General features: G+C 59.9%; 43 protein-coding genes, 4 tRNA genes, 2 pseudogenes and 1 riboswitch (1 of these 50 only partly in view). Of the genes and pseudogenes, 10 read left to right on the forward strand and 39 right to left on the reverse strand.

Annotated features, from left to right (window positions below; all coding sequences use genetic code 11):
• Positions 1-496 precede the first annotated feature (496 nt).
• A complete protein-coding gene (locus GFU70_RS21485; RefSeq protein WP_153388792.1) occupies positions 497-3388 on the forward strand; it encodes a ribonucleoside-diphosphate reductase subunit alpha in 2892 nt (963 codons plus the stop codon).
• Positions 3389-3563: 175 nt separating this feature from the next.
• Here GFU70_RS21485 and flgE read toward each other — a convergent pair whose 3' ends face one another.
• The 6 genes from flgE to GFU70_RS21515 form a co-directional block, all read right to left on the reverse strand.
• Entirely contained in the window at positions 3564-4868 is a 1305-nt protein-coding gene (gene flgE / locus GFU70_RS21490) for a flagellar hook protein FlgE (RefSeq protein WP_116641479.1), read from the reverse strand.
• Positions 4869-4896: 28 nt separating this feature from the next.
• Entirely contained in the window at positions 4897-5619 is a 723-nt protein-coding gene (gene flgD / locus GFU70_RS21495) for a flagellar hook assembly protein FlgD (protein ID WP_058544894.1), read from the reverse strand.
• A gap of 15 nt (positions 5620-5634) precedes the next feature.
• A complete protein-coding gene (flgC, locus tag GFU70_RS21500) occupies positions 5635-6078 on the reverse strand; it encodes a flagellar basal body rod protein FlgC (protein WP_058544893.1) in 444 nt (147 codons plus the stop codon).
• A gap of 3 nt (positions 6079-6081) precedes the next feature.
• Positions 6082-6489 (reverse strand): flagellar basal body rod protein FlgB, encoded by a 408-nt coding sequence (gene flgB / locus GFU70_RS21505; RefSeq protein WP_058544892.1) that lies wholly within the window; start codon positions 6487-6489, stop codon positions 6082-6084.
• A gap of 270 nt (positions 6490-6759) precedes the next feature.
• Complete coding sequence (gene cheR, locus GFU70_RS21510) at positions 6760-7587, reverse strand: protein-glutamate O-methyltransferase CheR (RefSeq protein WP_003204735.1); 828 nt, start codon at positions 7585-7587, stop codon at positions 6760-6762.
• Positions 7588-7641: 54 nt separating this feature from the next.
• Positions 7642-8568: a chemotaxis protein CheV gene (locus GFU70_RS21515; RefSeq protein ID WP_058544891.1), complete on the reverse strand. Its 927-nt coding sequence runs from the start codon at positions 8566-8568 to the stop codon at positions 7642-7644.
• 78 nt (positions 8569-8646) lie between these two features.
• Here GFU70_RS21515 and flgA point away from each other — a divergent pair, with 78 nt between their 5' ends.
• From flgA to GFU70_RS21535, 4 genes are all read left to right on the forward strand, one after another.
• Positions 8647-9411, forward strand: a complete 765-nt coding sequence (gene flgA / locus GFU70_RS21520) for a flagellar basal body P-ring formation chaperone FlgA (protein ID WP_058544890.1) — start codon at positions 8647-8649, stop codon at positions 9409-9411.
• Between the two features lie 172 nt (positions 9412-9583).
• The gene (flgM, locus tag GFU70_RS21525) at positions 9584-9901 is read left to right on the forward strand and encodes a flagellar biosynthesis anti-sigma factor FlgM (protein WP_053124375.1); all 318 of its coding nucleotides are present in this window, start codon (positions 9584-9586) and stop codon (positions 9899-9901) included.
• A 48-nt stretch (positions 9902-9949) separates the two neighbouring features.
• A complete protein-coding gene (locus GFU70_RS21530) occupies positions 9950-10417 on the forward strand; it encodes a flagella synthesis protein FlgN (protein ID WP_058544889.1) in 468 nt (155 codons plus the stop codon).
• 92 nt (positions 10418-10509) lie between these two features.
• Positions 10510-11256 (forward strand): flagellar brake protein, encoded by a 747-nt coding sequence (locus GFU70_RS21535; RefSeq protein ID WP_058544888.1) that lies wholly within the window; start codon positions 10510-10512, stop codon positions 11254-11256.
• A gap of 62 nt (positions 11257-11318) precedes the next feature.
• Here the strand turns inward: GFU70_RS21535 and GFU70_RS21540 are convergent, their stop codons facing one another.
• The 16 genes and pseudogenes from GFU70_RS21540 to GFU70_RS21620 all read right to left on the reverse strand — a co-directional run bounded on the left by GFU70_RS21540 (position 11319) and on the right by GFU70_RS21620 (position 35846).
• The gene (locus GFU70_RS21540; protein ID WP_058544887.1) at positions 11319-12692 is read right to left on the reverse strand and encodes an MFS transporter; all 1374 of its coding nucleotides are present in this window, start codon (positions 12690-12692) and stop codon (positions 11319-11321) included.
• 70 nt (positions 12693-12762) lie between these two features.
• Positions 12763-14004 carry a glutamine synthetase family protein gene (locus GFU70_RS21545; RefSeq protein WP_175360040.1) on the reverse strand — a complete coding sequence of 414 codons (1242 nt, stop codon included), beginning with the start codon at positions 14002-14004 and terminating at the stop codon, positions 12763-12765.
• Between the two features lie 331 nt (positions 14005-14335).
• A complete protein-coding gene (locus tag GFU70_RS21550) occupies positions 14336-15028 on the reverse strand; it encodes a sensor histidine kinase (RefSeq protein WP_058544885.1) in 693 nt (230 codons plus the stop codon).
• Positions 15021-16628 carry a tetratricopeptide repeat-containing response regulator gene (locus tag GFU70_RS21555; protein ID WP_058544884.1) on the reverse strand — a complete coding sequence of 536 codons (1608 nt, stop codon included), beginning with the start codon at positions 16626-16628 and terminating at the stop codon, positions 15021-15023. The genes GFU70_RS21550 and GFU70_RS21555 overlap by 8 nt, the downstream gene beginning before the upstream one ends.
• Before the next feature lie 112 nt (positions 16629-16740).
• Positions 16741-17505 carry a hypothetical protein gene (locus GFU70_RS21560; RefSeq protein WP_226920974.1) on the reverse strand — a complete coding sequence of 255 codons (765 nt, stop codon included), beginning with the start codon at positions 17503-17505 and terminating at the stop codon, positions 16741-16743.
• Between the two features lie 52 nt (positions 17506-17557).
• Positions 17558-18178 carry a GAD-like domain-containing protein gene (locus GFU70_RS21565; protein WP_217501195.1) on the reverse strand — a complete coding sequence of 207 codons (621 nt, stop codon included), beginning with the start codon at positions 18176-18178 and terminating at the stop codon, positions 17558-17560.
• Between the two features lie 57 nt (positions 18179-18235).
• Positions 18236-18856, reverse strand: a complete 621-nt coding sequence (locus tag GFU70_RS21570; RefSeq protein ID WP_058544883.1) for a hypothetical protein — start codon at positions 18854-18856, stop codon at positions 18236-18238.
• Positions 18857-18858: 2 nt separating this feature from the next.
• Positions 18859-20571: pseudogene (locus GFU70_RS28830) on the reverse strand (hypothetical protein); the annotation flags it as partial.
• A gap of 46 nt (positions 20572-20617) precedes the next feature.
• Positions 20618-22162, reverse strand: coding sequence for an IS66 family transposase (tnpC, locus tag GFU70_RS21585; RefSeq protein ID WP_153387853.1), 1545 nt, complete (start codon positions 22160-22162; stop codon positions 20618-20620).
• Between the two features lie 18 nt (positions 22163-22180).
• Positions 22181-22540 carry an IS66 family insertion sequence element accessory protein TnpB gene (gene tnpB / locus GFU70_RS21590; protein WP_226920929.1) on the reverse strand — a complete coding sequence of 120 codons (360 nt, stop codon included), beginning with the start codon at positions 22538-22540 and terminating at the stop codon, positions 22181-22183.
• 81 nt (positions 22541-22621) lie between these two features.
• Positions 22622-22888 (reverse strand): annotated as a pseudogene (locus tag GFU70_RS29185) (hypothetical protein); the annotation flags it as partial.
• A gap of 343 nt (positions 22889-23231) precedes the next feature.
• Complete coding sequence (locus GFU70_RS21600) at positions 23232-23960, reverse strand: hypothetical protein (RefSeq protein WP_058544898.1); 729 nt, start codon at positions 23958-23960, stop codon at positions 23232-23234.
• Between the two features lie 11 nt (positions 23961-23971).
• Positions 23972-33076 (reverse strand): hemagglutinin repeat-containing protein, encoded by a 9105-nt coding sequence (locus GFU70_RS21605; protein WP_226920976.1) that lies wholly within the window; start codon positions 33074-33076, stop codon positions 23972-23974.
• A 45-nt stretch (positions 33077-33121) separates the two neighbouring features.
• Positions 33122-33640: a toxin-activating lysine-acyltransferase gene (locus tag GFU70_RS21610; protein ID WP_116641474.1), complete on the reverse strand. Its 519-nt coding sequence runs from the start codon at positions 33638-33640 to the stop codon at positions 33122-33124.
• Positions 33641-33649: 9 nt separating this feature from the next.
• Positions 33650-35311 carry a ShlB/FhaC/HecB family hemolysin secretion/activation protein gene (locus GFU70_RS21615; protein ID WP_064107041.1) on the reverse strand — a complete coding sequence of 554 codons (1662 nt, stop codon included), beginning with the start codon at positions 35309-35311 and terminating at the stop codon, positions 33650-33652.
• Between the two features lie 458 nt (positions 35312-35769).
• Positions 35770-35846: transfer RNA gene (locus GFU70_RS21620), tRNA-Arg, on the reverse strand.
• A 525-nt stretch (positions 35847-36371) separates the two neighbouring features.
• Here GFU70_RS21620 and GFU70_RS21625 point away from each other — a divergent pair.
• The 3 genes from GFU70_RS21625 (at position 36372) to GFU70_RS21635 (ending at position 38365) form a co-directional block, all read left to right on the forward strand.
• Positions 36372-36698 carry an Arc family DNA-binding protein gene (locus GFU70_RS21625; RefSeq protein ID WP_003204761.1) on the forward strand — a complete coding sequence of 109 codons (327 nt, stop codon included), beginning with the start codon at positions 36372-36374 and terminating at the stop codon, positions 36696-36698.
• A gap of 166 nt (positions 36699-36864) precedes the next feature.
• Complete coding sequence (locus GFU70_RS21630) at positions 36865-37677, forward strand: AraC family transcriptional regulator (protein ID WP_153388794.1); 813 nt, start codon at positions 36865-36867, stop codon at positions 37675-37677.
• A gap of 79 nt (positions 37678-37756) precedes the next feature.
• Positions 37757-38365 (forward strand): LysE family translocator, encoded by a 609-nt coding sequence (locus GFU70_RS21635; RefSeq protein WP_153388795.1) that lies wholly within the window; start codon positions 37757-37759, stop codon positions 38363-38365.
• Positions 38366-38673: 308 nt separating this feature from the next.
• On the opposite strand, the gene mgtE is transcribed toward GFU70_RS21635, so the two are convergent.
• Positions 38674-40116: a magnesium transporter gene (gene mgtE, locus GFU70_RS21640; protein ID WP_058546596.1), complete on the reverse strand. Its 1443-nt coding sequence runs from the start codon at positions 40114-40116 to the stop codon at positions 38674-38676.
• Between the two features lie 322 nt (positions 40117-40438).
• Here mgtE and GFU70_RS21645 point away from each other — a divergent pair, with 322 nt between their 5' ends.
• Positions 40439-40942 (forward strand): hypothetical protein, encoded by a 504-nt coding sequence (locus GFU70_RS21645; RefSeq protein ID WP_058546595.1) that lies wholly within the window; start codon positions 40439-40441, stop codon positions 40940-40942.
• Between the two features lie 40 nt (positions 40943-40982).
• Here GFU70_RS21645 and GFU70_RS21650 read toward each other — a convergent pair.
• The 7 genes from GFU70_RS21650 to ltaE form a co-directional block, all read right to left on the reverse strand.
• Positions 40983-41059: transfer RNA gene (locus tag GFU70_RS21650), tRNA-Arg, on the reverse strand.
• A gap of 72 nt (positions 41060-41131) precedes the next feature.
• A tRNA-Arg gene (locus GFU70_RS21655) sits at positions 41132-41208 on the reverse strand.
• A gap of 107 nt (positions 41209-41315) precedes the next feature.
• Positions 41316-41406: transfer RNA gene (locus tag GFU70_RS21660), tRNA-Ser, on the reverse strand.
• A 62-nt stretch (positions 41407-41468) separates the two neighbouring features.
• Entirely contained in the window at positions 41469-41657 is a 189-nt protein-coding gene (gene csrA / locus GFU70_RS21665) for a carbon storage regulator CsrA (protein WP_003178872.1), read from the reverse strand.
• A 183-nt stretch (positions 41658-41840) separates the two neighbouring features.
• Entirely contained in the window at positions 41841-43082 is a 1242-nt protein-coding gene (locus tag GFU70_RS21670; RefSeq protein ID WP_058546594.1) for an aspartate kinase, read from the reverse strand.
• Positions 43083-43171: 89 nt separating this feature from the next.
• On the reverse strand, positions 43172-45793 hold the full coding sequence (alaS, locus tag GFU70_RS21675) for an alanine--tRNA ligase (RefSeq protein WP_116641468.1): 2622 nt from the start codon (positions 45791-45793) through the stop codon (positions 43172-43174).
• A 146-nt stretch (positions 45794-45939) separates the two neighbouring features.
• On the reverse strand, positions 45940-46944 hold the full coding sequence (ltaE, locus tag GFU70_RS21680) for a low-specificity L-threonine aldolase (RefSeq protein WP_153388796.1): 1005 nt from the start codon (positions 46942-46944) through the stop codon (positions 45940-45942).
• Positions 46945-47133: 189 nt separating this feature from the next.
• A riboswitch (FMN riboswitch) is annotated at positions 47134-47302 on the forward strand.
• A 100-nt stretch (positions 47303-47402) separates the two neighbouring features.
• Between ltaE and GFU70_RS21685 the strand changes: the two genes are divergently transcribed.
• Positions 47403-47912, forward strand: a complete 510-nt coding sequence (locus GFU70_RS21685; RefSeq protein WP_024618891.1) for a 6,7-dimethyl-8-ribityllumazine synthase — start codon at positions 47403-47405, stop codon at positions 47910-47912.
• Between the two features lie 58 nt (positions 47913-47970).
• Here the strand turns inward: GFU70_RS21685 and astE are convergent, their stop codons facing one another.
• The 9 genes from astE to GFU70_RS21730 all read right to left on the reverse strand — a co-directional run.
• Positions 47971-48978, reverse strand: a complete 1008-nt coding sequence (astE, locus tag GFU70_RS21690) for a succinylglutamate desuccinylase (RefSeq protein ID WP_153388797.1) — start codon at positions 48976-48978, stop codon at positions 47971-47973.
• A 12-nt stretch (positions 48979-48990) separates the two neighbouring features.
• Entirely contained in the window at positions 48991-49278 is a 288-nt protein-coding gene (locus tag GFU70_RS21695) for a hypothetical protein (protein ID WP_003178862.1), read from the reverse strand.
• A 69-nt stretch (positions 49279-49347) separates the two neighbouring features.
• Positions 49348-50694, reverse strand: a complete 1347-nt coding sequence (gene astB, locus GFU70_RS21700) for an N-succinylarginine dihydrolase (RefSeq protein WP_153388798.1) — start codon at positions 50692-50694, stop codon at positions 49348-49350.
• Between the two features lie 174 nt (positions 50695-50868).
• Positions 50869-52338 carry a succinylglutamate-semialdehyde dehydrogenase gene (astD, locus tag GFU70_RS21705; protein ID WP_165826071.1) on the reverse strand — a complete coding sequence of 490 codons (1470 nt, stop codon included), beginning with the start codon at positions 52336-52338 and terminating at the stop codon, positions 50869-50871.
• Positions 52335-53360: an arginine N-succinyltransferase gene (gene astA / locus GFU70_RS21710; protein ID WP_058543460.1), complete on the reverse strand. Its 1026-nt coding sequence runs from the start codon at positions 53358-53360 to the stop codon at positions 52335-52337. Before astA ends, astD begins: the two co-directional genes overlap by 4 nt.
• A 54-nt stretch (positions 53361-53414) precedes the next feature.
• Positions 53415-54434 carry an arginine/ornithine succinyltransferase subunit alpha gene (gene aruF / locus GFU70_RS21715; protein WP_058543459.1) on the reverse strand — a complete coding sequence of 340 codons (1020 nt, stop codon included), beginning with the start codon at positions 54432-54434 and terminating at the stop codon, positions 53415-53417.
• A gap of 260 nt (positions 54435-54694) precedes the next feature.
• Complete coding sequence (locus tag GFU70_RS21720; protein WP_153388799.1) at positions 54695-55915, reverse strand: aspartate aminotransferase family protein; 1221 nt, start codon at positions 55913-55915, stop codon at positions 54695-54697.
• Between the two features lie 290 nt (positions 55916-56205).
• Complete coding sequence (gene argR, locus GFU70_RS21725) at positions 56206-57186, reverse strand: transcriptional regulator ArgR (RefSeq protein ID WP_003204794.1); 981 nt, start codon at positions 57184-57186, stop codon at positions 56206-56208.
• Between the two features lie 113 nt (positions 57187-57299).
• Positions 57300-57671, reverse strand: the final stretch of a protein-coding gene (locus GFU70_RS21730; protein WP_018612663.1) for an ABC transporter ATP-binding protein. 393 nt of this gene lie beyond the right edge of the window; the window shows 372 of its 765 coding nt (coding positions 394-765); its start codon lies off the right edge, out of view — the gene reads right to left on this strand; its stop codon occupies positions 57300-57302.

The following is a 57671-nucleotide window of genomic DNA, read 5'->3' on the forward strand; positions in this document are numbered from 1 at the left end:
CTCCAGCTAGGTCGCGGCCTACAGAGCCGTTCCACGTTTCGCACACAAATTACGCACAGGCTTATCCACAGGTAGTACGTTGCATACCCCCCAAAAACGCATTATCTTGTAGCCCGCCGCGCAAAAAACCCTACATGTAGGGTTTCAGGCCAAAAACCAAACACAAGTCGGACAGAGAATTCAAGCGCTTTTCTTGCTTCTGTCCAGCTGAAACACCGTATTTCCCCAAGCCCAGACCGCCCCTGCGGATGGCAACTGTTTCCAGGTCGAAAACGACCGAAACGGTACGGGTGTTGCAGTCAATTGCTGCCACCCCGGCAACCTGGTTTCGAGCCTCGCTCGTAACCTGAGAACTTCGGATGGAAGCGGCATTAAACGCCCGCTTCCTACTGTCCCGAAGTTGTTATGCCCGGCGCCAGTCGGTTGTAGTGCTTCAGGACGGAACGGTGGGCACCGTGATGGTGCCCAAACAAACATAGAGAACGTGGAGACACCCATGCACACCGACACAACTCGCGAGAACCCGCAGGGCACCGCGCCGCTGGCCGCCGATTCGACCCCGGATCTGTCCGCCACCGCGCCGGGCCAACTGCGTGTGATCAAGCGTAACGGCACTGTCGTTCCTTACACCGATGACAAGATCACCGTCGCCATCACCAAAGCGTTCCTCGCAGTTGAAGGTGGCACCGCTGCCGCTTCGTCGCGAATCCACGACACCGTGGCCCGCCTGACCGAACAGGTCACCGCGACCTTCAAGCGTCGCATGCCTTCGGGCGGCACCATTCACATCGAAGAAATCCAGGACCAGGTCGAACTGGCCCTCATGCGTGCCGGCGAGCAGAAAGTGGCCCGCGACTACGTGATCTACCGTGACTCCCGCGCCAAGGAACGTGCTACCCGCTCCCCGGCCGACGCACCGGTCCAGGCCCACCCTTCGATCCGCATCGCCCGCGCCGACGGCAGCCTGGCGCCGCTGGACATGGGCCGCCTGAACACCATCGTCACCGAGGCCTGCGAAGGCCTGGAAGAAGTCGATGGCGACCTGATCCAGCGCGAAACCCTGAAGAACCTCTATGACGGCGTTGCGCTCAAGGACGTCAACACCGCGCTGGTGATGACCGCGCGGACCCTGGTGGAACGCGAGCCGAACTACTCCTTCGTGACCGCCCGCCTGCTGATGGACACCCTGCGTGCCGAAGGCCTGAGCTTCCTGGAAGTCGCCGAGAGCGCGACCCACCACGAAATGGTCGACCTGTACGCCAAGGCGTTGCCAGCTTATGTTGCCAAGGGTATCGAGTTCGAATTGCTGAACCCGGTCCTGGCCGAATTCGACCTGGAGAAACTCGGCAAGGCGATCAACCACGAGCGCGACCAGCAGTTCACCTACCTGGGCCTGCAAACCCTGTACGACCGCTACTTCATCCACAAGGATGGCGTGCGTTTCGAACTGCCGCAGATCTTCTTCATGCGCGTGGCCATGGGCCTGGCAATCGAAGAGAAGCAGCGCGAAGACCGTGCGATCGAGTTCTACAACCTGTTGTCGTCCTTCGACTACATGGCCTCGACCCCGACCCTGTTCAACGCCGGTACCCTGCGTCCACAACTGTCGAGCTGCTACCTGACCACCGTTCCGGATGACCTGTCGGGCATCTACGGCGCCATCCACGACAACGCCATGCTGTCGAAATTCGCGGGCGGCCTGGGCAACGACTGGACCCCGGTTCGCGCGTTGGGCTCGTACATCAAGGGCACCAACGGCAAATCCCAAGGCGTCGTGCCATTCCTCAAAGTGGTCAACGACACCGCGGTCGCGGTCAACCAGGGCGGCAAGCGCAAGGGCGCAGTCTGCGCCTACCTGGAAACCTGGCACATGGACATCGAAGAGTTCATCGAGCTGCGCAAGAACACTGGTGATGACCGTCGTCGTACCCACGACATGAACACCGCCAACTGGATCCCTGACCTGTTCATGAAGCGCGTCTTCGACGACGGCAAGTGGACCCTGTTCTCGCCGTCCGAAGTGCCGGACCTGCACGACCTGACCGGCAAGGCTTTCGAAGAGCGCTACGAGTACTACGAAGCCCTGACCGAGTACAACAAGATCAAGCTGTTCAAAGTCGTCCAGGCCAAAGACCTGTGGCGCAAGATGCTGTCGATGTTGTTCGAAACCGGCCACCCATGGCTGACCTTCAAGGACCCGTGCAACCTGCGCAGCCCGCAGCAGCACGTGGGCGTGGTCCACAGCTCGAACCTGTGCACCGAAATCACCCTGAACACCAACAAGGATGAGATCGCGGTCTGCAACCTGGGCTCGATCAACCTGCCGAACCACATCAAAGACGGCAAGCTGGACACCGCCAAGCTGCAACGTACCGTGAACACCGCCGTGCGCATGCTCGACAACGTGATCGACATCAACTACTACTCGGTGCCACAGGCGAAGAACTCCAACTTCAAGCACCGTCCGGTCGGCCTGGGCATCATGGGCTTCCAGGACGCCTTGTACCTGCAGCACATCCCGTACGGTTCGGACGCTGCCGTCGAGTTCGCCGACAAGTCCATGGAAGCGGTCAGCTACTACGCGATCCAGGCTTCCTGCGACCTGGCTGACGAGCGTGGCGCCTACGAGACGTTCCAGGGCTCGCTGTGGTCCCAGGGCATCCTGCCGCTGGACTCGCAACAAATCCTGATCGCCCAGCGCGGCCAGAAGTACATCGACGTTGACCTGAACGAATCCCTGGACTGGGCACCGGTTCGCGCCCGTGTGCAGAAAGGCATCCGTAACTCCAACATCATGGCCATCGCACCGACCGCCACCATTGCCAACATCACCGGCGTGTCGCAGTCGATCGAACCGACCTACCAGAACCTGTATGTGAAATCGAACCTGTCGGGCGAATTCACCGTGATCAACCCGTACCTGGTTCGCGACCTCAAGGCCCGCGGCCTGTGGGACTCGGTCATGATCAACGACCTGAAGTACTACGATGGCTCGGTACAGCAGATCGAACGCATCCCGCAAGAGCTCAAAGCGCTCTACGCCACTGCGTTCGAAGTGGACACCAAGTGGATCGTCGACGCCGCCAGCCGTCGCCAGAAGTGGATCGACCAGGCTCAGTCGCTGAACCTGTACATCGCCGGCGCCTCGGGCAAGAAGCTCGACGTGACCTATCGCATGGCTTGGTACCGTGGCCTGAAAACCACTTACTACCTCCGTGCCCTGGCCGCCACCAGCACCGAGAAGTCGACCATCAACACCGGCAAGCTGAACGCTGTTTCCAGCGGCGGCAACCACGGTGACGATTCGGTCCTGGCTGCTCCAGCAGGTCCGGCGCCAGTGCCAAAGGCCTGCGCGATCGACGAACCGGATTGCGAAGCTTGCCAATAAGCTGAGTGGGTGGGCGCGTAAAGGCGCCCGCTGAAGAAGCCCCCGATAGACCGCTGGTTTATCGGGGGTTTTCTTTTGCCTGGAGGAAAGCAGCCCAGGCAATACAAAATACCCGACCAAAAGAAAGCCCCTCTTGCGAGGGGCTTCTTGTGCAGCCTTCAAGCCACCATCGACATCAAGCCATCTGAATGATGGTCTGCATGATGGTGCTCTGGGTGGAGATGGTCTTGGCGTTCGCCTGGTAGTTGCTCTGGGCCTTGATCAGCTCGACCAGTTCGTTGGTCAGGTTGACGTTGGATTCTTCCAGGGAGTTGGACACGATCGAACCCAGGGTCCCGGTTTCCGGGGCGTCGTAGCCCGGGATGCCCGAGGCGAAGGTTTCTTTCCAGCTGGTGCCGCCTACCGGCTGCAAACCTTGCTCGTTGGTGAAACTGGCGAGGGCGAGCTGGCCGATCGGCTTGGTCTGGTTGTTGCTGAAGTTGGCCAGCAATACACCGCTGCCGTCGATGGTCAGGTTGGTGATCTGGCCGGTGGCATAACCGTTCTGGGCAGGGATCGAGCGGGCGGTGTCGGCGTTGAACTGGGTGGTGTTGGCCATGGACACCGTAATCGTCGACGAACCGGCGCCGTTAGCGGTCCACACGCCATTGGTGACAGTACCAGGCACCCAACCGGTCAGCACAAGATCGCTGTTGACGGTCGCAGGCGGGGTGCTGACCTGGACCAGCTTGCCACTCGAATCAAAGGTCATCGTCGAAGGAACCGGAGCGTTCGGAGCGACCGGCGCGCTGCCATCCAGGTTACGACCATCGATCAAGGTATAGACATCCCACGTGTTGGCGCCAGTCTTGACCATGTACTGGTCCATGGAGTGCTGGTTACCCTGGGTATCGTAGACAGGGGTGGTGAATTGCTTTGTGAACGTGGCCGTATCGGTCGGGTCGAACGCCAAGGCCGGATCAGTCTGATCAATCGCCGTCGCCGTCGAGTTCAGGTTGATCGTCGACGAAACCAGGCTGGTGGCTTGCGGCGGCAGGTTCGAGGTGTCGATGCGCAGGTCGGTCAGGATGCCGTTGAGGATGTTGCCATTGGCATCCACGCCATAACCCTGCAGGCGTGAAGTGCCATCGCTGTTAGTGATGAAGCCTTCCTTGTCGGTCTTGAAGGTACCGGCACGGGTGTAGCTCAGCGAACCGTCGTTGCTCAGGACAAAGAAGCCCTGACCCTGGATACCCATGTCCAGCACGTTGCCGGTGTTGTTCACATCACCCTGGCCGAACTGCTGGGAAACGTTGGCCAGGCGTACGCCGTTGCCGACGGTCTTGCTGCCCGAGCCCAACTTGGTGGCCGAGTAGACGTCTTCGAATTCCGCGCGGGACGATTTGAAACCGGTGGTCGCCACGTTGGCGATGTTGTTGCCGGTCACGTCCAGCTGTTTGTTGGCTGCATAGAGACCGCTAAGGCCGATGTTGAAAGACATGTTGACTCCTTTTGCCGGTTAGTCGGCTCTACATACCAATAGTTTGTACTTTGGACAGGGCGATGCTGCCCAGCCCGGCCAGGTTGAGCATCAGCTCACCGCCCGTCTGGCTGATCGTCACGCTGCTGACCGTGGCCGGCAGGTTAGTGATCAGCGACACGGCCTTGCTGTCGATAGTGGTCGAAGCGGTGAAGGTATAGGTGCCCGACTCGACCGTCGTGCCCGCGTCGTTCTTGCCGTCCCAGATGAACGCCGAATTGCCGGCGTTCTGGCTGCCCAGGTCGATGGTGCGAACGGTCTTGCCGTCCTTGTCCACGATCTTGACCGCGACGGAAGACACCGATGTCGGTACCACCACCGTGCCGTTGAGGCTCTTGGAGGTATCGACCACGGCCTTGTCGCCCGGAGCGATGACCGAGCGACCGACCAGCGACGAGGCCTGCAAGGCCTGGGACGAGTTGTAGTTGCCGGCGATGCCGCTCACGGTCTCGTTGAGCGTGGTGATGCCTTCCAGGCTGCTGAACTGCGCCAGTTGGGCAACGAACTCGCCGTTATCCTGTGGCTCCAGCGGGTTCTGGTTTTTCAGCTGAGTGACCAGCAACTGCAGGAACGCATCCTTGCCCAACTCCTTCTTGCCGGTCGCTGCACTGGTTGCCGCGCCCAGGCCATCGGTCGTGGTGTTGGTCTTGACCGAGGAGTTGGCCAGAATCTCGTTGAGACTCAAACCGCTGGTAGTGTTGGTGACGCTCATGTGAATCGCCCCTTATCACTGACCGAGGGTCAGGACCTTCTGCATCATGGTTTTGGCAGTGTTCATCATTTCGACGTTGGTCTGGAACGAACGACTGGCGGAAATCATGTCGGCCATTTCTTCGACGACGTTGACGTTCGGGTAATAGACATAACCCTTGGCGTCTGCGGCCGGATGGTTTGGTTCATAACGTGCGTCGAGGTTGCTCTGGTCTTCGACCACGCCAAGCACCTGTACGCCCTGCCCGGCCGCGTCCTGCTCCTGGAACAGCGAGCCGCTGCCGCCGGACTGGCCGCCCTGGAACATGGTGGCGAATACCGGGTGACGGGCGCGGTAGGTCTGGTCGATGCTCGACGAAACGGTCTCGGCGTTGGCGATGTTACTGGCCACAGTGTTCAGGCGAGTGGTCTGGGCACTCATGGCACTGCCGGCAATGTTGAATACGCTAGCGATCGACATGGCTTACTCTCCGCGCAGGGCCGATACCAGCCCTTTGAACTTGCTGTTGAGCAGGGTGAAGCTGGCCTGGAAGTTCACGGAGTTTTCCGCGTAGTTGGACTGTTCCAGTTGAGCGTCCACGGTGTTCTGGTCGATCGAAGGTTGCATCGGGGTGCGATACATCAGCGATTCATCGCCATTGCCCAAGCCTTCAGCTTCGATATGACGGCTGTTGGTCGTGTTCAGGGCGAAGTGGCCGTTCTTGGTCTTCTCGTTCTGCTCGGCGAGCACTTTGGAGAAGTCCAGGTCCCGCGCCTTGTAGTTCGGGGTGTCGGCGTTGGCGATGTTGTTGGCCAGGACTTCGGCACGCTGGGCGCGGAAGCTCAGGGCCTGTTCGTGGATACCGAGCGCTTTATCGAAGCTGATGCTCATGTCGGAAACCTTTGGGTGACCAGAATGTACGTGCGATGAACTTAGCAAGCAGCGTGCCACTTTGGAAAAGCCCATAAACCGGGGCTTTGCGGGCATCGGCAAAGCGGCAATGCCAGAAAAGCGGCAACTGGCTTCCGCAGGCTGCCGCTTTTCTGCCGCTTTCATCCAGTCGACGAGGAACAAGCCCGCTCCCACAGTGGTGAATGGAAATCGGCAGGCAAAAAAACGGGAGCCCCGTGGGACTCCCGTTTTTTTGACAACCCAAGCCAATCACTTCGCCTGGTAGATGATCCCCGGGCTGCACTGGACCATCTGGTAATGATCCGGCAAACCGTTCAACGCCTCGGAGGCGCCGAGGAACAGGTAGCCGCCCGGCTTGAGCGTGCTATGGATACGCAACAGAATGTCTTTCTTCACTTCGGCGGAGAAGTAGATCAGCACGTTGCGGCAAAACACGATGTCGAACTTGCCCAGGCTGGCATAGCTGTCCAGCAGGTTGAACGAGCGGAACTCCACCCGACTCTTGATCGGTGCCTTGACCACCCATTTGCCCGGCCCTTTCGGGTCGAAGTAACGTTGCAGGCGATCCGGCGACAGGCCCCGGCCGATGGCCAGGCTGTCGTACTCACCGGTCTTGCAGTTATTGAGCATGGTCCCGGACAGGTCGGTGGCGACGATCTGCACGCCGCCTTTCAGCTGGCCGAGGTTGGACCGTTCGAACTCGTCGATGGACATCGACAGCGAATAGGGTTCCTGCCCCGACGAACAGGCCGCCGACCAGATCCGCAGACGCTGGCCCGGGCTGGCCTTGATGGCCGCCGGCAGCACTTTGTTCTTCAATACCTCGAACGGATAGGTGTCACGAAACCACAGGGTTTCGTTGGTGGTCATCGCGTCCACCACCATCTCGCGCAAGCCACTGCGCGGCTGGGTCTGGATACGCTGCACCAGTTCGCCCAATGACTTGAGGCCCTGTTGTTCCATCAATTTATTGAGACGGCTCGACACCAGGTATTGCTTGTTTTCACCAAGCAAGATGCCACAGGCTTTTTCCAGGAAGACCCGGAACTGTTCGAAATCCAAATTACCCGTAGACAAGATACCGCCTCTTTCATCGTGTTGACTTGCCGGACGCACAACGCGCCCGACCTTTTATTCTGCCGCCTTGATCCGATCGACGACCCGTGAAGCCAGGTCATCGGGACGGAATTTCGCCAGGAAATCGTCTGCGCCGACCTTCTTGACCATCGCCTGGTTGAAAACCCCGGACAATGAAGTATGCAAGATGATGTGCAGTTTCTGCATGCGCGGGTCACTGCGGATTTCCGACGTCAGGGTGTACCCGTCCATCTCCGGCATCTCAATGTCGGAGATCATCATCAGGAACTCTTCCTCGGGCTTCTTGCCCTCGTCGACCAGCTTGCGCAGGTAATCCAGCGCCTGTCGCCCGTCATTCAACGCCACTACCTCGACGCCGACCGTTTGCAGGCAACGGGTCACCTGCTTGCGGGCCACCGACGAGTCATCGACGGTCAACACCCGCAACGAAATCGCCTTGTGTTGGGTTTCGGCATCCACCACACCCACGGAGATCGCTTCCGGCGTGGGCGCAACTTCGGCGAGGATCTTCTCCACGTCGATGATTTCCACCAATTGGTTATCGACCCGGGTCACCGCCGTGAGGTAGTGATCGCGGCCGGTGCCCTTGGGCGGTGGATGGATCTCTTCCCAGTTCATGTTGACGATGCGCTCCACCGAGCGCACCAGGAAACCCTGGGTCTTGGTGTTGTACTCAGTGATGATCACAAACGGATTGCTCTGGTCCAGCAGACGACCGGAACCGGTCGCCATCGCCAGGTCGAGAATCGGGATGGTCGCTCCCCGAATATTGGCCACACCGCACACGACGGGGCTGGACTTGGGCATCAAGGTCAGCTTGGGGCATTGCAGCACCTCGCGAACCTTGAATACGTTGATCCCATACATTTGTTGGCCGTCGAGACGGAACAACAACAGCTCCAGGCGATTCTGACCAACCAGCTGAGTGCGCTGGTTTACCGAATCCATTACTCCCGCCATGCCCTGACTCCTACCTAACGCTAATGTGTCCGACGCGCATTCATCACTAAACGGCACGGGGCTTGCTATTGAACCGGCATGAACGCACAAACGACATTTTCTCGACGCCTGACCACTCACTGCCGCCACTGGCTCGGTGCACTGCTGGCTGTCTGCCTGCTCACTTCGGGCGGTCCTGCCCTTGCTGCTGTTCCGGTTACCTTGCCTGATCTCCTTATCGGCGTCACTCAGGGCTTTCTTGAATTCACCGTAGAAGACTATCTGGCTACCAGTCAAACGGAAGGTCGCTACGAGATCGAAGTCAACCAGATCGATCCGCGCCTGCGCATGCCAATGTGCGACAAGGAATTGACTGCTTCGCTGGAGAGCCCGTCACGCCCCCTGGGCCGCGTCACGGTGAAGGTTCGTTGCGACAGCACCACGCCCTGGACGGTGTTCGTGCCCGCTCAAGTGCGCCTGTTTCGGGAAATCGTCACCACCACGCGTCCGCTGAGGCGGGCCGGGATCGTCGAGCCCCAGGACGTGACGTTGCGCGAACGGGACGTCAGCCAGATCAACCAGGGCTTCCTGACCTCCGTCGACCAGGCCATCGGACAGAAACTTGTCCGACCAATGGTCGCCGATCAGATCGTGACACTGGTCCACCTGGAGCAGGCCGAGGTGGTCCGCAAGGGCGACCAGGTGGTCATCACCGCCCGCAGCGGCTCCCTGTCCGTGCGGATGCCCGGCGAGGCCTTGTCCAACGGTGGCATGCGTGAACAGATACGGGTAAAAAACCTCAACTCCCAGCGCGTTATCAAGGCGCAGGTGATGGCCCCGGGCCAAGTGGAAGTGGCGATGTAGTGATCGGGTAGAGGAGGTAGAAAGCTGGCGCTTGATCCCGGTGTTCCCTAGACTGTGCCTTATGCAAAGGCAAGCGCAGACGTGCGCACGTTCATTGTATAAATGAGCCTAAAGTTTTTTTGGGGATGGCCGAAAACATGGCAAGCGTCCAAATACCCAGAGGTTTTTTACCATGGTCATCGATTTCAATCGTTTAAACAGCTCTTCACCGCTGACAGGCACTACGCGTACCAGCGCCACCAAGGAAACCGTCGAAACCGACAAATCCGCGCCGCTGTCTACACCCGCCGAACAGGTCAGCAACGGGGAGTCGGTACACCTCAGCAATGAGGCTCAGCAGTTGCAGAAGGTCACTGACAAGCTGCGCGATCAACCTGTCGTCGACAACGCCCGTGTGGCCGAGTTGAAAGCAGCCATCGCCGATGGCAGCTACAAGGTCGACAGCAACCGCGTAGCCAGCAAACTGCTCAACTTCGAAGCCCAGCGCTAGGCCGCCGCCTGCGCCAGGCTTTTGGACGCTTAAGACCCAAGGCCCGCCATGCACGACACTCATTTGTTGCAATTGATCATCGACGACTTTGTTCCAGCGCAACAATTGCTGGAATTGCTGCAGGCCGAATCCGTGGCCTTGCACGGTCGCGACATGCCTCTGCTGGAGAATATCCTGGCGCAGAAACAGGCATTGATCATCCTGCTTGACCAGCATGGCCGCAAACGCAGCGAGATCCTCGCCAGCCTCAACCTGCCCGCCAGCCATGACGGCCTCGAGCAACTGGCTGGTCAGTCGACGATCGGCGATCAGTTGCTGTCCCAGAGCAAAGCGCTTAACGACCTGCTCGCCCAATGCCAGGCAACCAACGCTCGCAACGGCCAGTCGATCCTGATGCAGCAGGCCGCCACCGCCAACCAGTTGCGCATCCTCAACGGTGGCGAGATCCCGACGCTGTATGACGCTCGCGGCTCGACCGCCAAAATGGTCAAGCACCGCCCGCTCAGCCAGGCATGAAACGAACAATGCCTTCGCTCTATCAACGCGCGATACATGCTGGCAAAATGCCGGCCATTCGTAGTCGTATTTTGCCTGGAGATTGACTCACCGTGTTCAATGCCTCAAACGCGGATGATGCTCCGCAGCCACCCAAGGTCCTCACCACGCCGCTGGAAATCTCCGGCAACCTGCGGATGCTGCAAGAGAGCCATGACCCACTGATCATTACCTTCCACGAACGTAGCCAGCGCTTCCAGAGCTATCTGGTCAATGTCGATCGCGAGACCAACTCCATTGCCCTGGATGAAATGATTCCCCGGGACGGCGAGCGTTTCCTGCTGGCCGGTGAGCCTTTTCGTGTCGAGGGTTTCCATGACGGCGTGCGTATCGCATGGGATGGCAAGGGCCCACTGACTATCGATGAATCCAGCGACGGTCGCTGCTATCGCGGCGCCCTGCCCGACGAAGTGGTCTACCACCAACGTCGCAACGCCTTCCGCGCCGCCCTGAAACTGGCACAACTGGTGAACGTTGAACTGGGCGGCGACAAGCTCAAGTCCCCGGTGGATGGCAAGCTGCTGGACATCTCCGCCACCGGTTGCAAGTTGCGCTTCGAGGGCGACATCACGCAGCGACTGCAATTGGGCCAGGTGTACGAGCGCTTCATCGCGGCCCTGCCTTTTGGCAACATGACCGCGCCCGTCGAGCTGCGTTACCTGCATTTCGAAGAAAGGATCAACACCACGTTCGCCGGCGTACGCTTCCACAACATCAGTGGCCTGGTGCAACGGCAGGTCGAGCGGTTCGTCTACCAGCTCCAGCGAGAAGCCCGGCGCTTCGATAAAGACGACCTCTGATTTTCGATACGTAAAAAAACGGGCAGTCCCTTGCGGTGACTGCCCGTTTTTTTATGACTGGCTCAAGGCCTGGCCTGAGTGAAATCGGGAGTCGGCGGCTCGTCGCTCGCCTCCTCGGCGGCCGTTTCCTCCATGACGGGTTCTTCTTCGACCGGTTCTTCCATCGGCACAGGATCGACGTGCATCTGCTCCTGCACCACTTGTTCGTCCACCCGGGGATCGAGGCACGCCACCAGCGGCGAACTGGACATGCTGTCCGGCATCGCCACGTGATGCAGCGGTGCGTCGTCGACCTGATGCAGGTTGGTCACCGCCTTCGGCCGGATTCGCCACACCAGCACCAGGGCGAAGAAGGCAAAAAAGGCATAGAGCATCTGGCTGCCGAACATCTTCATCAGCACCCCTGCTACCAGCGGTCCGATACTGGCGCCAACCCCATAGGTCACCAGCAGCATCGCGGTCAGGGATACCCTTCGATCAGCTTCGACGTGGTCGTTGGAAAACGCCACTGCCAACGGATACAGGCAGAACTGCACCAGCGAACAGAAGAACCCCGCGACGAACAGCACCTCCAACGGCACCGCAGGAAGAATCGCCAACGGCAGCGCACAGATCGTCAGGACCAGCGCAAAGCAGCGGATCAGCAGTGCCCGGTCATATCGATCGGACAGCCAGCCCAAGGGCCACTGCACCAGCAGCCCGGCGAAGATGCAGCTACCCATGAACAAACCCACCTGCTCGGTCGACAGGCCCTGCTGAGAGGCGTACAGGGGCGCCAGGCCATAGAACGAACCGACGATCAACCCCGAGCCCAGCACCGTACTCAAGGACTGCGGCACACGCTTGATGAAGAAGCGCGGCTCCATGGGCGCCGGATGCAGCGCCGCCGGGTGAATTCGCCGGGTCAGCGTCACGGGCACCAGGCACAAGGCGAAGCACAGCGCTACCAGCATCAACAGCTCAGGGCCCAGGGCCGGGTGCATGACCAGAATCAACTGACCCAGCACCAGCCCAAGGTATGAGGCGATCATATAGCCGCTGAATACCACCCCACGCTGCTTGGCATCGGCTTGCTCGTTGAGCCAGCTCTCGATGACCATGTACTGGCACATCATCCCCAGGCCGACAATCATCCGCAGCACGATCCAGGCCGGCAGCCAATCCACCAGGCCATGGCCCAGCACCGCAGCCCCGACGATCCCGGCGCAAGCCGAATAGGCGCGGATGTGGCCGACGCGGGCGATCAGCCGGTGGCCGATCTTGCCACCCAGCACCAGGCCGAAATAGTTGGCGGCCATAAGCGCACCGACCCAGAGGCTGTCCACATCGTCGGCGGCCAGGCGTAACGCCAGGTAAGTACTCAAGAGGCCCGAGCCGATCAACATCATCAGCGAGGCGAAATAAAGCGCTCGAAAAGGTTTCCAGATTTGGCGCATCGGCGTTCCGAGCGGCTCCTTGAGGTGAGTAAGGGCTACCTGTTGAAGATAGCCCGAATGCGACGGTTCGTTATGCCTGGGCCGCGAGGACACGCCGCTCCCAGGGCGTGATTTCATCGAAGAAGCTGGTCAGTTCCAGGGTCTTGGAGGCGATGTAGCCTTCGATGAACTCCGTACCGAACAGTTCCTTCGCCAGATGACTACGCTTCAGACGCTCCAAGGCGGCATGCAAGGTACATGGCAACGAGAGATTATCCGGCACCTCGAATTCGCCCTGGATCGCCGCGCTCGGCTCCAGCCGATGTTCAATCCCATACAGCCCGGCGGCCAGGCTGGCGGCAATCGCCAGGTAGGGGTTGGCATCGGCTCCCGGCAAGCGGTTCTCGACCCGCCGGGCCACCGGCGAACTGGCGGGAATCCGCAACCCGGCCGAGCGGTTGTCATGGGACCAACAGGCATTGTTCGGTGAGGCGAACGGGTGGCATAGGCGCTGGTAGGAATTCACGTTCGGTGCGAACAACGCAGTGAAGTCCGCCAGGCACGCCTGTTGCCCACCGATGAAGTGTCGGAAAGTCGCGGTCGGTTCGCCCGCTTCGTCGCTGAAAACATTGCGACCGCTGTGCGCCTCGACAACGCTCTGGTGGATATGCATCGAACTGCCCGGCGTGTGAGCCAGGGGCTTGGCCATGCAGACCACGGTGAGCCCGTGCTTGAGGGCCACTTCCTTGAGCAGGTGCTTGAACAGGAAGGTCTGGTCGGCCAACAACAAAGGGTCGCCGTGCAGCAGATTGATCTCGAACTGGCTCACACCCATTTCATGCATGAAGGTGTCGCGAGGCAGGCCCAGCGCCGCCATGCATTCATAGACTTCACTGAAGAACGGACGCAGGCCATTGTTGGAGCTGACGCTGAACGCCGAATGGCCGTCTTCGCGACGTCCATCCAGGCCCATCGGCGGCTGGAACGGCTGGGTCGGGTCCGGGTTGGGGGCGAACACGAAAAATTCCAGCTCGGTCGCCACCACCGGCGCCAGGCCCAGGGCTGCATAACGTGCGACAACGGCCTTGAGCTGGCCGCGTGTCGAAAGCCGGGAGCTTTCACCGGTCAACTCGTCGGCGTCGCAGATCGCCAGGGCCCGGGGCTGTAGGCTCCAGGGCAGGCGATGAATCTGTTTCGGATCGGCCACCAGCGCCAGGTCGCCGTCGTCACTGCCGTAAAAACGCGATGGCGGATAACCGCCCATGATGCATTGCAGCAGCACGCCCCGCGCCAACTGCAACCGCCGGCCTTCGAGGAACCCCTCGGCGGTCATCACCTTGCCCCGCGGCACGCCATTCAAATCCGGCGTGACACATTCAATCTCATCAATGCCCGTCAGTCGCTGCGCGAGTGAACGCTGGCCATCGGTCGTCATGACGCAATCCTTGTTATGTGCGAGCCGCGAACGGCAACCCGTACAAAATAGGCTTCGGCTGTTCGGAATATCAAGCACCCACAGACAATTAAATCCTGTGCAATACGAGTGGGAGCGAGCTTGCTCGCGATGGCGTCGGCTCAGTCAATATTGAGCTGACTGATGCACCGCTATCGCGAGCAAGCTCGCTCCCACAGGGGATCTGTGCTGTTTTTTATAAAGCGCACGCTCAGGGCAGGTAAAGCCGGAACACCCCACCACCCAACACACCGCCATTGGCAATCTCGGTACGCCCGCTCACGCCACCGCGCTGGTGCAGCCCGGCGATCCGCGCGGCGAAGTACAGGCCCAGCCCGGTGCTGCCGCTGCTGTGGTTGATGCCCTGCACATACTCGGCCTGACGCTCGATCATCTCTGGCGGGTAACCTTCGCCGTCGTCATTGATCGTCAGCACCAGTTGCCCGGCCTCATCGCTCACACTGATCAGCAGCGCCTGGCGCGCATGGCGAATGGCGTTGTTGATGCAGTTATCGAGCACCGAAGCGACCAATTCGCGGTCGAAAAAGCCCAGGGGGCTGAGCGGATCGACGTCGTAGGTGACCATGATCCCGCGGCTGCGGAACACGTCCTGATGGCCGGCCAGTTGCGCCTCGATGAAGTCATCCAACTCATGATAGGCCGGGTGCAGCGGCAACTGGTTGACGCCGAGTTTGTACAGCCCCAGCAACTGCACCATAAGGCCATTGAGATGGGCGAACTCGAACTCGATGACGCCTTGTTCCGAGGTCTGGCGCTCGGCGTCGGGCAAGCGCTCGAGCCATTGCGTATGCGCCTGCATGAGCAAGGTCAGGGAGTTCTTCATGTCGTGCACGGTAGACGCGATCACCGTGGAAAAATCGAGGGCCTGTTCGCTGTCATTCATCGCCAAATGCCTTGCTTCGCAGTTTTTGATAACGCGCAAAACGCGCATCGGTGTCGGGCATCATGCCCACCAGTTTCAGGCAGGCGCGGCATTCCTGCAGCAGTTGCGACTCCACGCTGGTGTCGGTGCCATGCAGCAGCGATTGCGCCATGTTCAGGGCAATACTGATGTTCTTCGGTTGCATCTTCAGGGCGCGGCGGAACAGCTCCCGCGCCTGCGGCAACGCGCCAGTCTTGTAGACCCGCACGCCTTCGCGGTTCAACTCGGCGGCGGCATTGCCCTGGTTGAGAATGTTCGGGTCGTCGGTCAGCTTGGCGATGCCTTGCATCACCGTCGGGTCATCACCGTAGATTTCCGCGCAGTTCTTGAGCATCGACTCGCCGGCGCTGGTCTGGCCAAGCATTTGCAACTGCTTGGCCACCAGCAACGCGGCCTCGGCGCTCATGAATTGCTCCATGCCATCGAGGCGCTGCAAGGCCTGTTCGGTGAGCTTTTCGGCGGTTTCGGCATCGTTGAGCAACAGGCTGGTGGCCTTCATCAGCCGCGCCCGGACCTGCAGCCCCGGGTCGTTGAGGTTCTCCTTCGCCACGGCGCTGAGCGTCGTGTTGATCTCCAGCCGGGTGCGGGTGTCGAGGCCTTTTTCGCTGCCCTTGCTGATCAGCGCATGGGCCAGGCCGAGATTGCTTTCCGGGTCCTTGAAGCGCGACTGCGCGCCCTGCCCGACCGCCTGGCGATAGGCCCGGGAAGCCGTGTCGTAGTCTTCGTTGGTCATCGCCAGCTTGCCCAACAACGATTGGCGGCGCACCGCCAGCGGCGACAGGCGCACCGCCTCTTCCAGCACGTGCTGCGCCTGTTTGGTGTCACCTTCGGCCACCAGCACGTCGGCCATGCCGTCGTACAAGGCCGGCATCATCGGAAAGACTTTCAGGGCCTTTTCATAGACAGCCTTGGCCTGCCCCACCTGGCCGCGCTTGAACATCAACTTGCCCAGCCCCGCATAAGCCCACGGCAACGGGCGATCCGCGATGATGGAGTTGTACAGTCGTTCAAGAGCCTCGTTCTGATTCAGGTCGCGCAACGCATCGGCCCGATAACGCAGGCACAACGGCCCGTAGCGCGGGTCCTGCTTGCACAGGGCGATGCAGGCATTGAGCACTTCCATCGGCTTGCCACGATCGAGGGCTTGCAGGATCGGCTTGAGCAGGGTCTTGCGCTGCTCGAGCCGCTCCAACCGCTGGGCCAGGCCAGAGCGGTTGAACGGTTTGGTCAGGTACGCATCCGGCTCATGCTCCAGGGCACTGAGCACCATCGCCTGGCTGGTCTCGGCGGTCACCATGAGGAAAACACTTTCATGGCTGATCAGCTTTTCGACCATCAGGTCTTCCAGCACCTGCTGGCCATTCTTGCGCCCGTCGCCCAGGTGATAGTCCTGCAAGATGAAGTCATAGCGTTTCTGCGAACACATGCGCAGCGCCACTTCACCGGTGTCGGCGGTGTCCACGTCCTTGACGCCCAGCTCACGCAGCATGGAGCGGATCGAACTGCGGAAATCCGAGAAATCATCGACGATCAGAAAACTTTTTTGGTGGTACGCCAGCATCGAGGATGTCCAGGCAAGTAAGAAAATAACCCAATGGCATAACAACGAAACGCCGTGTCACAGCCCCGAGGCGCGCAGATGATAGCCACCAGCCAGCAACGTTCAAGGGTTTTCAGCAACCGCTTGGCCTGGCTGAGTCGTGACGCACATTGCGAGCCGAAACGCTGGAGACAACCGGGCTCATCGGGTTATCGGCAGGGGATGGCGTTCCGTTAAGGGGAAGGTGTTGGATAACCCGAGTGCAGCGGATTGGTTGAACACCCGTGGCGAGGGAGCTTGCTCCCGCTGGGCCGCGCAGCGGACCTGTTTGTTTGGCGGCTGCTGCGCAACCGAGCGAGAGCGACTTGATCTCCGGAAGCGCAGCACCTTGCGAATAGACTGAATAAAGCCAGAGCATGAAAGGTTCGAATCGACGCTGCTCAAGATAGCTCGAATCGACGGCGCCTTTGACGGTCAACATTCCGGCAAGCACATCGGCCACGGATGCAGCCAGATCACGACGATCAACCGTTATCAACCCGGCCAGCAAGCACCCAGCAAGGCTCAACTGGTTAGTCAGGTTGGGGACGGTTTGGATGCCTTGAAGAAAACTCGTTTTGGAGAAAGCCTTGGCCTTGAGCATCAGCGCCCAATAACGGTACATCATCGAGCGCGAGACCTGCTCCCAGCCAGAAGCCTCTCCGTCACTGATCGCGACTTCGCCCCGAATGCCGTGATAAGTCGCCAGCATCCCCAGCGAATCAGCCACATTGTCCAATCCGTTTAATGAGTCGCTGGCAAGGTCCTCATCGATATAGTCGAGCTCTTGAGCCGTCAGGCCTTCCGACTGCAACAGCCAGCGCCGGTGCTGATGAAGCCGGACGTTGATTTCATCCATTTCGATATACTCCTTTACGCCAGTACAACGTCGTTCCGCTTACCGTGCTCACTCAGGAACGAATCTGTCGAAGGTTCGTTAAGTGAACCTCCAAATTGCACTTAACCAACTGATCCAGCGAAGCCGTCCCTCCAACAAACAATGCCGGCTCAAAGCCGTAGACCTCACTCTCGTCAAGTGCCCCCAACTTCTCTAGCGCTCGATCAAATAAAAAATCACCTCGACCATCCTCCAGATCATAACGCTCCTTATCAGACATAGCGAAAAATGTCTGGATGGCTAGATCCGGATCTTTATTAAGAACTTTCAGCTTATTCATCAACGCGACGATAGATCCCGTCGGACATGAAACAACAATTTTCTGATTGTATTTCTCGCCCCAAGCATACAGCGTTCCAAAAGCACTCCGAGCAATAACGTGGTAATTATCTATCTGCAAAAATTCAGTACCGGATAACCATATATCGAGCAGGTACTTGTAATCGTCTGGGTCCACCGTCCAGAAAAGACCATTGGCATACCCACACCAACCTTCTTTCTGCCAATAGGTGAGCAACGCGTCCGGTAGTATCCCCCGATATTTCGCAATATGGGAGCCAGGCACCTGCCGATGTGATGTTGCTTCACCCATTACACGAATGAAACACTCAAAATCCTCGTCTCTCACCTCCATGTGATCTCCCGTCGGTAGCTCAATGGTAAATATTATTTATGACTTATCCACTTTGCTTTACCGAGCCACTAAGAACCCACTCCCGGTGAGAGCACACCGTCCTCCGGCTCGCCAGAATCTAAAGTAAGACTCCAAATCAATATCAAATTCAAACAATGGCTGCCCAACGTACCAAGCAAGATAATAATCCGCAGCCAACCCATAGAACGCCTCAAACAGCGCATAAGTCTGCTCAGTATCAGAAACTCTGCTCCCCCTGATTGCATCCCCAATCTCATCAAACAACCAGTAATGAGGAATATCTTGCTGAAGCCAGTGATCCATATCGTGACCATCAACAAAAAGCACCTGGGCATTCTCACAAATCTTTAGAACTTCAGAGTCACCGAGCACCCCGCATACTCTTTCTTGCTCCTTGAGCCACTCCCGGCCTAGCTGAATTAATTCGCCCTCTCCAACTTTAAGTTTTGGCAAGAGATACAGAGACTTCTCCATATCTCCAGAGGCTAGAACGCGCTCGGCTCTATCAACCAGCTCTTCCGAAAACGGAAAATAGCTGAATATACGTCGAAGCTCCTCGGAACCACTGTGCGCTTTCAACAATCCCAAAAAGTGAGATTTATCGAAGACTGCCCTGCCTTCACAGAAGGCGCACCAGTCGGACAATAAAGACTTCATACCTATTTCCCTCCAGCCTTTGGTAGAGGTGGTAATAAATTAGGATCTATTTTCCACCTACTTTGAAGGGAAAGAATTCCCAAATTAAACTCATCAAGAGATTTACTGTTATCGATAACGGCTTTTAATTCATTATGAAAAGTACCAGAAGCGTAACCGCCATGACCGCCAGGCTTACCGTCGATAGGACTGATCCATTTCAATTCAGTCGTCTTGGTTCTGAACCTCTGGATCTCGTCCATCGGCACTCCCCATTTTTTGAAGTCAGGAGCCCGACACACCATACACCACTCATGCAATCCACCTGGTTGTCTTATCCTTGCTTCTATCGCGTCACGAGCTGCCTTGTTTTGCCACAAAACGTCCAATTCTGCCGAAGATAATCCATCGAACCAACGATTGAACTCCCCTCCCCGGACGCTCGGAACCTTGCCATCAGGCAATAACTGCTCCAAGGAACGAACGGGCTTATCTACTGTTGCTTTTGCTCCAACACTGTACTCCCCAGGGTTCTCGACAACCTTCCCATTAACCGTCGTCGTGCCAGGGCCATACCCCCCCTCAAGTTTCTTGCTATACGCCCCCTCCACGCTGCTCCACTGCAGCGGCTTACCAGCCGACACTTCAGCTTTCGCAATTTTGGCCATATCGGCCATCTTTTCAAGCCCTTCCGCCCCCACCTTGATCCCGGTCTTCGCCAACGCCACGCCGCCCTTGGCCGCCGTGCCGACGCCCGTCGCGATGCTGCCGACCTGCCAGACGAGTTCGCCAATGTCCTGCCCCAGTTGCACGGCGCGATCATCACCCCCGTTCTCCAAAGCGTCTTTGACACGGTCAAGTTTGGCGTTGAGTTCGTTGACCACGCCATCGCCGAACTGCTTGCGGGCCTCGGGGTCGTTGATCAGGGCCTTGAGGCCGTTGATTCCATCAACCGGATGGAGGAGGAACTGCGCCAAGCCTTCGACGTCGCTCCAACCCGCCTGCACCAAGCCTTTGCCCACGCCGAAGCGGGTCAGGACGTCTTGTTTCTGATTGATGTACGCCCACTTGGCGATCACTTGCGCCTTGGCCCCTAAGCCGTCAGCTGCGTCGTATTCCTTCTCCGCCTGAACCAGTTGCTGGGTCGCCAGCCAGTTGTTGTCCACCGCTGCGCCGGCCGCGCTGTTGGCGGTAGCCGGGTCGAGCGAGGAACTGGTGGCGGCCAATCCGGTGACAATGCTGACGATCAGGTTGCGCTTGGCTTCGCGCTGGGATTCGCTTTCATCGGGGCTGGCTTCGGAGAACAGGCCGGTGAGCAGGCTCGACGCCGCCGCGCCTGCGGCACCGCTGCCACAGCTCTGGCTGCTGGCGGCGGCGCCAGCGCAGGCGACGATGCCGTGCAGGGCGGCGTGCAGCGGCGAGCCTTCGGTGAGTTTGCCGTCCGCCACCAGGTCGCCGATGTAGCCGGCACCTTGCTGCTGCACGTAATTGACCACCAGCCCTTGAACGAAGGCACTGTTGCCGCCGCTGATGTTGCCGCTGGCCGCGCCCACCAGGGCGGTGGTGATCTGCCGGTAGGTACCGCCCGCGCCCCACTTGTCGGCGATGCCGCTGGCTTCGGCGTTCAGGCGCTGAGCGCTGCCGAGCAGCGCCAGGCGTTCGGTGTCGGTGAGTTTGGCGTTGGGGTCCAGAGCCGCTGTCTGAGCCGCCTCGGCCTGTTTGCGCTTGAGGTCGACTGTATGCGATCCATAAACCCCACCTACCCAACAGTGGATTAACGGTTTACCGTGGCATTTCTGGCGAGCAGTTCCACGGCAGCAAGGCTTCATAATCTTCAAGCGACGAAGCCTGAGGCAGCCGCTCCAGTACGTGGCGCAACCACGTATAGGGCTCTTGGCCGTTGACCTTGGCGGTCTCGACCAGGCTGTAGATCTTTGCGCTGGCAGTGGCGCCGTTGACGGTATCGCTGAACAGCCAGGCCTTGCGTCCAATGACAAACGGCTTGATCGCTCTTTCGGCCGGGTTGTTGTCGATGGGCAGATAACCCGCTTCGACATAGCGCTCCAGTCGGCTCCAGTTATTCGCCAGATAATGCACCGCCTTGCCTAATGCACTTTGCGGCGTCACCTGGGATTGGGTTTTATCCAGCCAGACTTTCAGCTGCCCCAAGATCGGCAGGCTCTTTTCCTGGCGAGCGATAAACCGCTGTTCATCACTGGCAACCTTAAGTTCACGCTCGACTCCATACAGTTTGTTAATCATCGTCAGCGCGATATCCGCACGTCCCGTCTTGCCCTTGGGTTGCACTTTTTGCGCGTCCACGAACTTACGTCGTGCATGGGCCATGCACGCCAAGCGCTCCACGCCCGGTTGCAACGCCAAGGCGTTATAGCCAGCGTAATCATCGGTCATGACATAGCCACGATAGCTTTCCAGCAAACGCAACGGCACCTCCTGCGCACGGCTGGACGTGTAATCGAATAGCACGACTTTTCGATCCGACGGACCACTGGCTTGCACCCACATCCAGGATTGACTGGTCGGGTCTCGATCCGGCTCTTTCAACACTTGGACGCGGGTTTCATCGCAATGGATCACCGGACTTTCCAGTAATCGGTCGCGCATCAAATTCAACAGTGGCTGAAAGTGCTCGCTGCACTGGATGATCCAGCGCGCGAGAGTCTGGCGCGGAATATCAATGCCATGTCGGCTTAGCACCGTTTCAAACCGGTGCAACGGCAAGCCATCAACATATTTGGTGGTCAGCAGCATCGCCAACACGCTAGGGCTGGCCATGCTTTTTTCGATCAACTGGGCCGGTTTGTCGACGGTGACCGGTGCAGTTTCGCAGCCTCGGCAAGCGTAGATCTTGCGGATATGTTTGATGACGCGGATCTGCATCGGCACGATATCCAACTGCTCGCTGGTTTCCTCACCAATGGCATGTTTGCGGCAACCACAGGCACAGGTCAGCTCGTGTTCGGGCAGTTCATGGATAACTTCGATACGTGGCAGCTCAGCCGACAACGGCTTGCGTTTGCCACGGCGAGGTGTCGGTGCAACGACTTCTTCATCAGCGTCGCCAACTAGCGGCATGGGTTCGCTTTCAGGCTCGTTGAACAAGGCCAATTGCGGCGTGTTGGGCTCAACAGTTTGCTCGGACTTGCGCCCAAATAGACGGTCGCGCAACAGCTTGATCTGTTCTTTCAGGTCGACAATATGGGTCTGATAAGCTTGCGCCGATTCTTCCTGGCGACTGAGTGCCTCAAGCAGCAATTGCTTGAGCAAAACAGGATCATCAGGAAGGTCGTCGGGTAGAGAAATCATGGCCCGGATTATACCGAGTCACGCCACGTAGCGCGGCGTCAAAACTTGATGAGGACGGTTACGCCAGAGATCAAAACCGTCGAGCAGCCAGTTCAGCTCCTGGACGCTGAGGATAATCGCCTCGTCCGTGGCATCGGGCGACGTTTTGAAGCGCTCGGATTCTAAGCGCTTGAGCCAAAGACAGAAGCCGTTGCGCTCCCAGTACAAGATCTTCACGCGGTTGCGGGACTTGTTGAGAAAGACGAAAAGTATTGGATCGAATACCGCCACTTTTATATCCAGTTCGACCAACGCGGCGAGGCCGTCGATAGATTTTCGAAAGTCCACCGGCTTGGGGTAGAGGTACACTTTTTCGACTTTGGCGTCGGGTCGCATCATGGCGGGGCTGGCTCCAGAAAGAGATCGGGAGCGAAGCATCGGGGATCAAATGCGGGCTTGGAATGTGGGGGTCATGGATCACTTACGGTCGACTTCCTTGGCCTTGTTGGCGAGCAAGGTGCTGGCTTCGTTGGCGAACGCCCCGACGATCTCGAAACCGGCACGGATTTCGTCTTCGTCGAAGATCGGCTTGAGCGTGTTGGTGGTGTCGCGGTCGCTGGAGACATCGCGGTTGAGGCTGGCGATAGTTTGCTCGCCGTTCTTGCCGGTGCGCTTCTGTTGCTCGGCGTCGTTGCTGATGACGATGGTGCCGCCACTGATGCCGCTGCGGGTGACGCTGCTGGCGTTGCCTTGCTGGTCCTTGCCGACTCAAAAAAGGGGATTTATTTGGAAATCTAAGAAATTAAATCATCCGCCCTTTCCAATAAATAAATCCCCTTTCTCAGTCGTAAGTGTGATCCACCTGACGCAACTCATCGGCAAGTTGTGTGCGCTGATAGAGAGCATTGGCACACCTGAATGGTACTCGACGTCCCGGACCACCGCGCGAGCATCATTCGAGATGCTTGTCCATCCTGATGTGAATGTTGCTGTAAAAGTCGCATCATTTGCTGTTGGTGCACCGTTCCCCGTCACTTTGATTTCACCAGACAGTTGTCCAGTCGCAGGTCCTTTTGCACCATCTAAACCGTCAATTTAACCCAAATAAAATCTGCCTGAGAGCACATTGTTTTTCTAGGGTTGAACCATCAAAAAAAACCTTATCAGACGCTACAACTTTAAAAAAACCACCACAATCATAAACTTTGAATCCTTGGCTTTCCAACAACGAAATACTGGAAAATCTATCCATACTAACTCTCTCCCAGAAAAGATTACCCAGCCACATAGTGCTTCCAATCGCCTCAATATATCCTTGTCTGAGCACGTTACGCCCAGGATTCCCTGATGTATCAATTTCCATCTGATCCAAGGGAGGAGGCAAGCCATTAGACTTCATTGGAAGACCTGAAAGAGAGCGACCCGCGCATTCATACTCTAGAGGGTCTGTAGCGTTCTGCCAAAAATCATATTCGACATCAGAAACCCACGCTTGAATAAAACCTTCCGCACCGAGAATAGGCCCTATTTCCTCTTCCAACTCAGTATTATTATAGTTCTCTGATTCTTCTAGCACTAAAAAGCTATAACCCAGTGCTGGAAGCAACCCGAATCGGAGCTCATACCCACCAGACATCAATCCACTAGGCCATGATTTTTTTTTCAATATTTTCTTTTCAAGCGTTTTGATATCAACCTTGTCCCCATGTAGAAAAAACACCAAAGGGGAAGAAAACTTATTCAAAACCTCTTCAACCAGGGCCAGCATCTGCAAACCACTGATCGAATCAACATCAAAAACAAACTTGAATCGCTTCATCTTTTCAGATCTCACTTAAATTCTTTAACAACCACTTTGACATTATATTCACGGCCGAATTCGATAAGCGACTTAGCAGCAGCCGAACCACCGGGCTGAACTCGCAGATCAAGCACCATATTTGCTGGTACACCATTGACTTTCGCGCCATTTGTCCCTAAATCGATAATATGATCTTGCATCCGGCCTAACCACGTACTTCCTGCCGTATCTACTGACTTCAGACTAACGAGCGTATTACCATTCTGAAAATCAACAAGCGGGAAATATCCATTTTTTTCGGCCCCTACGTTATACCAGCCGCTCTGCGGTGAATACTCAGTTTTAGCAAGGTATGACTCAATCTCTACCCCTCGTTGAGTCGGTTTAAGAGTCCAAACCTTTGAAGGACTTGTTGTGAGTTCTTTTGCCCCAACACTGTACTCCCCCGCATTCTCGACAACCTTCCCATTAACCGTCGTCGTGCCAGGGCCATACCCCCCCTCAAGTTTCTTGCTATACGCCCCCTCCACGCTGCTCCACTGCATCGGCTTACCAGCAGCGGCTTCAGCTTTGGCAATGTTGGCCATATCGGCCATTTTTTCAAGCTCTTTGGCACCCACCTTGATCCCGGCTTTCGCCAGCGCCACGCCGCCCTTGGCCGCCGTGCCCACGCCCGTGGCGATGGTGCCGACTTGCCAGACCAGTTCGCCAATATCCTCGCCCAGTTGCACGGCACGTTCGTCGCCGCCGTGTTCCAGGGCGTCTTCGATACGTGCGATTTTGGCTTTGGCGTCACCGACCATTTCATCGCCTAATCTCTGGCGGGCCTCGGGATCGTCGATCAAGGCTTTGATACCTTTGATCCCTTCAACCGGATTAAGGAGAAACTGCGTCAAGCCTTCGACATCGCTCCAACCCGCCTGCGCCAAGCCTTTGCCAATGCCGAATCGGGTCAGTACTTCTTGTTTTTGGTAAATGAACGCCCACTTGGCTACAACCTGAGCTTTGCCCGTCAGGTCAGCCGCGCTGTATTCCTTCTCCGCCTGAACCAGCTGCTGAGTCGCCAGCCAGTTGTTGTCCACCGCTGCGCCGGCCGCGCTGTTGGCGGTAGCCGGGTCGAGCGAGGAACTGGTGGCGGCCAATCCGGTGACAATGCTGACGATCAGGTTGCGCTTGGCCTCACGCTGGGCTTCGCTTTCATCGGGGCTGGCTTCGGAGAACAGGCCGGTGAGCAGGCTCGACGCCGCCGCGCCTGCGGCACCGCTGCCACAGCTCTGGCTGCTGGCGGCGGCGCCAGCGCAGGCGACGATGCCGTGCAGGGCGGCGTGCAGCGGCGAGCCTTCGGTGAGTTTGCCGTCCGCCACCAGGTCGCCGATGTAGCCGGCACCTTGCTGCTGCACGTAATTGACCACCAGCCCTTGAACGAAGGCACTGTTGCCGCCGCTGATGTTGCCGCTGGCCGCGCCCACCAGGGCGGTGGTGATCTGCCGGTAGGTACCGCCCGCGCCCCACTTGTCGGCGATGCCGCTGGCTTCGGCGTTCAGCCGCTGAGCGCTGCCGAGCAGCGCCAGGCGTTCGGTGTCGGTGAGTTTGGCGTTGGGGTCCAGAGCCGCTGCCTGAGCCGCCTCGGCCTGTTTGCGCTTGAGGTCGACTTCCTTGGCCTTGTTGGCGAGCAAGGTGCTGGCTTCGTTGGCGAACGCCCCGACGATCTCGAAACCGGCACGGATTTCGTCTTCGTCGAAGATCGGCTTGAGCGTGTTGGTGGTGTCGCGGTCGCTGGAGACATCGCGGTTGAGGCTGGCGATAGTTTGCTCGCCGTTCTTGCCGGTGCGCTTCTGTTGCTCGGCGTCGTTGCTGATGACGATGGTGCCGCCACTGATGCCGCTGCGGGTGACGCTGCTGGCGTCGTCGCTGGCACTGATGGCGATCGGCATCGTGGCGCTGAGGTCGTTGTCATTCTTCGGCAGGTCGGTGCCAGGGGTTTGCGTGCCGCCGCTGGTGGCGTTGCCCTGCTGGTCCTTGCCGACTTCGCGATAGCCGCCACCGACGCTGACGGTGCTGGCGTCGTACTCGGCCTTGTTCTTGATGTCGCGGCTGGTGAGGCTGGCGGTGACCAGGCGATTCTTGCCGTCCTGCACGGCCTTGTCGCTGCTGGCGATGACGGCGCCGACCAGGTCGGTATTGCCACCCACGCGAATGTCGAACCCGTCGTCCCCAGCCTTGATACCCGATTGCTCGGTCACGCTGGCGTAATTGGAGTCGATATCCGTGGCGCCGAAGCTGCCGCTGACGCCGTTGACCGAACTCATGCCGTAGCAGAACGGCGGAATGCACAGACTGATGCCAACGCCCAGGCTCTTCTCATCGACCACATAGGTGTTGGTATCTTGCAGGCTTTCGATGTTCAGGTCGCCGCCGATATCGGCCAATACCTGCTTGCCGCTGGCCACCGCGCCCTTGATGTTGGTGTCACCGCCGGAGGACAGCAGCAATTGATTGCCCGCCTGGACATGGGTATTGGTGTGGGTGAGCCCATCGCCATCCGCCTGGCCGCGGCTGCCGGAGGCACCCAGATCCAGGGTGAAGCCGTTGCGAGCGCCGAGGGAAAAGCCGATGCCGATACTCGCGCTGCTGCCTTTGCTGTCGGTGTTCTGCTTGTCGATATTGCGGGCGGCGAGCAGGTTGATGTCACCGTCCGCCAGCAGGCTGGCGTTGCGGCCAGCCTTGATATCACTGCCTTGCACGGTGATGTTGCTGGCGGCACCCGCCCCCGTGGCACGCAGGCGAATGTCGTTGCCGGCGGTCATGGTCGAGCCGGCCGCGCTGTCGCTGGTGTAGGTGGTGGTGCTTTCGTTCTTCTTGGTGCCCAGCGACAGGCTGATGTTGATCCCGCCCGCCGCGCCCGGGTCCATCGCCACGGCAGTGGCGGCATTGTTGGCCGCCAGCACGGCAGTGGCGGCAGCCAGGGCCTTCATGCGCCCGTCGTCGGTTTTCTCCGACGCCCGTTTCATTTGCTGGGACGTCTGGATCGCACTGATCACCGGGTTGGTCACGGTGAGGGTGAACCCGGTCTGCTTGAACAGGGTTTCACGCTCGCGCTCGCGGGTGTTGCGCGCCTCGACGACGTCGATGGTCTGCGCCGTGACGTCGATGTTGCCTTGTGGCGCCGACACCTGGCTGCCCACCTGACGGTAGCCCTTGCCCGCTTCGATCAACACATCGCCAGCGGTCGAGCCGACGGTGCTGGCCACGGCCGTGTGCTCGGTGGTGAGGTCCTTGACGCTTTGTTGCTGGCTGCCCAGGGTGACGGCGATGCCACCGCCGCTGAACAGGCCGCTTTTCTTCACGGACTTGTCATGGCGTTCGCTGCTGCTGGCGGTGTCGGCTTCGATGTTGACGTTGTTGTCCGCCACTAGCACCGTCTGGGTCGTGGACACCACGTTGCTGCCCTTGAGGTTGATGTCGCGACCGGCCTGCACATAGGTCTGCTCGCCACTCAGGGTGGAGCCTTCGACCGAAGTCTGGCTGATGGTGTCACGGGTGGTGGTGGTCTTGCTGGAGAACATCCCGTTGCTGCCCTTGACCTTGTGGGCTTCATCGGCGAACTGGTAGTTCTGGCCGGCGGTCAGATTGACGTCGCGCCTGGCCTCGGCAAATACCGCGCCTTGCTCGCTGGTGACATGGGCGGCGCGGGCGTTGAGGTCCTGGCCGGCGCTCAAGCGCACATCGCCCTGCCCTTGGACCTGCGAGCCGACTTCGGTCTGGCTGGCGTCCTTGCGCCAGTTGCTGCTGTTCCAGGCCAGCGCTTGCTCGTGCGCTTCACCGACGGTGGCCAGGTTGATGTTCTTGCCCGCCTCCAGCAACGTACTGCCGCCCTTGCCAGCATTGACCACCTGGGCCCCGGTGAGGTTGAGGTCGTTGCCGGCGCTCACCCCCATCGTGCCCTGGGCACCGCTGACGAACAGCCCGGCCACCCGCGACAGGTTGGTGCGGGTGCCTTGGGCGCTGCTGCTGTCCCGGCTGCTGGAGATGACGTTGATGTCCTGCCCGGCCTTGACCGACAGGCTGTCCACGGCACCGATCAGGCCGCCGAGGTTGTTGAGGTTTTCCCGCGCGGCGAGCGATACCTTGTCGGCCTGGATGCGCCCACCGAGGTTCTCGATGTTCTGCGCGGTGATCGCCATGACACTGCGCCCGGCCAGGCTGCCACTGTTGACCAGGTCGCCGGCGATGTTCAGGTTCAACTGCTGCCCGGCAATCAGGGCACCGGAGCCGTTGAGGTCGCCTTCCTGGACCCGTACGTACACCTGCGGCACCAGCACGTTGCGGGTGTCACCATTGGCGAGGGTGACTTGCTTCTGCACCAGCCAGACGATGTCACTGGTCAACTGAGCCATCTGCTCGGAGGTCAGGGCCACGCCGGGCACCAGTTGCCATTGGCTGGCGACGGTCACGGCGTTGTCGATCAGGGCACGATATTGCGCTTCGTCATTGGCGTAGCCGTCGAGGAAACGTCGGCCGGTGAGTTGCGCGATCTGTTCACGAATCAATTTCTGTTCGTAGAAGCCGTCGCCCAGACGTTGTTGCGTCAGGGCTGGGTCGACTTGCAAGCGCTGCAACATGTAGTCCGACGACAGCCAGGTGCGATAGCTGGCAAAACGCGGGTCGGTTTCGATCAGGTAGCTGCTGGTGTTCTGCGGATTGGTGGTGAACAGGCTGTTGTTCGGCAAGGCCAGGGATGGCCCGCCACTGCGAATCTGCTCGGCCACGCCCTTGTTGTTGAGGGTGGTCTGGGCCGCGACCTGAACGATAGGCGCCACTTGATAGGTTCTGCCGACCGGGGCGCTGACCGTGCCCGTGGCGGCTATCTGCTCGCCGACGCCCTGTGTGGCGCGGGCGCTGATCTGGGTGCCGGTACCGTTGCCGGCGGCGTTTTGGGCGAACACGGTCGGCTGCAGGGTGATGTCCTGGATCAAGGGGGCTGGCGTGTAGGCCGTGACGGCCGTTCCCTGATGGTCCCGGCCCTTGCGCTGGATGCGATAGAAATTGCTGACGGTGCCGCTGTCGGTAGTGGTGCGCTGGCCGGTCAGTTCGGTGTTGGTCAGGCTGGTAATGTTGGCCTGCAACAACCCACCGGCAATGATGCGGCTCTTGTCGTTGAGCACATCCCCTGCATTGATCTGCATCGTCCCGCCAGACAGGATCTGCGCCGGTGCCGAAGTGGCGATCTGGGTTTCCTGGACCACGCGGGTGTAGTCGTAGCGGTTCCAGTTGTCTTTGCGACCCTCCGGCGTGTAGAGGTACAGAACTTCATCGTTACGCAAGGAAATCTGGTCGCCCTGGTAGCGGTTCGGCGAACCGCTGAGCTGGAATTCCTGCAAGGCGGTGCGGCTGACTTCCACTTGCTGGGTACTGAAATGTTCGTTGGTGTTACGCACGCTTTGCACATCGAGCGACAGGTTGCCGAGGGCTTCGATGGTCGCACTGGCGTTGGTCAGCACTTGGGCCCGGTCCTGGGCCTTGTCAGTCGCGCTCAGCGCACCACCGATGGCGAGGTCCCCGGCACTGAAGATCAGCGCCTGCTCGCGGTTATCCAGGGTGCCGGTACCAATGTCCAGCGACTCACGGGCGGCGATGGTCGCGGCGCTGCCGTTCTCATCACGGTTGCTCAACGCCGAAGTAGCGATCGCCAGTCGATCACCATACAGACGTCCGGTGCCCAGGTTGTTGAGCGACAGCGCTTGCACACGCACTTGCTGGCCGTCGATCAGGCCACGGTTGGTCAGGCTGTCGTTTATGCTCAGGCGAACCTGGCCGGCGCTGATCTCGCCGCTGGCGGCGTTGTCCAGCGTCTGCGAGCGCACCAGCAGGAGATTGCCTGCCAACAGTTTTCCGCTGTTGTTGAAAGCGCCCTCGGTGCTCAGGTCGATCTTGTTATTGGCCTGGATCTGTCCACTCAGGTCCAGGCCACTTTGCAGGCTGAACGTCAGGTCGCCCAGGCTCAGGGCTCGACCGGTGCCTGCGTAATAGGCCGCGTTAAGGGACAACAGGCTGCCAGCGAGCAAGGTCCCGTCGAGGTTGTGCACTGCCTGGCGACGCTGCGCCGGATCGCGATCAGTGATGGTCAGGCCGGCTCCCGCGGAAATCAGGCCGCCCTGGTTATCCAGCGTTTGGCTGACGCCGATGGACAATCCTTGGTCGGCGCGCACGGCACCGGCCTGGTTGCCGAAGGTGTCGAGCGCCAGGCTCATGGCACGCCCTTCAAGGCCCTGGTTGGCACCTTGGGTGGCGCTGTTGTCGAGCACGCCGGCAATCACGCCCAGCGTTCCCGCGCTGCGCACCAGTCCGCCCTGGTTGTTGAGCGTATCCCCCAGTACCAACTGGACATCGCCGAGGCCTTGCAATTGACCGCCGCGGTTATCCACCCGGGCACCTTCGACCCGTACGGTTTTCTCGCCAATGATCTGGCCGCCGCTGCCGTTGGTAAGGTCGGTGGCCTTGAGCACCAGCGCGCCTTTGGCGCCGAGGAAGCCGGCATTGTTGTTGAAATGGGCGCTGTGGATTTCCACCGCACCCTGGCCGCTGATGCCTTGGGTGGTGCCAGACTGAAGGTTGTTCAGCGCCTGGCTGCCGGTGTCGATGAACAGCTTGCCCTTGGCCTGGATCAGGCCTGCCGCATTGCGCAGTTCACCGCTGCGCAGGTCGAGGGTCGCACCGGCATTCAACGTGCCTTGGCTGTTGTCCATCAGCAGGCCGTGGCTGTTCAGGTCCAGGGCCTGGCCACTGATCACCCCGCCCTGGTTATTCAAGCCCTGGGCCGACAGATCGATATCGCCCAGCGCTTCAAGGCGCCCGCCGCTGTTGTTCAATGCATCGGCCGAGACACTGACCAGCAAGCCGGACTTCACCGAACCCAGCACGCCATCGGTGTTGTTCAACTGCCCGGCGATGATCTCCATGCGCTGGGTGGCGGCGAGCGTGCCGCCGATATTGTTCAAGCGATCGAACGTCGCGTACAGCTCACCGCCAGCACTCACGGTGCCTTGGGTGTTATCCAGCGCCTCGCCGCTGACCTTTGTCGTCCCGCTGGCGGCCAGCGTCCCGCCGTCGTTATTGACCTCTTTGTCGGCCGTGACGGTCAACGCACCGTTATCGGTGGCGAGGACTTTGCCGTCCTGGTTGTTAAACGTCCCGACCTTCAGGACCACCGCCCCTGGACTGCTGACTTGTCCGGCCTGATTGTCGAAGCGTTCACGGGCGGTGACCTGCAAGGGCTGCGCGCCGGTCTGGAGAATGCGTCCGCGCTGGTTGGACAGGGTCGTGGTGTCGAGCGTGATCTGTTGGCCTTGGGTCAGGCCATCATCGACCACCACCTCGCGGGCCTTGACGCTCAATGTGCCATTGCTCGCCAGGGTACCTTTGCTGCCAGCCAACTGGCTGGCCTGGATGTCCAAGGTACCTTTGCCGGCGTGCTCGACCTTGCCCTTGCTGTTGTCGAGGCGATCGGCGCCAAGCTTCAGGTTGTTGCCGTTGGAGGCAATACGGCCACCGCTGTTGTCGAGCGTGGCAGTGGCTTTGATCGACGCGTCGGCGGTGCCGGTCTGCACCAGCTCACCGCCGACATTGGCAACATCCCGCGCGCCCAATTGCAGGTTGCCAGCGGTGACCTTGGCCCCATTGGTGCGCAGGGTATTGGTCGCTTTGGCAGTCAGCACCTGGGTCGCATCGACTTGACTGCCACTGAGGTTGGCATCGCCGCCGCTGGCCGTCAGGGTGACGTTTTGACCCAGGGTCTGGCTGCTGCTCAGGTCCAGGTCAGCGGCCTCGACGCTGACATCGCCGCCGGCAAGGTTCTGGCCTTGCGCCTTGACCGTGGTGGCCCGAAACGCGAGGTTGCCGCTGCTGCCCAACTTGCCGTCCGCCCCGACGCCCGCCGCCAGGCTCGAGGCCGTGGTGCTGCGAATGTTCTTGGCGGTCAGTGTCGTGTGGTTCTGGCTGGCAACGGTGCCGCTGTTGTCGATGTCACCGGTACTGTCGAGGCCCAGGTCGCCCTTGGCGTAGAGTGTGCCGCTGTTTTCAACACTGGCGGCATTGATTCGGGTCGCTGTAGCGCTGCTGATCGCACCCTGGTTTTGCAATTTGCCGTCGGCGCTGATCACGACCTCGCCAGCCATGGCGCCGATCTGCCCGGCGTTGCGCACACCCACGCCGGATTCGGTGCCCACCAGCATGATCTTCCCGGCATACATGCCGCCGAGCTTGGCAACGTCGATGGCAACGGTGGGTTTGTCTCCCTCGGTGCCTGGCAGCGGCGTGGCCTGGGTGTTGTCGGCATTGACCTGATTACGTCCGGCGGTGACCTTCAAGTCGTTGGCCCACACCCCGGCGTTGACCTGCACCGAGCGGGCAATCAGGTCCGTGTAGTCGGTCTCGCGGGCATCCAGGCCTTTGCCTTCGATATTGATGGTGCCGCCCTGCACGGTGTAGCCGGTGATGCGACCGTTCTCCAACTGCGCCCGGCCGGTGCTGAGGGTGGCCCGGTCGGCGTTGATGAAGCCGCAACCGTTGCAGGTGATGCCGGCCGGGTTGGCGATCACCACTTCGGCGCGCTGGCCGGCGACTTCGACGTAACCGCGCAGTTGACTGGGATTGCTGGCGTTGACTTCGTTGAGGATGACCCGCGCGCTGCCATTGCCCAACATCGGGTTGCCTTCGATCCAACCGCCCAGTTTCGTCTGGCTATTGCCCGTGCCGTTGTTGAGGATCACCCCCCGGCTATCGACGTCGAACTGGTTGTAAGTGTTGCGCGAGACACCGCCGGCGCTGGGGGCCTGGATATTGACCTGCGGCGTGCCGTTGGCGCTTTGTATCACCATGGGTTGCTGGCCGGCCGGAGCGCCAGGATCGGCGACGATGGTTCCAGCCCAGGCCGGCGCCACGCTCAAGGACACCAGGCCAATCGCGGTCATCAAGGCAAAGCGCAACGCCCCGAGTGTCGCCGTGCAAGCCGCTGCGCTCGTCGTCGGCCCGGAGCGGGTCCCCGGCGCCTTGACTTGGCTGGTGACGTTCTCGGCCACGACCATCAGCAGTCCGCGGGCCTTGTTGAAAACGATTCGGTACAGATGCTTGTTCATAGCAATTCCATTTGCGGAGCCAGCCCGCACGACCAGTGGTTGGAGTTACGCTTCGATTGCCAGTGGGTGGGCGGCGAACCAGGCCTGGGCCTGTTCGGGAATGACCCCGATCCCTTGGAATGTCTTGACCCGCAGGCCGCGCTCATCGCCTCGGTGATAGAGCGCACGGGCGCAGCGATCGATGAAAAGGTGACGTTGCAACAAGCGGCTCAATGCCGCCGTGTGACCAAAGGGAGCGACCCAGTCGTTGAGCCAGAGGCGCTCGCCGCTGTTCCAGTCGTCTTGGGTCAGCGCCAGCGGCGACTGGCGCAGGTAACGTTGCTCTGCCGCCTCGTCGAGGTTGAGCCAGGACAGGTAGAACACCGGCTTGCCGTGCTCGGAGCCGAGCACGAATTGGCGATGCTTGAGGGCCGGCAGCAGCAGCGTCGGCAAGGTGTGCAACGGCGCATCGCGATGGGCCTTGGAATGCATCCACAACCAAGTGGCAGAGCCGAGCACCGCGGCTTCGCTCCAGGGTTCATCGATCAGGCCGGGGGCGATAATGTCTAGCGTCTCGAACTGCATGGGATCACCTCAGAATGACCAGATGACGGTGAAGGCGCTGGTCACGTTGGCCGTCTCGAAACCATCGGGTTTCTTCAACGGCGTGCCCACCGACCAGTCATAGGACAGGCCCTTGTAACCACCGCGAATGCCCACCACGGCCCCTGCCAGGCGCTGGCCGATCAGGAACTCACTGGATTGACCGCTGACTTCGCCATAGTCGATACCGGTGTAGAGCTCCTGGCCGGTCTGCCCCAAGGACAGGCCGACCTCGTTGCGCAGGGTCCAGCCACGGTCGGCGGAAAGAATGTTTTCACCATCGAAGCCCCGCACGCTGTAGCGCCCGCCAATCGAGAAACGATCCTGGGGTACCAGCGGCGTACGGTTCCATTGCGCGCGCCAGCCGCCGATGTAGCGCAGTCGCTGATCACCGACCTGGAACGGCACCTGCAATTGGGCATCGGCGGTGATGATCTGCGAGCGAGACGTGCCGGCATCAAAATCTTCCTCGGGTGCCCTGAGCGAATCATGGGCACCGGTGCCGCGACGATAGGCGACGCCCAGGTCAAGAATCGAAGCGCCAATGAACTCCCGATGATCCAACCCCAACTGCCAACCGGCCATGCGGCGTTTCTGGTTGCCGACTTCGGTGTCGTCGATGAAGTTCTCCGACGAACGCGTCCAGAGGCTGCCCCAAGCGGTGGTCTTGCGAACGGCGTCGCGGTACAGCAGGCGTGACAGGCGCACCTCGTTGTTACGACTCTCGCCCCGGTACTGATAGGTCTGGTTGGCGCCAGCGACAGACTGTTCGTAGTTGTATTCGCTGCTGGTGAACCCCAACTGCCAGTAACCGAACGGCAGCGAATAATGCAGCGTGCTGCCATCGGAACCGCGGTGCCCGGACTCGCCGCCGCCCAAGTCATGGTTGACGCTGGCATAGAACAAATCGTTGAGCGACAGCAGGTTGTCCAAGGACAGCGACACGTTGCCCTGGTATTTGCCTGTGCTCTTGCTGCCCGAATTGTCCACCGACAGACTCACCCGGGCGGGGAACCGTTGGCTCCAGGCAATCACCACGTCGCTCTCACCGGGTCTGGCGTCGGCGGCACGGGCTGGCGCGATCTTGATGTCGGCCTCGGCGGTCGGAACGCGCTTGAAGTTCTCCAGCGCCTGTTCGATGTCGCGCAAGTTGAGCAGATCGCCAGGATTGGCCGGCATCGCGTTCCAGGCATTGGCGCGGGAGCTGGTGCCCTCCTCGAAACGAATCTCGCGGATGCGCCCCGGCACCAGGGTCAAGACCAGCACACCGCTGTTCAGGTCCTGGGCTTCGGCGAGCACGCGAGTGGTGACGTAGCCGGCCTCGATGATCGCGTTCTGCATACGCTTCATCGTCAGGTTGATCCCACCGCCACCAAGGCAACGGCCAATGGCGGGGTCCTCCTTGGGGTTGGCGGCGCGCAGCGCCCACTGAAATTTCTCCGACGCCTCGCCAATCAGACGGATGTCATTGATGGCAAAGCAGGGACTTTCCTTGGCCGGCAAGCGATCGGCGCCTTCATCCACGGGTGCTGCCTGCAGGCGCACGTCGGGCCGGGACTCCAACTGATCGCGCAAAACCCGTTCGCGCTCTTGCTGGCGCAGCAGTTCTTCTTCAGGCCCAGCCGCCTGCGCAGCGCTCCACGCCCCCGTCATCCACGCAGCCATCAACAGCAGCGCGAGACGCTTGGCGTTCTGTGCAGATGAACGGGTTCGGTCAACACAACGGCGAGCGTTGCTCGGGTTACGCGTTCGGCAGGGTGCGGCTGGGTGCATGTCACATCCTTGTGGCCTGAATCAAAGACACAATGGGCCAGGCCAGCCGAACATGGCACTGGCGCTGACACAGATAAAAAGAGGTATGGATTCCGTCGGAAATGAAGGAAAAGTCCTACGGCGTACCGAGACGGTCAGATGGCAGAGAGGGGAGAAAGTTTCGCATTACCGAAATATCCTCGATACAAATAGGTAGAAATGGGCAGTCGGTCACAGCATTGAGGGGAGAAATGGCCGTGCAAGGCCTGAACAGCGCGCTCAGGCCGGAGTTGATCGTTCGGAGATGGGGATGGGAGCAGGAAAAGTCAGCGGAAATTTCGCTAACTCATTGTTTATAATGGTGTCCCAGGGCAGGTTCGAACTGCCAACCTTCCCCTTAGGAGGGGGATGCTCTATCCAATTGAGCTACTGAGACACGAGTCGACCACGAGAGACGCGGTGCGCAGGACGGCGTGCATGTTAACGACCTGCCCTGCGTTTGTCATGTCGCCCATGGCTTTTTAAGTGTAGGCAAATAGTACGCCCTGTAGACGGCAGGTCCTGGACGCCGAGTTTTGGCCGCCATTCATCCGCCCTGGCTCGCTGAGCCTAGTAAATCGGCCATTTGCCACTATCCTGTACAAGACAGGGACGGCAGGCGTTTTTTGTCCATTTCCGTTATCCGCCAGACGGTATGGCACATAGACACAATCCGACGGTCACAGATGCGAACCTGTTGTTTTTTTACCAACCAGTCCGCATTTTTTGATGAAGGGTACTGGCAGAACGCCTTTACCCGGATCAGAATTTGTCACAGAATTGGCGCCAATGATCTGGCAATTTTGAGGCATGATGCGGGCCTCTTAACAATTCAGGTTGAACATTTGGCAATGGAGCTTGTCCTATCGACATCCTGCGGCCAATCCCGAGAACCGCTCCCCTGAACTAACCGGTTAAATATATGCGCCCATTGAAACAGGCAATTTATTCCAGCCGCACGGCTGACAAGTTCGTCGTACGTCTGCCAGACGGAATGCGGGAACGCATTGCCGAAGTGGCTCGCAATCATCACCGCAGCATGAACTCTGAAATCATCGCGCGCCTTGAGCAAAGCCTTATTCAGGAAGGCGCGTTGGGTGAAGAGTTGAGCATGCGCTTGGACAGCCCGGAGCTGTCATTGCATGAGCGCGAGCTGCTTCAACGCTTCCGACAACTCTCCCACCGCCAGCAGAACGCCCTCGTTTCGCTGATTGCCCATGACGCAGAAATGGCCGCAGACGCGACCTGATCACCCCCAAATACTCAAGCCAGCCTTGCGCTGGCTTTTTTTTGCCTGGCATTTGGCCCAAGCCTGCTTTTCAAGCACTCATCAGAGCCATCGAACCAATACCACTGCTGATCCATGGCAGTGATGCTAAATTGATCCGCTAAAAAGTATGGGCACGGAGGCCTGCATGACAGGTCACGCATTCAAGATTCAAAGGATCGCAGGGCTGGGCGTGGAAATCGTCGAGGCCGATTCAGATCGAACGTTTGTCCGGCATATGCACGAGCATTTTGGCATTGGCTTGCTTGTGCGCGGGGCGCAACGCTCGGCCAGCGGCCGAGGCCTGGTAGAAGCGACGGCTGGCGACCTTATATCGGTCAATCCGGCCGAAGTGCATGACGGCGCTCCCATCGGAAACGGAACGCGTCGCTGGCAGATGCTGTATTTCGACCCGCCGCTGATTGCGCTGGCATTCAAGGACACGGCGAACGATGGGGGCATCTGTGCCCAGGAATTCGCCTATCCGGTGCTGCAAAGCCCGCGTGCGGCAGAATTGTTCCGCACTTTATACCAAACCATCGCTCAAGCCGAGGAGCTTGGCGATCAGCTGAAGATCGAAGAAACGCTCGCGCTTTTGCTCGAACATTTGCTGGATCGCTCCATGCCGATATCGCCTTTACCGGAGGCCGGGGCAAACCGCGCGAAAAACCTGATCGACGACGATCCGCAGTCGTCCATGTCGCTTGCCCTGCTCGCCAGGGAGGCCGATTTAAGCCGCTTTCAACTGGTACGTGCCTTCACCCGCCTGACCGGTTTGACACCCCACGCCTACCTGCTGCAACGACGTATCCACCGAGCACGACAGCTGATCGCTGCAGGCATGCCGCTGGCTGATGCGTCCCTGGCCAGCGGTTTCGCCGATCAGAGCCATATGACCCGATGCTTCGTGCGCAGCTTTGGATTCTCACCCGGCATGTACGCCCGGCAAAGGCACCCGTAGCGACCTGCAATTTCGTTCAAGATGCGCCTCCTTATCGCAGGCAGGCTGGAGACTTCATAACTCCTAAGGCCAGCATTGCATGAACCTCGAATTTTTTGTCACTTCCCTGGTCGTGGCGGCTTCGCCTGGTACTGGCGTGATCTATACGGTGGCAGCCGGCCTGGCCCGGGGCTGGCGCGCAAGCGTAGTCGCGGCATTGAGTTGCACCCTGGGGATCGTGCCGCACATGCTGGCAGCCATCACAGGCCTCGCTGCCCTGCTGCACGCCAGCCCATTGGCCTTCGAGACCATCAGGTACCTGGGCGTCGCTTACCTGCTGTGGATGGCATGGAGCACGCTCCAGAGCCATGGGGCATTGCATATTGATCCGCACAAGACCCCGCGTTCGAACGGCGCGGTGATTTTTTCGGGCATCTTGCTCAACCTGCTGAATCCAAAGCTGTCGATTTTTTTCCTGGCCTTTCTACCGCAATTTTTCGCGCCAGGAGAAACGAATGCCATGTGGCGCATGCTGCAACTGAGCTTCATCTTCATGGCGATCACCTTTGTCGTCTTCGTCACCTATGGCGTGTTCTGCGCATCGATGCGCCGTCATGTTCTGGAGCGTCCATCCGTGTTGCAGTGGTTGCGCCGCCTGTTCTCGGCAGCCTTTGTGTTACTGGCTGTACGACTGGCGTTGATGCAGTGATGTACGGGGGATTTTGCGTGATGAACTCGTGGTTAACAGGGCGCCAAGATCAACGTCCACCGCGAGGCGGCCTTGTAGCCGACCTGGTTCTTGGTGAGACCGCGTTTCCCTGTGGGAGCGGGCTTGCTCGCGAAAGCGGTGGTGCAGTTGCATAGAGGCTGGACCTGCCTGCAGCTCTTGTCTTGAGTTCTTGACATCCCACAAACCAAAAGAAGCGCAAAAAAAACGGCGCTTCCCATTTCTGGAAGCGCCGTTTTTTTCTAAGTGGACAGTATTACGCCAAACAGGCGGTTTTCTTGATGAGCGACTCAGAGCAAGAAAATCGTCGCCAACCCCAGGAAGATGAAGAACCCGCCGCTGTCAGTCACGGCAGTGATCATCACACTGGCGCCCATGGCAGGGTCACGCCCCATGCGGGAAAGGGTCATGGGAATCAAGACCCCCATCAATGCCGCCAACAGCAGGTTGAGCGTCATCGCGGCCGTCATGACCACCCCCAGCGACCAACTGCCATAAAGCAGGTAAGCCACCACGCCAATCACCCCTCCCCAAACCACGCCGTTGATCAAGGACACAGCCAGTTCCTTGCGCATCAATCGCGAGGTATTACCGGTACTGACTTGGTCCAGCGCCATGGCGCGGACGATCATGGTGATGGTCTGGTTGCCAGAGTTACCACCGATACCGGCAACGATAGGCATCAGCGCCGCGAGCGCCACCAGTTTCTCGATGGAGCCTTCGAACAGGCCGATGACCCGGGAGGCAACAAACGCAGTGATCAGATTGATCGCCAACCAGGCCCAGCGGTTACGCAGGGACTTCCAGACCGAGGCGAAGATATCTTCCTCTTCGCGCAGACCGGCCATGTTGAGGACTTCGCTTTCGCTTTCCTCACGAATCAAGTCGACCATTTCATCAATGGTCAGACGGCCGATCAGCTTGCCGTTCTTGTCGACCACCGGCGCCGAAATCAAGTCATAACGTTCGAACGCCTGGGCCGCATCATAGGCGTCTTCGTCCGGGTGAAAGCTCACCGGATCGCTGGCCATCACCTCAGCCACCTGCTTTTCCGGATCGTTGACGAGCAAACGCTTGATGGGCAGAACGCCCTTGAGCACGCCGTCGTAGTCGACCACGAAAAGCTTGTCGGTATGCCCCGGCAGTTCCTTGAGGCGACGCAGGTAGCGCAAGACCACTTCAAGGCTGACGTCCTCGCGGATCGTCACCATCTCGAAGTCCATCAGCGCACCGACCTGCTCCTCGTCGTAGGACAACGCCGAGCGCACACGCTCACGTTGCTGGCCGTCGAGGGCTTCCATCAGTTCGTGGACAACGTCCCGCGGCAGTTCGGGCGCAAGGTCGGCGAGTTCGTCGGCGTCCATTTCCTTGGCCGCCGCCAGCAACTCGTGATCATCCATGTCGGCGATCAGGGTTTCCCGAACCGAGTCCGACACTTCGAGCAGGATGTCACCGTCGCGATCAGCCTTGACCAACTGCCAGACCGTCAGACGTTCTTCCAGTGGCAAGGCTTCAAGAATGTAGGCGACGTCGGCGGAGTGCAGGTCATCGAGCTTGCGCTGCAGCTCGACGAGGTTCTGCCGGTGGACCAGGTTCTCGACCCGGTCATGATGGGGACCTTCCTGGCGATGCGTCAGGTCTTCGACGACCCGCTGGCGCTGCAGCAGCTCAATAACTTGAGCGAGGCGATCCTGAAGGCTTTCCTGCGTTTTTTTTACTTCTACTTGGGTCATAGGCGAACTCCACTCCCAGCAGTGGAGCACGCCGGAAGGATCAATCAGTCAATTCATGATTGGCAAAACTAAATATTGAGTAACTACTGGGTAAGTCCATGGAGATATTCCAAAGCCCCGGCGGGGCTGACGGGCGCAATCATACACCGCTTGACGCTTTAAAACGCTAAAAAATCATGGCAAGAACAAGCGCTTGCGAGACAAACCTGAACACAGGCTGAACCTGTTCCTTTACGACGACTTATCCAGAAAAGAAAACACACGCCGCGGCAAAAATGCAGCGACTACCCTTCTCTTCTGCACCGTCAAGGAGGACGACCGGATGCATCCAAACCACTGCCTTTTCCTGCTCGCCTGCTTGCCCTGCCTGCCTTTGTGGGCTGCCGGGCAGACCGTGCATCGCTGCGAAAACATCGCAGGGCACGTGACATTCACCACCCTGAGCTGCGGCCCGGGAGAAGCCCTGTCCCTACAACAGATCCATCCATACCGGCCAGGTTCGACCGAACCGAGGAGCGAGGCGATGCTGCCCGAAGCGGAGCGCGGGCAAACATCCGGCAACAAAATCACGCGCAAGGAACCGACCGTGGTCGGCCAGTTCCAGGACCACTGCGGGAACCTCATCGACGCCAGGCAACGCCGCGACGCCATCCTGGACCGACGCATCATCGCCGGCATGAGCCAACAGGACGTAGAGAGCGCCCTGGGCAAGCCAGACTCGATCAAAATTCGGAATTCGAGCACACGGTATACCTACAAGGCGAAGAAAGGTCGCAGCGCAGAGGTCGTGTTCGATGAGAGGGGGTGCGTGAAAGGCAAATCGTAGACAGCAAAAAGCCCGCGTTAAACGCGGGCTTTTTGGTGTTTGGTGCACTCGACAGGATTCGAACCTGTGACCGCTCGGTTCGTAGCCGAGTACTCTATCCAGCTGAGCTACGAGTGCAGGTTGTGGTTTTATACCAGATCACAACTGGTTGAAGCCAAGTTATTTGCATCACTGCAAACAACTCTTAAATGGTGCACTCGACAGGATTCGAACCTGTGACCGCTCGGTTCGTAGCCGAGTACTCTATCCAGCTGAGCTACGAGTGCATTTGTTGCCGCGCATTATAGGTCGTCAATTCCTTTTGTAAAGCGCTTTTTTCAGTAATTTCAATCACTTACCGAACAAGCCAGGTTTTGACGCACTAAACGAATAATGGCGGAGAACGGGGGATTCGAACCCCCGACACCCTTTTGAGGTGTACTCCCTTAGCAGGGGAGCGCCTTCGGCCACTCGGCCAGCTCTCCGCAACACGGGGCGTATATTAACCACCTTCATCCCCGTTTGCAAACATAAAAATCGATAAAAATTAATGGCTTGGTTCGTCGTCCTTCTCTTTCTTGATACGCAGGTAAATTTCCTCGCGGTGTACAGCAACCTCTTTCGGGGCGTTGACGCCGATACGCACTTGGTTTCCTTTGACGCCAAGCACGGTCACGGTGATTTCGCCATCGCCAATAATCAGGCTTTCTGCACACCGACGGGTCAGAATCAGCATACCTTTCTCCTCACGCAATTCACTTAAGGGACAACAGTCTGCAAAAAAAAGGCATTGGACCTACAACCGGAACGGTCGAAGCCTACAGGCCTAGTATTGACCAGCGCGGGCAAAAGAACAGTTTTGGGACGCGCCATTCAGAAAACAAAGGGCGCAGTCTAACCGCGCCCTCCGAACAACGCTTTACTCGCCCGGCTGGGCAGGAGCGTCGAGTTCGAAAGCCGTGTGCAGGGCGCGCACGGCCAGTTCCAGGTATTTCTCTTCGATCACCACGGAAACCTTGATTTCCGAGGTCGAGATCATCTGGATGTTGATGCTTTCCTTGGCCAGGGATTCGAACATGCGACTGGCAACGCCCGCGTGGGAGCGCATGCCGACACCGACGATCGAGACCTTGGCGATCTTGGTATCACCCACCACTTCCCGGGCACCAATCTCGTCTGCGGTTTTTTTCAGTATCGCTTCGGCAGACTGGTAGTCGTTGCGGTGCACGGTGAAGGTGAAATCAGTGGTGTTATCGTGCGACACGTTCTGCACGATCATGTCGACTTCGATGTTCGCGGCACTGATCGGGCCGAGAATCTTGAACGCCACGCCGGGGGTGTCTGGCACGCCACGGATGGTCAGCTTGGCTTCATCGCGGTTGAAAGCGATGCCGGAAATGATCGGCTGTTCCATGGATTCCTCTTCATCAATAGTAATGAGGGTGCCCGGACCCTCTTTGAAGCTGTGCAGGACGCGCAGCGGAACGTTGTACTTGCCGGCGAATTCGACCGCCCGGATCTGCAACACCTTCGAACCGAGACTGGCCATTTCCAGCATCTCTTCAAAGGTGATCTTGTCCAGGCGCTGGGCCACTGACACTACCCGTGGGTCAGTGGTGTAGACACCGTCCACATCGGTGTAGATCTGGCACTCGTCGGCTTTGAGGGCCGCTGCCAGGGCTACACCCGTGGTGTCGGACCCCCCACGACCGAGGGTGGTGATGTTGCCGTGCTCATCCACGCCTTGGAAACCGGCGACGACCACGACACGGCCAGCCTTCAGGTCGCCACGAATCTTCTGGTCGTCGATCTGCAGGATACGCGCTTTGTTGTGCGCGCTGTCCGTCAGGATACGCACCTGGTTGCCGGTATAGGACACCGCCGGCACGCCACGCTTGATCAGCGCCATGGCCAGCAAGGCGATGGTCACCTGCTCGCCGGTGGAAACGATCACGTCCAGTTCCCGAGGAACCGGTTGCTGGTCGCCGCTGATTTGCTTGGCCAGATCGATCAGACGGTTGGTCTCGCCGCTCATTGCCGACAGCACAACCACCAGGTCATCGCCCGCCTCGCGGAATTTCTTAACCTTGTCGGCGACTTGTTCGATTCTCTCGACAGTGCCGACCGAGGTGCCTCCAAATTTCTGTACGATCAAAGCCATTTCAAAGCCGCCTCTGCCCATGAAGGGCGCCCAATAATCACTCAACAGCGGTCGGGCCCGTGACTAGACCACGAGCCCGCGGCGCTGCCTTAAATACCCTGCTCTACAAATGCAACGGTCTGGGCCAGTGCCGCGTCCAGTGCGCCGACGTCGGTACCACCGCCTTGCGCCATGTCCGGACGACCACCGCCCTTGCCGCCCACTGCCGCAGCGGCTTGCTTCATCAAATCACCGGCTTTGAGTTGGCCAGTCAGGTCCTTGGTCACGCCTGCGACGAGAACGACCTTTTCCTCATGGACACTGCCGAGCAGGATCACTGCGCGGCCGAGTTTGTTTTTCAGTTGATCGACCAGCGCCAGCAGCGCCTTGCCATCCTGGCCATCCAGACGCACGGCCAGCACTTTCACGCCCTTGACGTCCACGGCCTGGGCCGACAGATCGTCGCCCGCGGCGCTGGCGGCCTTGGCCTGCAACTGCTCGAGTTGCTTTTCCAGCAGGCGGTTGCGCTCCAGCACAGCCGACAGCTTGTCGATCAGGTTGTCGCGGCTGCCCTTGATCAGGGTTGCCGCTTCCTTGAGTTGTTCTTCGGCCGCGTTGAGGTACGCCAGGGCCGCCGCGCCGGTGACCGCTTCGATCCGGCGCACGCCGGATGCCACGCCACCTTCACTGATGATTTTCATCAGGCCGATGTCGCCGGTCCGATTGGCGTGGATACCACCGCACAGCTCAACGGAGAAGTCGCCCATGCTCAGCACGCGCACGCTGTCGCCGTATTTCTCGCCGAACAACGCCATCGCGCCCTTGCGCTTGGCAGTCTCGATGTCGGTTTCTTCGGTTTCCACCGGGGAGTTCTTGCGAATCTCGGCGTTGACGATCTCTTCCAGCGCCTTGAGTTGCTCAGGCTTGATGGCTTCGAAATGGCTGAAGTCGAAGCGCAGGCGCTGACTGTCCACCAACGAACCCTTCTGCTGGACATGCTCGCCCAGCACTTGGCGCAACGCCGCGTGCAGCAAGTGCGTGGCGGAGTGGTTCAGCGACGTTGCATGCCGAACGTCGGCGTCGACATGGGCCGCCACCGGGGCTGCGATCATCAGGCTGCCCGAAGCCAGCACGCCGTGGTGCAGGAAAGCGCCGCCGGTCTTGGTGGTGTCACGCACGTCGAAACGCGAGCTGCCCGCCTGCAGGTAACCGCTGTCGCCGATCTGGCCGCCGGATTCGGCGTAGAACGGGGTCTTGTCCAGCACGATCACGCCTTCCTGGCCTTCGCTCAGGATGTCGACCGATTGCCCGTCCTTATAGATGGCAACGATCTTGGCCGAGCCGGTGGTGCCTGCATAACCGGTGAACTCGGTGGCCACGTCAACCTTGACCAGGCTGTTGTAGTCCATGCCGAAGGAACTGGCGGAACGCGCACGCACCCGCTGGGCGTCCATCTCGCGCTCGAAACCTTCCTCGTCGAGGGTCAGGTTGCGTTCGCGGGCGATATCGCCGGTCAGGTCCATCGGGAAGCCGTAGGTATCGTACAGCTTGAACACCACATCGCCCGGCACCACGTTGCCCTTGAGCTCGGCCAGGTCCTGCTCGAGGATCTTCAGGCCTTGCTCCAGGGTCTTGGCGAATTGCTCTTCTTCAGCCTTGAGCACGCGCTCGATATGCGCCTGCTGGGACTTGAGCTCCGGGAAGGCATCGCCCATCTCGGCCGCCAATGCCGCGACGATCTGATAGAAGAAGCTGCCCTTGGCGCCCAGTTTGTTGCCGTGACGGCAGGCGCGACGGATGATCCGGCGCAGCACATAACCGCGGCCTTCGTTGGACGGCAACACGCCGTCGGCAATCAGGAAACCGCAGGAACGGATGTGGTCGGCCACCACTTTGAGCGAAGCCTGGTTGTCGTTGGTGCAACCGATGGCCTGGGCCGACGCGCTCAGCAGGCTCTGGAACAGGTCGATTTCATAGTTGGAGTGAACGTGCTGCAGCACCGCACTGATCCGCTCCAGGCCCATGCCGGTGTCGACCGATGGCGCTGGCAGCGGATGCAACACGCCATCGGCGGTGCGGTTGAACTGCATGAACACGTTGTTCCAGATTTCGATATAGCGGTCGCCGTCTTCTTCCGGCGAGCCGGGTGGGCCGCCCCAGATGTCGGCGCCGTGATCGTAGAAAATCTCGGTGCACGGGCCACATGGGCCGGTGTCGCCCATGGTCCAGAAGTTATCGGAGGCGTAAGGCGCGCCTTTGTTGTCGCCAATGCGCACCATGCGTTCAGCCGGGACACCGACTTCTTTGGTCCAGATGTCATAGGCTTCGTCGTCGGTGGCATAGACCGTTACCCAGAGCTTCTCCTTGGGCAGGTTCAGCCACTTGTCGGAGGTCAGGAAGGTCCAGGCGAAGGTGATGGCGTCGCGCTTGAAATAGTCACCGAAGCTGAAGTTACCCAGCATTTCGAAGAAGGTGTGGTGACGAGCGGTATAACCGACGTTCTCCAGGTCGTTGTGCTTGCCGCCAGCACGCACGCACTTCTGGCTGCTCACCGCACGGGTGTAGGCACGTTTTTCCTGGCCCAGGAAGCAGTCTTTGAACTGGTTCATCCCCGCGTTGGTGAACAGCAGGGTCGGGTCGTTGCCCGGAATCAAAGAGCTGGAGGCTACTCGGGTGTGGCCTTGCTCTTCGAAGAAGCGAAGGAAGGCTTCACGGATTTCTGCGCTTTTCATTAGGTTCTTCCACGGAGGCTGCGGCCAAAGGCCTGTGCAAAACGTCAACAGACGAAGCAACGGCAAAGGGCCGCATTATATCGGCCCTTCGCGTGGGGTACAGCGTGTTTATGCGATAGAAACTGTCAATTGACCCGGTTGACGGGTCACTGGCGGGAAAATTCGACGAAAGCGCTGATCACCTGTTCGATTTGCGCCGCGCTCACGTCCATGTGCGTCACCATTCGCAGGCGCGGCGCCGCGCTGAGCTTGACGCCCCGTTCATCGGCAAATGCCTTGATTGCCTCGGCCCGCTCGCCCATTTGCACGTAGACCATGTTGGTCTGCACCGGCTCAACCTCGTAACCCGCCGCACGCAAACCCTCGGCGAGCCGCTGGGCATTGGCGTGGTCATCGGCCAGGCGCTGGACCTGATGTTCCAGGGCGTACAGCCCCGCCGCCGCGAGAATTCCCGCCTGGCGCATGCCGCCGCCGACCATCTTGCGCAGCCGGCGGGCCTTGCCGATCAATTCGGCGCTACCACACAAGACCGAGCCCACCGGCGCGCCGAGGCCCTTGGACAGGCACACCGACACCGAATCGAAGTACTGCGTGATCTCCCGGGCATCGACATTCAGCTTGACCGCGGCGTTATACAGCCGCGCCCCGTCCAGGTGCAGGGCCAGGCCATGTTCCTGGGTGAAGCGCCGGGCCCGAGCCAGGTATTCCAGCGGCAGCACCTTGCCCTGCATGGTGTTTTCCAGGGCCAGCAGACGGGTGCGGGCAAAGTGGAAGTCATCGGGCTTGATCGCTGCGGCGACGTGCGCCAGGTCCAGGGAGCCGTCCGCCTGCACCTCAAGGGGCTGCGGCTGGATAGAACCGAGCACGGCCGCACCGCCGCCTTCGTATTTGTAGGTGTGGGCCTGCTGGCCGACGATGTATTCGTCACCACGTTCGCAGTGGGCCATCAACCCCAACAGGTTGCTCATGGTGCCCGTGGGCACGAACAGTGCTGCGGCAAACCCCAGGCGCATGGCCAGTTCGGCTTCGAGGCGATTGACGGTCGGGTCTTCCCCATACACGTCATCGCCGGTAGGCGCGCTGACCATGGCATCCAGCATGCCGGCGGTGGGTTGGGTGACCGTGTCGCTGCGAAGATCGATAACACTCATGAATCTGGCCTCGGGTTCAGGTGGAGGGGGAATTCCCTTTCGAAGGGCAATTACTGCGGTCATGGCGAGGAATAATCAAGCTTGATCGACGGAAAGGGCAACACCCCCCTTGTGTGCTTTGCTCCCACGGCTCGCTCCCACAAGGGGTTATGTGTTAAAAATTGTCCGCCGTCACAAAGCGTGGCGGCAAAACGTTCTCAGGGCGGGGTGTAATTCCCCACCGGCGGTAATTGCACGCAATGTGCATAGCCCGCGAGCGCTTGATGGTGCACCGCTTTTTGGGGTGTAGCGACAAGGTCAGCAGACCCGGTGTGATTCCGGGGCCGACGGTCATAGTCCGGATGAAGAGAGAACGGGATTGGCACCCAAGGGCCGTCTGCGACTGTCTGCGCGCGGCGTACCCTCGAATCCCCTTCGATTCATGACGCCCTGTTTTTCACACAAACAGGAACCAGAACATGCAACCCACTGCAATCGACAGCAAAAGCAAAAGTCATCCAGGCGAGCGCGTCGCGTTCATCCAGGCCTGCTGGCACAAGGAAATCGTCGACCAGAGCCGTAAAGGCTTCGTCGCCGAAATGATCATCCAGGGTTATCAGGAAAGTGACATCGACTTCTTCGAAGTTGGTGGCGCCTTCGAGATCCCGCTGCATGCCAAGCTGCTGGCCAAGTCAGGCCGCTACGCCGGCATCGTCGCCGCCGGCCTGGTGGTGGACGGTGGCATCTACCGCCACGAGTTCGTCGCCCAATCGGTGATCAGCGGCCTGATGCAGGTTCAGTTGGAAACCGAAGTGCCGGTGTTCTCGGTCGTGCTCACGCCGCATCATTTCCATGCAGGGGAAGAACATCAGAAGTTCTTCTTCGAGCATTTTGTGCACAAGGGCCAGGAAGCGGCGAAGACCTGCGCCGATACGTTGCACAAGACCCGGGCGTTGCGCCGCAGTGAGCAGCGGGCGGTAGCGGTCTAAAAGCCGCTTGAAAAACCTGTGGGAGCAAGCTCGCTCCCACAATGGTTTTGTGAGGACGTTAGATCAGGTTTTCGTCGGTCGCCGGCACGATCAGGATCCCGGCCCGCAAGCCATTCTTGACCTTGGGGTTCGGAAAGATGATCCGGGCACCGTCTTCTTCGATCACCCAGCGGGTCTGGGCGATGTCTTCGGCCAGCACGTAGCCTTTCCCCAATTCCGAGAAGTTCTCGACGTCCGCCGGCAGGTTCAGGCGGAAGCTGTCGCTGTGCTTGATGATTTCCCGGGCGACGCTGAACAGCTGCAGGCCATCGAGCCCTTCATCCAGCTCCGGCTCGTTGCCCTCGATGATCTGTTGCAGGCGGGTTTCCAGCAGGCTGACGTTGACGCCGTCGTTCTGCCCGAATGGCCGGGCCTTGCCCAGTTCCAGGGTGAAGGACTCGGCACCGAGTTGGTCGTAGGTATAGGCGCTGAAGACAATCGACGGTTTGTTCTGCAGCAACACCGCCTCCATGCCCGCGGCGCGCAGGCGCGCCAGCTCACGACGTGAATGCGCGCGGCCTTCCTTCCACGGGTACAGGGCAAATTGCTCGATCTTCGAGCCGCGAATCGCGGTGTGCAGGTCGTAATGCAAGCGGCTGCGTTCTGGCCGGCTGAAGAAACTGGCGGCCAAGCGCTCCAGCTCGCAGGCCCGTAGCGCTTCAGAACCGCCGCTCAGCTCGTGGCGGCCATTGAACAGGCGGTTGACGTCCTGTTCGACGAAACGCTCACCGCGCCGGATGGCCTCGGGGTTGCCGAACAGGAACAGAATGCGTGCCCGCGGTTTCAAATGACCACGGGCAATGTCATGCAACAAGCGGTCGAGCAACTCGATCGGCGCGGTTTCGTTGCCGTGGATACCGGCCGACAGCAGCAGGTCAAGGCCATTATCCCGGGCTTCGGGCGGCTTGACCTCCAGCGCGCCCTCGCTCAACCAGCGCATCCGTACGCCTTCGACAGTCAGTTGAGTCTTCTCCGCCGGTTCACGGCCAGCGAGGGTCAGTTCAAGCAGTTTGCCGAGGGCGAGCATAGCGCGGTTTCCTTAATGGTCGTGGCCGCAATCCGGGCCATGGACATGGTCATCGTCGCCGACGTCCGCCGGTTCCATTTCCAGTTGCAGGCTGACCAGGTTGGTCGCCAATGGACGCAACAACAGGTTGGCGTATTCCTCGTCCCCTTCCTCGACATCGACACCGATCAGCAACTGACCGCGGCCATCCTGCTGGATCCACAACTCCTTGCCTTGCCACATCACCGCGACGCGGGTGCAGGAGGTTTCCAGTTGGGTGCCGTCGGTGTCTTCAAGGATCAGCTGCAGGGTATCGCTCATGTCTTTACATTCTCGTCTGGGGATAAGGCAACGCGCCCTGCTTTGACTGTAGTCAGGTCGCGCGCGCTTTCAATTGATCTGGAAAGGATAAACCGAGCCAAGTTTAAGGATTTGTGTCAGTTCATCCAGTGCCGCACGGCATTCGAGCAGCAACTGCGGGTCTGCCAGATCGTTTTCGGTCATGCGGTCGCGGTAGTGCCGCTCAACCCATTGGGTCAGCGAATCGTACAGCGACGCGGTCATGATAACCCCTGGGTTGACGGCCGCCAGTTCGGTTTCATTAAGTGCCACGCGCAACCTCAGGCAAGCCGGGCCACCACCGTTCTGCATGCTCTGCTTGAGGTCGAAGACCTTCACTTCGCGGATCACCCCGCCAACGCCCGTCAGGCCTTGCAGGTATTGCCAGACACGTTCGTTGCTACGGCATTCTTCCGGCACGATCAACAGCATCGAACCGTCGGGACGCGACAGCAACTGGCTATTGAACAGGTAGGAACGCACCGCATCATCGACGGTGACCGCCGAACGCGGTACGCACACCGATTGAAATTTCCCACCGACCTTGGCGAGTTTGCTGCTCAACTCGGCCAGCATCTTGTCGGTCTCGAGAAATGCATCCTCGTGATAGAACAGCACTTCGCCATTGCCCACCGCGATCACGTCGTTGTGGAACACACCCTGATCGATCACCGATGGGTTCTGTTGGGCGTACACCACGCCCTCCTCCCTCAGCCCATGCAGGCGGGCAACGGCCTGGGAAGCTTCCAGGGTCTGGCGCGCCGGGTATTTCTGCGGTGCGGGGTAGCGGGTGTCAAAAGCACTGCGACCAAAAACGAAGAACTCGACACCGGCCTCGCCGTAGGCGCGGCAGAAACGGGTGTGGTTGGCCGCGCCTTCGTCACCGAACTGCGCCACCGCAGGCAGGGCGGCGTGGTGGGCGAAGTGTTGCGGATTGGCGAACATCGCTCCCAGCACGCGACTGGTGGTCGGATGTTCGATGCTGCGGTGGTATTTGCAATTCAGGTTGGCGGCGGTGAAATGCACGCGGCCATCGGCTGTGTCGGCGCTCGGGCTGACCGTGGCGGCGTTGGCCACCCACATGCTGGAGGCCGAGCAACTGGCAACCAGCAGCGGCATCGCTTCCTTCGCGGCCTGCTGGATGACCTGGGCATCGCTGCCGGCAAAGCCCAGCCGGCGCAGGGCCGCCACGTCCGGGCGTTCCTGTGGCGCCAGCACACCTTGCTGGAAACCCATGTCCATCAGCGCTTTCATTTTCGCCAGGCCCTGCAACGCCGCTTCCTTGGGGTTGGAGGACTGTTGGCTGTTGCTCTGGGACGCGACGTTGCCGTACGAGAGCCCGCCGTAGTTATGGGTCGGCCCCACTAGACCGTCAAAGTTGACTTCATAGGATTTCATCAGCGAGGCTCCACGAGAATCTGTTTTTTTATAGGCATCAATAACAACCGAGTCGCGGCTATCGCGGGCAAGCCTTGCTCCCACAGGCCCGATGCAGGACTTGTGAAAGCAAGCCTTGCTCCCATAGGCCAGGTACAAAACCTGTGGGAGCAAGGCTTGCCCGCGATGGCGGTCTCAAGACATGCGCACGCCGGGGGTCAGGGCAGCCGGCATCACAAGGCTCGGGGTTTCCAGGGAAGCCACCGGGTACGCGCAATAATCTGCAGCGTAATAAGCACTGGCGCGGTGGTTGCCCGAAGCGCCGACACCGCCGAACGGCGCGCTGCTGGCAGCCCCCGTCAGCTGTTTGTTCCAGTTGACGATACCGGCGCGGCTTTGCAGCCAGAACTGCTGGTAACGCTCCTGGGAATCGGACAGCAACCCGGCGGCCAGGCCATACTGAGTATTGTTGGCCTCGGCAATCGCCGCAGGAAAATCCTTGTAACGAATCACCTGCAGCAACGGCCCGAACAACTCTTCGTCAGGACGCTCGGCCACCGCCGTCACGTCCAGGATACCCGGCGTCAGCAACGCCGCCTGGGCCTGGGGTTGGGTCATGGCCAGCAGCGCCACGGCCCCCAGGCCGAGCAAATGGTTTTGCGCGTCCATCAAGGCCTTTGCCGCACCCAGGGAAATCACCGAGCCCATGAACGGCGCCGGTTGCTGGTCGAAGGTACCGACTTCAAGGGTCGAGCTGACCGCCACCAGGCGCGCCAGCAAGGCATCGCCCCAGGCGCCTTCCGGCACCAGCAGGCGGCGCGCACAGGTGCAGCGCTGCCCGGCAGAAATGAAAGCGGACTGGATAATGGTGTAGACCGCCGCATCGACGTCCTCGACCTCATCCACCACCAACGGGTTGTTACCGCCCATTTCCAGCGCGAGGATCTTGTCCGGGCGCCCGGAAAATTGTTGGTGCAACAGATTGCCGGTGCGGCTGGAGCCCGTGAAAAACAGCCCGTCGATGCCAGGGTTCGCCGCCAGGGCGATGCCGGTTTCCCGCGCGCCTTGCACCAGGTTCAGTACGCCCGCCGGCAGACCGGCCTCGACCCAGCACTTGACCGTCAGTTCGGCGACTTTCGGCGTCAGCTCGCTCGGTTTGAACAACACGCTGTTGCCGGCCAGCAGCGCCGGCACGATGTGGCCGTTGGGCAAATGGCCGGGGAAGTTGTAAGGGCCGAACACCGCCACCACACCGTGGGGCTTGTGGCGCAGCACGGCGGTGGCGTCGCCCAGGGGGCCGCTCTTCTCACCTGTTCGCTCGCGGTAACTCTGCACCGAGATAGCGACCTTGTTGACCATGCTGGTCACTTCGGTCGCTGCTTCCCACAACGGCTTGCCGGTTTCTTCACCGATGCAATGGGCCAGTTCGTCCGCATGGTTTTTCAGGGCAGCGGCAAAGGCTTCCAGCACCTGGATGCGTTCATCCAGCGAGCGCCGTGCCCAGTCCGGGAACGCCTGGCGCGCGGCCTGCACCGCCGATTCCACTTGCGCGGCGGTGGCACCGTTGCCCGCCCACACCACCTGTTGGGTCACCGGGTTCAACGACTCAAAGAGGTCGCCCTGGCCTTCCAGCCAACTTCCTGCGATGTACAGCGAATTCATTATTTGGACTCCCGAGCGGCAGACAAGGCGACGGCACGTACCTGATCACCGGCGTTGAGTTGAAGACGTTTGGCGGTCAGCGGGTCGACCACCAGGGTGCCTGCAGCCAAGCGCGCCGGTGCCGCGGTGATGCGGCAGTCTTCGCGCTTGCGGTTATGAATGAGGAACGGCGTGGCATCGTCGCCCGGCGTACCGATGGCCAGGACCAGCGCCTGACTGTCGCGAATCGCGCGGATCTTGCCGGTTTCGCACTCCACCGCCGGGCCGGCGTCGAAGATGTCGACGTAACCCTGGTAGCTGAAACCTTCGCTCTTGAGCATCGACAATGCCGGTTCCGTGTCCGGGTGAACCTGGCCGATCACGGCCCGGGCATCTTCAGACAGGAAGCAGGTGTACAGCGGGAACTTGGGCATCAGCTCGGCGATGAACGCCTTGTTGCCCACCCCGGTGAGGTAATCGGCCTGGCTGAATTCCATCTTGAAGAAGTGTCGGCCCAGGCTTTCCCAGAACGGTGACCGCCCATTGTCGTCGGACATGCCGCGCATCTCGGCGATGATCTTGTTGCCGAACAACTGTGGGAATTCGGCAATGAACAACAGCCGCGCCTTGGCCAGCATCCGGCCATTGAGGCCACTGCGGAAATCGGCATGCAGAAACAGCGAGCACAGCTCGGAATTACCGGTCAGGTCGTTAGCCAGGAACAGGGTCGGGATTTCCCGATAGATGTTCAATTCCTGGGAAGCGCTGACCGTCAGGCCGACCCGGAAGTTGTACCAAGGCTCGCGCAACCCCACGGCACCGGCGATGGCGGAAATGCCCACCACGCGACCGTCGTCGTCTTCGAGCACGAACAGGTAGTCCGCGTCACCACGCCCGGCTTCGCCGCGAAAGGTCTTCTCGGCCCAGCCGACCCGATGGGCCAGGCGCTCTTCGTTGGCCGGCAAGGTGGTCAGGCCGGTGCCGGTGCTGCGGGCCAGGGCGATCAGAGCGGGTAAATCGCTGCTGCGTACGGGACGAACGATCATGCTATCTCCTCAAACGGGTCGCTCACGCCACCCGCGAAACTCAGCGGTAAGGCGTTAAACGGCTACCAGGCGCACGCTGGCACCTTCGCCAACGCCCAGGGCTTCGGCCGCTTCCATGTCCAGGGTCACCGGTTTGCCCGGCGCGTAGTCGAGCTCGAGCAGCACGGCGCGGTAATCCTGCAATTGGGCATTGGCCACCAGGTATTGGCGCCCGGCACCCTTGACCGGTTCGCCGATCTTGACCGGCACCACACGGCTCTGGGCAATCGAGCGAATGCCCGAGACACGAGCATGCAGGGTCGGGCCGCCGTCGAAGATGTCGATGTAGTGATCGGTCTCGAAACCCTCGCGCATCAAGATGTCGAAGGTGATCTGCGCCCGCGGATGGACCTGGCCCATGGCTTCCTGGGCAGCGTCCGGCAGCAGCGGCACGTAGATCGGGTAATGGGGCATCAGCTCGGCGAGAAAAGTACGGCTTTTCAGCCCGCACAAGCGCTCGGCGGCGGCGTAGTTGAGGTCGAAGAAGTTGCGACCGATAGCGTCCCAGAACGGCGAGTCGCCATGCTCATCGCTGTAGCCGACGATCTCGGTCACCACCGAATCGGCAAACCGCTCCGGATGACTGGCGACGAACAGCAGGCGCCCGCGGGAATTGAGTTCCGACCACGGCGAGCCCACCAATTCCGGCACCACGTAGAAGCTGGTCAGCAGGCTGTTACCGGTCAGGTCGTGGCACTGGGAGAGCACGTGGATCTTGTTGTGGATCTTCAGCTCACGGGAGGCGTGAACGAAGGTCTCGTTGCGAAAGCTGTAGAACGGTTCGGAATAACCGGCCGAAGCGACGATGGCCGAACAGCCCACCAACTTGCCGGTCGCGGTGTCTTCAAGGACGAAGAAATAACTCTCTTCACCGTTGAAGCTGACTTCGGCGGCGAACGAGGCTTCGCTTGCGGCGATCTTGTCGCTCAGGCGTTCCACGTCATCCGGCAAGGAAGTGACACCGATCGGACTGTCCGCAGCCAGACGCTGTACCTCGCCCAGATCAGCCATTTGCGCAGGGCGCATCACCAGCATGGTGTCACTCCTTAACTTGAAATAAATGGGTCGACCACTGGGTCGATACACAGAGAAAAAATACCGGGACCAACTTCCCTACAGACTCAAATGTGGGAGCGGGTTTGTGGGAGCAAAGCTTGTGGGAGCAAGGCTTGCCCGCGATGCAGGCGACGCGGTCCTTGGTGAACTGAGGCACCCGCATCGCGAGCAAGCCTTGCTCCCACAAACCCGCTCCTACACAAGCCCGGCTCCCACACTGGAGCCGGTCAAGGCTCAAATCAGGCTTGCGTCAACTTCGCCGCAGCCCGCTCGAAGCGGTCCAGGCCTTCGTCGATGTCGGCGTCTTCCACCACCAGGCTCGGAGCAAAGCGAATCACGTCCGGGCCGGCTTGCAGGATCATCAGGCCTTCCTGTTCGGCGGCGTTGAAGATGTCCTTGGCCTTGCCTTTCCAGGCGTCGTTCAACACGCAGCCGATCAGCAGGCCCAGGCCGCGCACTTGGGTGAACAGGCCGTACTTCTCGCCGATCTGCTCCAGGCGAACCTTGAACTTGTGATGCTTGGCTTTGACACCCGCGAGCACTTCAGGGGTATTGACCACATCGATCACCGCTTCACCCACCGCGCACGCCAGCGGGTTGCCGCCGTAGGTGGTGCCGTGGGTGCCGACGACCAGGTGCTTGGCCAGCGCTTCGGTGGTAAGCATCGCCGCGATCGGGAAACCACCGCCCAGGCTCTTGGCGCTGGTGAGGATGTCGGGGACCACGCCGTAATGCATGTAGGCGAACAGATGACCGCTACGGCCCATGCCGGTCTGCACTTCGTCGAACACCAGCAATGCGTCGTGGGCATTGCACAGGTCGCGGGCGCCTTGCAGGTAGGCCTGATCGGCCGGCAGCACACCGCCCTCGCCCTGGATCGGCTCCAGCACCACGGCGCAGGTCTTGTCCGAAATGGCGGCTTTCAAAGCGGCCAGGTCGTTGTAAGGAACGTGGGTGATGCCGGTAATTTTAGGTCCGAAGCCATCGGAGTACTTCGACTGCCCGCCAACGTTGACGGTGAACAGGGTGCGACCGTGGAAGCTATTGAGCGCGGCGATGATTTCGTACTTCTCGCTGCCGAAACGATCGAACGCGACGCGACGGGCCAGCTTGAAGGCGGCCTCGTTGGCTTCGGCGCCGGAGTTGCAGAAGAACGCGCGCTCGGCAAAAGTCGCGTTGACCAGCTTATGGGCCAGGCGCAGGGCCGGCTCGTTGGTGAAGACGTTGGACACGTGCCACAGCTTGTTGGCCTGTTCGGTCAGAGCGCCGACCAGTGCCGGGTGGGCATGGCCCAGTACGTTGACTGCGATACCGCCAGCAAAGTCGATCAACTCACGACCGGATTGGTCCCATACGCGGGAACCGGCGCCACGCACAGGTATGAAGGCTGCAGGTGCATAGTTGGGAACCATAACCTGGTCGAAATCGGCGCGTTGTACCGCGGCTTGCTCAACGGACATCGGAGTCTCCTGATGAGGAACACCCGCCTGGAACTGGCGGGCTTGGTAAGGATTGTAAGGACAGTTTTCAGCCCGGCCTTGCCGCCAAGCGACAACTTCTTATAGCGCCAACCCACGTTTTTCGCGGGTTTACGGCAATGCGACAAATAGCGTCGCAAAGGCGCAGTTTAAACGTTGTCGGTGTATTTGAGGTGCCTGCATCCACATTTCCCTCGCCATGCAAAACAGTTGTGCCGAGGGGTTTTATCTGTGGGAGCAAAGCTTGCTCCCACAGAAGCGTGTTGTGCCACTTAGCCGCGCTCGGACGGTACCGAGGACAATTCGAACGGGCTGCTGCTGCGTCGCTGGTTGCGGTCTTCGCGCGGCGTGGCGCCGAAGAAGTTGCGGTAGGCGCTGGAGAAGTGCGGCCCCGAGGAGAAGCCGCAGGACAGGCCGATCTGGATGATGGATTTGCTGGTCTGCATCAGCATCTGCCGGGCCTTGTTCAGGCGCAGCTCCAGGTAATACTGGCTGGGCACGCGATTGAGGTACTGCTTGAAGATCCGCTCCAGCTGTCGACGGGATACACAGACATGCTGGGCGATCTCGTCGGTGGTCAGCGGCTCTTCGATGTTGGCTTCCATCAGCAGCACCGCCTGGGTGAGCTTTGGATGGCTGGAGCCGAGACGGTTCTGCAACGGAATGCGCTGACGCTCGCCGCCCTCGCGAATGCGCTCGACCACCAATTCTTCCGACACCGCACCGGCCAGCTCCGCGCCGTGATCGCGAGCCAGCACCGCCAGCAACAGGTCGAGCACCGACATGCCACCGCAAGCGCTCAGGCGATCGCGGTCCCAGTCAAACAGATGGCTGGTGGCGATGACCTTGGGGAAGCGCTCGGAGAAATCGTCCTGCCAGCGCCAATGCACGGCAGCACGGTAACCGTCGAGCAAACCCAGTTGGGCCAAGGGATAGACACCGGCAGACAAACCGCCGATCACACAACCGGCACGCACCAGTTGCTTGAGGGCGCTGCTAAGGGGCGAGGCCAGCGCAGCCGGCGGCTCATCGGCCAGCAAAAACAGCTTCTGGAAGCCTTCGAGCTTGCCCGCCCAAGGCTCGCCCGGCAGTTGCCAGGCGCCGTCGGCCGGCGGTTCGGCCTGCAAGAACGACAGCTCGTAGACCACATCCGGATGCACCCGTTGAGCAACACGCAAGGCCTCCTCGGCCAGCGCCAGCGTCAAGGCTTTAGTGCTGGGCCAAATCAGGAAACCTATTCGATGGGCAGTCATGGCGGGCGATCCGAAGCGAAAACAGTGTTAAAGCCAAAAGCGGCTGCAACCAAATTAGACCATCTGGCGCGCGGCGCGCAGCATGACCCAAATCAGGTGCGTAACGGGAGCGATTACTTGAGGCTGCCCGACAGAAATTGTTGCAGGCGCTCGGATTGCGGATTGACCAGCACTTCGCGCGGGTTGCCGCTTTCTTCGACGATGCCTTTGTGCAAAAACACCAGTTGGTTCGACACTTCACGGGCAAAGCCCATTTCGTGGGTCACCACCACCATGGTCCGGCCTTCCAGGGCCAGGGCCTGCATCACCTTGAGCACGTCGCCTACCAGCTCCGGGTCGAGGGCCGAGGTCGGTTCGTCGAACAGCATCACCTCTGGCTCCATCGCCAGCGCACGGGCAATCGCCACACGCTGCTGCTCGCCGCCGGACATATGGCCCGGATAGGCGTCCTTGCGATGGGCCACGCCGACCTTGTTCAAGTAGTG

Source organism: Pseudomonas brassicacearum (genome assembly GCF_009601685.2).
Classification (GTDB): Bacteria; Pseudomonadota; Gammaproteobacteria; order Pseudomonadales; family Pseudomonadaceae; genus Aquipseudomonas; species Aquipseudomonas kilonensis_B.

Coding starts and splice junctions, on each gene's coding strand:
- GFU70_RS21485 (WP_153388792.1), top strand. CDS start 497: ATGCACACCGACACAACTCGCGAGAACCCGCAGGGCACCGCGCCGCTG.
- aruF (WP_058543459.1), bottom strand. CDS start 54,434: ATGCTGGTGATGCGCCCTGCGCAAATGGCTGATCTGGGCGAGGTACAG.
- GFU70_RS21515 (WP_058544891.1), bottom strand. CDS start 8,568: ATGGCGGGAGTAATGGATTCGGTAAACCAGCGCACTCAGCTGGTTGGT.
- flgB (WP_058544892.1), bottom strand. CDS start 6,489: ATGAGCATCAGCTTCGATAAAGCGCTCGGTATCCACGAACAGGCCCTG.
- tnpB (WP_226920929.1), bottom strand. CDS start 22,540: ATGATGCGACCCGACGCCAAAGTCGAAAAAGTGTACCTCTACCCCAAG.
- astB (WP_153388798.1), bottom strand. CDS start 50,694: ATGAAATCCTATGAAGTCAACTTTGACGGTCTAGTGGGGCCGACCCAT.
- flgC (WP_058544893.1), bottom strand. CDS start 6,078: ATGTCGATCGCTAGCGTATTCAACATTGCCGGCAGTGCCATGAGTGCC.
- alaS (WP_116641468.1), bottom strand. CDS start 45,793: ATGAAAAGCGCAGAAATCCGTGAAGCCTTCCTTCGCTTCTTCGAAGAG.
- GFU70_RS21670 (WP_058546594.1), bottom strand. CDS start 43,082: ATGGCTTTGATCGTACAGAAATTTGGAGGCACCTCGGTCGGCACTGTC.
- GFU70_RS21635 (WP_153388795.1), top strand. CDS start 37,757: ATGAACCTCGAATTTTTTGTCACTTCCCTGGTCGTGGCGGCTTCGCCT.
- flgA (WP_058544890.1), top strand. CDS start 8,647: ATGAACGCACAAACGACATTTTCTCGACGCCTGACCACTCACTGCCGC.
- astA (WP_058543460.1), bottom strand. CDS start 53,360: ATGATCGTTCGTCCCGTACGCAGCAGCGATTTACCCGCTCTGATCGCC.
- GFU70_RS21685 (WP_024618891.1), top strand. CDS start 47,403: ATGCAACCCACTGCAATCGACAGCAAAAGCAAAAGTCATCCAGGCGAG.
- astE (WP_153388797.1), bottom strand. CDS start 48,978: ATGCTCGCCCTCGGCAAACTGCTTGAACTGACCCTCGCTGGCCGTGAA.
- GFU70_RS21615 (WP_064107041.1), bottom strand. CDS start 35,311: ATGACGGGGGCGTGGAGCGCTGCGCAGGCGGCTGGGCCTGAAGAAGAA.
- flgE (WP_116641479.1), bottom strand. CDS start 4,868: ATGTCTTTCAACATCGGCCTTAGCGGTCTCTATGCAGCCAACAAACAG.
- GFU70_RS21555 (WP_058544884.1), bottom strand. CDS start 16,628: ATGCTGGCGTACCACCAAAAAAGTTTTCTGATCGTCGATGATTTCTCG.
- GFU70_RS21695 (WP_003178862.1), bottom strand. CDS start 49,278: ATGAGCGATACCCTGCAGCTGATCCTTGAAGACACCGACGGCACCCAA.
- GFU70_RS21610 (WP_116641474.1), bottom strand. CDS start 33,640: ATGCAGTTCGAGACGCTAGACATTATCGCCCCCGGCCTGATCGATGAA.
- GFU70_RS21570 (WP_058544883.1), bottom strand. CDS start 18,856: ATGAAGTCTTTATTGTCCGACTGGTGCGCCTTCTGTGAAGGCAGGGCA.
- GFU70_RS21565 (WP_217501195.1), bottom strand. CDS start 18,178: ATGGAGGTGAGAGACGAGGATTTTGAGTGTTTCATTCGTGTAATGGGT.
- GFU70_RS21530 (WP_058544889.1), top strand. CDS start 9,950: ATGCACGACACTCATTTGTTGCAATTGATCATCGACGACTTTGTTCCA.
- GFU70_RS21545 (WP_175360040.1), bottom strand. CDS start 14,004: ATGACCGCCGAGGGGTTCCTCGAAGGCCGGCGGTTGCAGTTGGCGCGG.
- tnpC (WP_153387853.1), bottom strand. CDS start 22,162: ATGATTTCTCTACCCGACGACCTTCCTGATGATCCTGTTTTGCTCAAG.
- GFU70_RS21600 (WP_058544898.1), bottom strand. CDS start 23,960: ATGAAGCGATTCAAGTTTGTTTTTGATGTTGATTCGATCAGTGGTTTG.
- csrA (WP_003178872.1), bottom strand. CDS start 41,657: ATGCTGATTCTGACCCGTCGGTGTGCAGAAAGCCTGATTATTGGCGAT.
- ltaE (WP_153388796.1), bottom strand. CDS start 46,944: ATGAGTGTTATCGATCTTCGCAGCGACACGGTCACCCAACCCACCGCC.
- GFU70_RS21605 (WP_226920976.1), bottom strand. CDS start 33,076: ATGAACAAGCATCTGTACCGAATCGTTTTCAACAAGGCCCGCGGACTG.
- GFU70_RS21540 (WP_058544887.1), bottom strand. CDS start 12,692: ATGCGCCAAATCTGGAAACCTTTTCGAGCGCTTTATTTCGCCTCGCTG.
- GFU70_RS21550 (WP_058544885.1), bottom strand. CDS start 15,028: ATGAATGACAGCGAACAGGCCCTCGATTTTTCCACGGTGATCGCGTCT.
- flgM (WP_053124375.1), top strand. CDS start 9,584: ATGGTCATCGATTTCAATCGTTTAAACAGCTCTTCACCGCTGACAGGC.
- mgtE (WP_058546596.1), bottom strand. CDS start 40,116: ATGACCCAAGTAGAAGTAAAAAAAACGCAGGAAAGCCTTCAGGATCGC.
- GFU70_RS21720 (WP_153388799.1), bottom strand. CDS start 55,915: ATGTCCGTTGAGCAAGCCGCGGTACAACGCGCCGATTTCGACCAGGTT.
- GFU70_RS21645 (WP_058546595.1), top strand. CDS start 40,439: ATGCATCCAAACCACTGCCTTTTCCTGCTCGCCTGCTTGCCCTGCCTG.
- GFU70_RS21630 (WP_153388794.1), top strand. CDS start 36,865: ATGACAGGTCACGCATTCAAGATTCAAAGGATCGCAGGGCTGGGCGTG.
- argR (WP_003204794.1), bottom strand. CDS start 57,186: ATGACTGCCCATCGAATAGGTTTCCTGATTTGGCCCAGCACTAAAGCC.
- flgD (WP_058544894.1), bottom strand. CDS start 5,619: ATGAGCGTCACCAACACTACCAGCGGTTTGAGTCTCAACGAGATTCTG.
- GFU70_RS21560 (WP_226920974.1), bottom strand. CDS start 17,505: ATGGATGAAATCAACGTCCGGCTTCATCAGCACCGGCGCTGGCTGTTG.
- GFU70_RS21625 (WP_003204761.1), top strand. CDS start 36,372: ATGCGCCCATTGAAACAGGCAATTTATTCCAGCCGCACGGCTGACAAG.